A 55723-nucleotide genomic window follows, 5' to 3' on the forward strand; every position below is an offset into this window, starting at 1 on the left:
GCGCGCCGTCGCGCGGTCGGGACGTCGTCCGGGTGGCTCGAGCGGTGGCGCGCGCCGCGCCAGCACCACCGCCCGCCGTGTCCGCAAGGGTGACGAACCGCAGAGGTGACCAGGTCGTGAGCTCGCCGTGACCCGCTCGTCGTGGTCGCCGTGGGCCGAGCTGCGCCGCCGTCCGGACATCTGGGTGCACCGCTGCCGGCTGGCCGAGGGCACCGGCTGGTGGTGCCCCGACGAGCGGGTCATCCTGCTCGACGACCGCCTCGACCGCCGCGCGGCCCGCTGCGTGCTCGCCCACGAGCTGGCGCACGCCGTGCTCGGTCACGAGGCCTGCCACGACTACGGCGACAGCCGCTGGCTGGCGCAGCGGGTCGAGGCGGAGGCCGACACCTGGGCCGCCGTCCGGCTGGTGGCGCCGGCCGCGCTGGCCGAGGCGCTGCCCGCGCACCCGGACGACCTCGAGGCGGTCGCGCTGGTGCTCGACGTCGGGCCGGACGTCGTCCGGCACCGGCTGCTCGGGCTCGAGCCGGGGGAGCGGCGTGCGCTGGCGGCCCGGGCCGCCCGCTCGGACCGGGTGGCCTGAGCACGTCTGGTGCGCGGATTGGACATGAAGGTAAGCCTTACCTATCTTGTCCTGGTGCCCGTCGTGACCGCGAAGAAGAAGTGCTGCCGCGACAAGCCCCGGTGCAAGAAGTGCCCGGTGACCCTGAAGCGCCTCGCCGAGATGGGATACGCCGACCGCGAGGACCGGCGCGTCTTCGTGGTGGTGCCGAAGGTGCCCAAGAAGGTCATGAAGGTCGCCCGCCAGCGCTGACCGCGACCTCGACGACGGCTAGGGGCGGCTGCCGCGCTCCTCGTGCGCGAGCAGGGCGGCCCCGACGATGCCGGCCTGGTTGCGCAGCGTCGCGGCCACGATGGGCGCCCGCAGGTGCAGCAGCGGCAGGAACTTGTCGGCCTTCTTGCTGACCCCGCCGCCGACGACGATCAGCGAGGGCCACAGCAGGTCCTCGACGACGCCGTAGTAGCGCTGCAGCCGCTCGGCCCACTCCTCCCACGACAGGTCTTCGACCTCGCGCACGGACGACGCCGCCCGCGACTCCGCGTCGTGGCCGTCGATCTCGAGGTGGCCGAGCTCGCTGTTCGGCACCAGCCGGCCGTCGAGCAGCAGTGCGGTGCCGATGCCGGTGCCGAGCGTGGTCATGAGCACCAGCCCGCGCTGACCGCGTGCGGCCCCGAAGCGGGCCTCGGCCACCCCGGCCGCGTCGGCGTCGTTGACCACGTGCACGTCGCGGCCGATCCGCTCGCTGAGCAGGGTGTCGGCGTCCGTGCCGATCCAGGTGGGGTCGATGTTGGCGGCGCTGCGCACGATGCCGTGCGTCACGACACCCGGCACCGTGATGCCGATCGGCCCGTCCCCCAGGTGGTCCGTGAAGTGCCGCCCGACCTCGGCGACGACGTCCGCCACCGCCTCGGGCGTCGCGGGCTGGGGCGTCTCCAGCCGCAGCCGGTCGGCGAGCAGCTCGCCGGTGGCGAGGTCGACCGGCGCACCCTTGACGCCGGACCCGCCGACGTCGATGCCCAGCGCGATGTCGTGGGTGCCGTCCTGCGAGCTGCCGCTCATGGCAGCGTCAGGATCTCGGCGCCGTCGTCCGTCACGAGCAGCGTGTGCTCGAACTGCGCGGATCGTCGGCGGTCCTGGGTGACGACGGTCCACCCGTCGTCCCACATCTCCCAGTCGGGCGTGCCGAGGTTCAGCATCGGCTCGATGGTGAACGTCATCCCGGGTGCCATGACGTCGTCGTAGCGGGGTGCGGCGTCGTAGTGCGGGACGACGAGGCCGGAGTGGAACGCGGTGCCGATGCCGTGGCCGGTGAAGTCGCGCACGACGCCGTAGCCGAACCGGCGCGCGTACGACTCGATCACCCGGCCGATGACGTTGATCTCGCGGCCCGGGCGCACCGCCTTGATGCCGCGCATCATCGCCTCGTGGGTGCGCTCGACGAGCAGGCGCGACTCCTCGTCGACGTCGCCGCACAGGTAGGTGGCGTCGGTGTCGCCGTGCACGCCGACGCCGTCGACGGTGACGAAGGCCGTGATGTCGATGTTGACGATGTCGCCGTCCTCGACCCGGCGGTCGTCGGGGATGCCGTGGCAGACCACCTCGTTGACGCTGGTGCACAACGACTTGGGGAAGCCGCGGTAGCCGAGCGTCGACGGGTAGGCGCCGTGGTCGAGCAGGAACTCGTGGCCGACGCGGTCGATCTCGTCGGTGGTGACGCCGGGCGCGATCACCTCGGCCGCGGCGGCCATCGCCTGGGCGGCGAGCCGGCCCGCGACGCGCATCGCGGCGATCACCTCGGGGCTCTTCACCTCGGGCCCGTCGTAGCGGGCCGGGGCCGGCCGGTCGACGTACTCCGGCCGGGGGATCGAGGCCGGCACGGGTCGTCGCGGCGAGATCGTGCCCGGCTCGACGGTGGTCAGCGCTGGGGACATGGCAGGCAGTCTAGGAGCCCTGGCCCGCAGCGCTCGCGCTGGCGGCGGCCGCGCGGCAGGATGCCCGCATGGCTGACTTCTACTTCAACACCCGCACCGGTCAGGTCGAGCAGGTCGAGGACAAGAGCCAGAGCAAGGACCTGCTCGGTCCGTACGGCTCTCGCGAGGAGGCCGAGCGCGCGCTGCAGACCGCGCACGACCGCACCGAGCAGTGGGACCGCGAGGACCGCGACTGGGAGGGCGAGGACTGAGCCCGGACGCTCAGGCCTCCTCCCGCTCCTCGGCGGCCGCGCGGCGCTCGCGCTCGGCCACCGCGTGCTCGTCCGTGCGCGCGTCGTAGGCCCAGAACCCGCGCAGCCAGGTGCCGGCGGCCACGACGCCCGCCACGCAGAGCACGCCGCCGCTCACGACCGACGTCCGGACGGTCGTGAGGTCGGCGACGACGCCGCTGCGCACCTGGCCGCCGAGCGGGCCGAGCGAGTACGACAGCATCTCGATGCCCGCCATCCGCCCGCGCATCGAGTCCGGGATCGTCTGGTGCCAGACGGTGCCGCGGAACATCGCGCTGACCGAGTCGGCGGCACCAGCGACCGCGAGCAGCACCGCGGCGACCCACAGGGTCGGGGCCAGCCCGGCCAGGGCGACGGCGAGCCCCCAGCAGGCCGCGGCCACCACGATGGCGCGGCCGTGCCGCACGACGTGGCTGGTCCAGCCGCTCGTCAGCCCGGCGACGAGCGCGCCGACCGTCTCGGCCGTGTAGAGCACGCCCAGCAGCTCGGGACGGTGGAACACGTCGGTGGCCAGGGCGGGGTAGAGCACCACGGGCAGCGCGAAGAACATCGCCACGAGGTCGACGACGTACGTGCCGAGCAGGTCGCGCCGCCCGACCGCGTACCGGACGCCGGCCACGACCCCGGCCAGGCTGGGCGGTTCACCGGGCTCGAGCGGACGGTAGCTGCGCAGCGAGAAGAACAGCGCGGTGGCGACGACCAGCCCGGCGACGTCGACCGCGTAGGCGAACGCCGGCCCGGGACCGGCCAGCAGCAGGCCGCCGATCGTCGGCCCGACGAACGCACCGAGCTGCATGCCGGACGTCGTCAGAGCCACCGCCGCCGGCAGCTGGGCGTGCGTCACGGTGCGCGGCACCAGCGCCTCGCGGCTGGGCCGTTGCAGGGACTGCGCCACGGCTAGCAGCCCCGCGACGACGTAGATCACCCACACCCGCGGCCGTCCCGCGGCGGCGTTGGCCAGCAGCACCGCGGTCAGCAGCACCTGCGCCGTGCCGGTGCCCACCAGCAGCCGGCGGCGGTCGACGTGGTCGGCGAGCGCGCCGCCGTACAGGCCGAAGACCACGAGCGGCACGAGCTCGACCAGGCCCACGGCGCCGACCGCGAAGTTCGAGCCGGTCAGGTGGTACAGCTGGTACGGCAGGGCGACGTAGGTGACCATCCCGCCGACGTAGAAGACCGTGCCCGCGGCCAGGAGCAGCCGGAAGTCGCGCGAGGCGCGCACCGGCGCGAGGTCGAGGTGGAAGCGCCTCACGGCCGTTGCTGCTGGCGCGGTGACGGCCCGCTGATCAGGTCGATCAACCGGCCCAGGCGTTCGCGCCAGCCGCGCTGCTGCTCGACGGTGGGCAGGCCCGCGGCGGCGCTCACGAAGTGCTGGGCGAGATCGAACGACGCCGGCAGCGCGAGCCCGGCCACGACCTCCGGCGGGAGGCGGTCGTCGCCCGCGAGCAGGTCGGGGTCGTCGTCCGGGCGCGGCTCGGGCAGCAGGCCCTCGGGCACGACCAGGCCGCTGGCGCTCACCGTCATCCGCTCGTGGGCCAACACGCCGAGCTCGCTGTCGCCCGCGTCGAGGCTGAGGATCGTCGCGCCGGTCCGACGTGCGTCGTCGACCCGCTCGAGCAGCGGGTCGGGTGCGGCGTCCGGGGCGACGACGAACACGGTCTCGCCGCGGCCCACCTGCTCGAGCCGGCTCAGCCCGATCTTGAGGTGGTCGGGCGCCTGCTCGGGCGGCCGCCAGCGCACGAGCTGCGGCGCGATCTGGGGCAGCACGTTGAGGCGGGCCTCGTCGTCGAGGTGGGCGGCGAGGTGCCACGGCTCGACCCGTGGGGTGCCGACGAGCAGCAGGTGTCCCGGCCCCGGCGTGCGGCGCACGGCCTGGCCGAGGTCGGTGGCACGGGACCACCAGCTCGTGTGCACCAGCGCGTCCCGCAGCGCGGCCACCCGCTCGGAGTCCATGGTCGACGATCCTGCCACCGACCGGTGTCACCCAGCGCGGCGACGCGCCTGGGTGCGCGTCAGCGGGTCAGCTTCGGCAGCACCTGCTCGCCGAAGACCTCGATCCAGCGGGCCTGGTTGCGGCCGACGTTGTGCAGGTAGACGCGGTCGAAGCCGAGGTCGACGTACTGCTGGATCGCGGCCCGGTGCACGTCCGGGTCGCTCGAGATCACCATGCGGCCCTCGAAGTCCTCCGGCCGCACCAGCGCGGCCATGGCGGCGAAGTCGTGCGGGCTGCGGATGTCGGCCTTGCCGAACTTCATGCCGCCGTTCGGCCACTCGGTCATGGCGTTGTCCATGGCCTGCTCGTCCGTCTCGTCCCAGGACAGGTGCAGCTGCAGCACCTTCGGCATGGCGTCGGGGTCCTTGCCGGCCTCGTGCGCGCCCTCGGCGAACTTGCCGAACAGCCCCTCGATCTTCTCGATTGGCGCGCCGACCGTGATCATCCCGTCGGCGAACTTGCCGGTCTTCTTGGCGTTGATCGGGCCGGCCGTCGCCACCATGATCGGCGGCGCCTGCTCGGGCATCGTCCACAGCCGGGTGGTCTCCATCGAGAAGAAGCGGCCGGAGTGCTTGACGTCCTTGCCCTCCAGCGAGGCGGTGAACAGCTTCGAGATGAGCTCGATGGCCTCCCACATCCGCAGGGAGCGCTCGCCCGCCTCGGGCCAGTAGCCGGGCACCACGTGCTCGTTGAGCGCCTCGCCGGTGCCGAGCCCCAGCCAGCTGCGGCCCGGGTACATCGCCTCGAGGGTCGCCGCGGCCTGGGCGACCACCGCCGGGTGGAACCGGAAGCTGGGGCAGGTGACGCCCGGCCCGAGGTCGCCCTCGGTGCGCTCGCCGACGGCCGTGAGCACGTTCCACACGAAGCTGGCCTGGCCCTGCTGCGGCACCCACGGCTGGAAGTGGTCGGCCGCCATGCACCCGCTGAACCCGTGCTGCTCGGCCAGGGCGGTCAGCTCGACCGCCTCGGTGGGGTGGAACTGCTCCAGCATCGCGGCGTAGCCGACCGTCAGGGCGCTCATGGCAGCGACGCTAGTCCCTGCGAGGATCGGGCGGTGCTCGAGGTGAGGGACGACACAGGCGCACCCGTGCGGCTCCCGGACGACGGCCCGCGACGGGTCGTGTCGCTGGTGCCGTCGCTGACCGAGACGCTGGCCGTCAGCGCTCCGGGGCTGCTCGTCGGCGCCACCGACTGGTGCACGCACCCGCCGGGGCTCGACGTCGCGCGCGTGCGCGGCACGAAGAACCCGGACGTCGACGCTGTCGTGGCGCTCGCACCCGACCTGGTCGTGGCGAACGAGGAGGAGAACCGCGAGCCCGACCTGGAGGCGTTGCGCCACAACGGGATCGCGGTCTGGACGACGCAGGTGCGCTCGGTCGACGAGGCCTTCGGGTCGCTGCGCCGGCTGCTCGAGGCCTGCCGCGCGCCGCAGACCGCGTGGCTCGACGAGGCGCGGGCCGCCTGGGGCACAGCTGCTCTGGCTGGCCCCGCGCCGCGCCGGCGGGCCGTCGTCCCGATCTGGCGTCGACCGTGGATGGCGCTGGGGCGCGACACGTTCGCGGCCGACGTCCTGCGCCGGCTGGGGGTCGACAACGCGCTCGAGGACGCCGACGAGCGGTACCCGCGGGTCGAGCTCGACGCGCTGCCGCCGCACGACCTCGTCGTGCTGCCGTCCGAGCCGTACGCGTTCACACCGGACGACGGCCCAGAAGCGTTCTCGCACACCGACGTCGCGCTCGTCGACGGGCGGCTGCTGACCTGGTACGGGCCGAGCCTGGTGACAGCACCGGCCGCCCTGCGCGCGCAGCTCGGGGCGGCGCGGCCGGGCGGCCGGTAGGTCCTGCTGGTCCTGCTGGTCAGCCGGACTTGCGGCGGAAGGTGCGCTGCACCTTGGCCGGTCCGGTGTGGTCGTGCCCCTGCGACTGCGGGCCGTCGAGCAGGTGCTCGTCGTGCTTGCCCTGCTTGCGGTCCAGCGCTTCCTTGAACTTGCGGCGCACGTCGTCCGGGGCGGGGTTGTGGTCGTCCTTCGATGTCGCGCTCATGCCGCCACCCTGCCCGCAGCGGGGCGATCCCTCAACCCCATTCGGGCCCGCGCCTCAGGACTCGAACGACTGCGCGGACGTCGGGAAGGCGCCCGAGCGCACGTCGGCCGCGTACTCCTGGGCCGCGGTGCGCAGCACGCCGCGCAGGTCGGCGTACTGCTTGACGAAACGGCTCATCTTGCCGCCGCGCAGGCCGGCCATGTCCTGCCACACCAGCACCTGCGCGTCGCACGACGCCCCGGCGCCGATGCCGATGGTGGGGATGCGCAGCACCTCGGTGATCTGGGCCGCGACCGGCGCCGGCACCATCTCGAGCACCACCGAGAACGCGCCGGCGTCCTGCAGGGCGCACGCGTCCTTGACGAGCTGGTCGCCCTGGTCGCCGCGTCCCTGCACCCGGTAGCCGCCGAGGGCGTGCTCGCTCTGCGGGGTGAAACCGAGGTGGCCCATCACCGGGATGCCCGCGTCGACGACGGCCTGCACGTGGCCGGCCACCCGACGTCCGCCCTCGAACTTCACGCCGTGCGCGAGGCCCTCCTTCATCATCCGCGTCGCCGACTCCAGGGCGAGCTGCGGCGAGGACTGGTAGGAGCCGAAGGGCAGGTCGGCGATGACGAGCGGACGGCGGGCGCTGCGCGTGACGGCCCGCACCAGCGGCAGCAGCTCGTCGAGGGTGACCGGCACGGTCGTCTCGTAGCCCAGCACGTTGTTGGCGGCCGAGTCGCCGACGAGCAGGACGTCGATGCCGGCCTCGTCGAAGATCTCGGCCGCGTACTGGTCGTAGGCCGTGAGCATCGTGAAGCGCTCGCCGCGCTCCTTCATCTGCTGCAGGTGGTGCACGCGCACCCGCCGCACGCCAGGGGCGGTGCCGGACGACGCGGCCGGCCCGGTGCCGTACGGCGCGGGCTGCTCGCCCTGGTCGGCGCTGCTGCCGGGCTGCTCGGTCACGGGGTCTCCTCGGTGGGGGCGGCGCTCTCGCGCCAGCGGCTGGTGACGGGCAGGCGGCGGTCGCGCCCGAAGGCGACGGCCGAGATCTTGGTGCCGGGGGCGAACTGGCGGCGCTTCCACTCGGCCCGGTCGACCAGCGTGACGACCTGGTCGACGACGACGGGGTCGAAGCCGGCGTCGAGCAGCTCGCTGCGGCCCTGGGCTCCCACGACGTAGTGCTCCAACAACGGGTCGAGCAGCTCGTACGGCGGCAAGGAGTCCTGGTCGGTCTGGCCGGGGCGCAGCTCGGCCGAGGGCGCCTTGGTGATGGAGCTCTCGGGGATCGGCGCGCGCTCGCCGCGCCGCTCGGCCTCGGCGTTGCGCCAGCGCGCCAGCTGCCAGACGAGCGTCTTCGGCACGTCCTTCAGCGGCGCGAACCCGCCGACGCTGTCGCCGTACAGCGTCGAGTAGCCGACCGAGAGCTCGCTCTTGTTGCTCGTGGCGAGCACCAGGTGGCCCTCGCTGTTCGACACCGCCATCACCAGCGCGCCACGCACCCGGGCCTGCAGGTTCTCCTCGGCGACACCGGTGAGCTCGAGGTCCTTCTGGTACGCGGCGACCGGGTCGGCGATCGGGTGCACGCGGTAGTCGGCGCCCAGGCGCTGGGCGAGGTCGAGGGCGTCGTCCCGGCTGTGCTCGCTGGAGTACGAGCTCGGCATCGACAGGCCCACGACGTTCGCGCCCCCGAGCGCGTCCGCCGCCAGGGCGGCGACGACGGCCGAGTCGATGCCGCCGGAGAAGCCGAAGACCACCGACGAGAACCCGTTCTTGCGGGCGTAGCCGCGCAGGCCGGTGACCAGCGCGGTCCAGACCTCGCCGACCGGGTCCAGCCGCTCGGCGTGGTGGGGCGGGCGGGGCTCGAAGGCCGGCACCGGCTCGTCGGTCAGCGTCACGTGGACGACGTCGGCGACGTCCCCCTGCGGGTCGACGGTCGAGGCGGCGAGGTCGAGGTCGACGACCAGCAGCTCCTCGGCGAACTGCGCGGCGCGGGCCAGCACCTCGCCGTCGGCCGAGACGACCACCGAGTCGCCGTCGAAGACCAGGTCGTCCTGGCCGCCCACGAGGTTGAGGTAGGCGAGGGTGCAGCCGGCCTCGGCCGCGCGCCGCGTGGCGAGCGCGAGCCGCGTGTCGTCCTTGTCGCGCTCGTAGGGGGAGCCGTTCACCACGAGCAGCAGCTCGGCGCCGGCCTCGCGGGTCTTGACCACCGGGCCGCCGTCCTGCCAGAGGTCCTCGCAGATCGCGAGAGCGACGTCGACGTCGCCGACGCGGATGACGGTGAGGTCGTGGCCGGGCACGAAGATGCGGAACTCGTCGAAGACGCCGTAGTTGGGCAGGTGGTGCTTGGCGTAGCGGGCCGCGACCCGGCCGCGGTGCAGCACCGCGACGCAGTTCTGCGGCATCCCCTTCGGCACGCCGGTGCGGCCGTCCTCGCCGACCCCGTCGCCGTCCGGGTCGGCGTCGCGTCCCTCGGCGCGGTCGAGGTAGCCCACCACCACGGGCAGTTCGCCGTGGCCGTCGGCGTCGAGGTCGCGGGCCAGCTGCTGCACCGCGCCGCGCGAGGCGTCGACGAACGAGCGGCGCAGCGCGAGGTCCTCGACCGGGTAGCCGGTGAGCACCATCTCGGGGAACGCGACGAGGTGCGCGTCCTCGGCGGCCGCCCGCGCCGTCCAGCTGCGCACCGTGGCGGCGTTCGCGGCCAGGTCACCGACGACGGCGTCGACCTGGGCGAGCGCGAGACGCAGCTGCGGCATGACGCGAGCCTACGGCGTCAGCGGGGCTGCACGACGAGTGCCTGGCTGCTGCGCCCGACGAGCCCGCGGCGGTCGTGCAGCGTCGACGTCGCGAGCCCGGCTCGGTCTCCCGACAGGTGCGTGCGGGCGTCCATCAGCAGCCACTCGTCGACCGGCGCGCGCAGCAGGTGCACCGCCAGGTCGACGTTCACGAACGACCAGTCGTCCCACGACAGCTCGGCGCTGATGCCGCTCGCCGAGTCGACCACCAGGCAGCAGGCGGCCAGGCCGGCGGCAGGCTCGTCGTCGACGAGCGGCACGAGCGGACGCACCCACGCCGCCGCCGGACCCGGTTCACCCATGACGCCGCTCGCGAGCCGCCACTCGAGGTGCTCGGCGTAGCCGAAGGTCCAGCCGGTGTGGCGCGGGGCCAGCTCGGGCGGGCCGGCCGGCGGCTCGTCGGGGGTCGCGGGCGCGACGGCGGCTCCGTCGTCCGCGCGTCGCACGACCCAGGTGCGCGAGCGCAGCGCCGGGCGGCCGCCGGCCACCAGCTCGGCGTCGACCAGCACCGCGCTGCGGCCGGGCCGCACGACCTCGGCGCGCACCTCGACCTCGGCGACGGGCACCGGGCCGAGGAAGTCGAGCACCACCCGCTGGGCCTGCCAGTGCCCGCCCTCGGTGACGTCCGCTGCCGCGCGCTCGCTCTCGCGCACCAGCAGCGCGGACGGCGGGCCGCCGTGCATGTGGGCGGCCGACCACGGGCCCGTGGTGGCCTCGGTGGCGGCGTACCGACCCGCGCCGGCGGCGGTGAAGAAGGAGCTGGCCATGCCGCGACGGTAGCCTCGCCGGATGCGCACTCGGTACGACGTCGTGGTCGTCGGCGGCGGGCACAACGGCCTGACCGCCGCGGCCTACCTGGCCCGGGCCGGTCGCTCGGTGCTGGTGCTGGAGCAGCTCGACCATGTGGGCGGAGCCGCGGTGTCGGCGCCGGTGTTCGACGGGGTCGACGCGCGGCTGTCGCGGTACAGCTACCTGGTGTCGCTGATGCCGCGGCAGGTGGTGGACGAACTCGGGCTCGACGTCCGGTTGGTGCGGCGCCGGTACTCCTCGTACACGCCCGTCCCGGGCGACCCGGCCCGCGGGCTGCTCGTCGACAACGGCGACACGGCGGCGACCGCGGCGTCCTTCGAGCGGGTGGCGTCGTCGTCCGACCACGCTGCCTGGCAACGGTTCTACGACATGACGGGGCGGTTGGCGCAGCGGGTCTTCCCGACCATGACCGAGCCGCTGCGGTCGGCGGCCGACGTCCGCGCGCTCGTCGACGACGACGAGGCCTGGGAGGCGCTGGTCGAGCGGCCGGTGTCCGAGGTCGTCGAGCGCACCTTCGGCGACGACACGGTGCGCGGCGTGGTGCTGACCGACGCGCTCATCGGCACCTTCGCGGCCGCGGATTCGCCTGCGCTGCAGCAGAACCGGTGCTTCCTCTACCACGTCATCGGCGGCGGCACGGGCGACTGGGACGTGCCCGTCGGCGGCATGGGCGCGGTCACCTCGGCGCTGGCGCAGGCGGCGGCCGCTGCTGGCGCCGAGCTCGTGACGAACGCCCGCGTCACCGCCGTCGACCCCGCGGGCGAGGTCACGTTCACCGACGCGGCCGGCGGGACGACGTCCGTCGGGGCGGGCCACGTGCTGGCCGGCTGCGCGCCGACGATCTTGGCCACCCTCATGGGCGAGGACCCCGGCGAGCGACCCGAGGGCGCCCAGCTGAAGGTCAACATGCTGCTGAGCCGGCTGCCCCGGCTGCGCGACCCCGCGGTCGACCCGGCGGCGGCGTTCAGCGGCACGTTCCACGTCAACGAGGGGTACGCCCAGCTCCAGACCGCGTTCGAGCAGGCGGCCGCGGGCCACGTGCCCGACCTGCCGCCGTGCGAGATCTACTGCCACTCGCTCAGCGACCCGTCGATCCTCGGGCCGCAGCTGCAGGCCGAGGGCGCGCAGACCCTGACGCTCTTCGGCCTGCACCTGCCGGCCCGGCTCTTCCGCGACGACAACGAGGGCACCCGCGAGCGGGCGCTCGCCGCCACGCTGCGCTCGCTCGACTCGGTGCTGGCCGAGCCGATCTCCGACGTCCTGCTGCGCACGCCCGCGGGGGAGCCGTGCCTGGAGGCGCGCACGCCGGTCGACCTCGAGACGGACGTCGGCCTGCCGGGCGGCAACATCTTCCACCGCGACCTGCGCTGGCCCTGGGCCGAGGACGACGCCGACGTCGGCCGGTGGGGCGTCGAGACCGAGCACCCGAAGGTGCTGCTGTGCGGGGCCGGCGCCCGGCGCGGCGGCGGCGTCAGCGGCATCCCCGGTCGCGCCGCCGCCATGGCCGTCCTCGACCGCGCCTGACGATCTTGAGCCTCGCTTGACCTCCGGTTGAGGCACCCGCGAGGTCGACCGGCCTAGCGTCGGCTCGTCGTCCCCCTCGCGCCGTGGAGGAGCTCGTGGCCCTCGTCGTCCGCGGCGGACGTCGTCCGGGCACCGCGGGCAGGGGAGGGGCGGCACGACGTCGAGCCGCCCCGCTGCTGTGGGCGCTCGCCGTGCTCGCGGCTGCTGCCGCGCCCGTCGTGGTGCTCGCCCGAGCCGGCGGCGCCGAGCCGCTGACCGGCGTGCGGGTGGCCTCCCTCGTCACGGCGCTGGTCTCGGTCTCGCTGATCCTGCTGGCCGCGCTCCTGCCGTCGCGCGTCCGCGCGCTGACCAGCCACCTCGGCGTCGAGCGCGTGCTGCGCAGCCACCGCAGCCTGGCGGTCGTGGCGACCGCACTGGTCGCGGTGCACGTGCTGCTCGTGCTGGCGCGGCCCGGAGGCGGGCTGCACGTGCTGGACCTGCGCGACGCCCCGCCCCGCGTGTGGGCCGCGTGCACGGCGCTGCTCGCCCTGGTCGCCCTGGTGGTCCTGGGCCTGACCCGCCGGCGGCGCGGACCGCGCTACGAGGGGTGGCGGCTGGCGCACGTGCTGCTGGCCAACGTGCTCCTGGTCGCGACGGCCCTGCACGTCCTGTGGCTGCACGACCTGACCCGGCACCCGGTGGCGCGTGCGTGGTTCGGCGTCCTCGCCGTCGGGGTGGTGCTGCTGTCGTGCCATCGCTGGGTCTGGCGCCCCTGGCGGGCGGCGCGCCTGCGCTACGTCGTCGAGGAGGTGCGCGAGGAGGGCCCGCAGACCGTGACCGTCGTGCTGCGCGCCAAGGGACATCCCGGGGTGCCGTTCCGCCCGGGGCAGTTCGCGTGGCTGAAGATCGGCACCTCGCCCTTCGTCTTCGAGGAGCACCCGTTCACGATCGCGTCGGCGGCGACCGAGCCCGAGCGCAAGGAGTTCACGATCCGGGCGCTCGGGGACTTCAGCCAGGTGGTGGCGGGCCTGCGACCTGGGCGCCGCGTCTTCCTGGACGGACCGCACGGCGCGTTCACGCTGGACGGCCTGCGCTCCCGCGGCTTCGTGCTGGTGGCCGGGGGCGTCGGCGTGACCCCGATGCTCAGCATGCTGCGGACGATGGCTGCGCGCGGCGACACCCGCCCGGTGACGCTCGTGGTGGCAGGTCGGACCGCGGACGACCTGCTGCACCGTGCGGACGGCGAGCACCTGCGCGAGCGGCTGGCGCTCGACGTGGTGGAGGTGCTCGAAGAACCGCCCGAGGGCTGGGACGGAGAGGTCGGCCGCGTCACCGAGGCGGTGCTCCGCGCGGCGGTGCGCCACCGGCGGGGGCAGGGCGGTCTCGACTACTTCGTCTGCGGGCCGGGCCCGATGGTGGCGTCCGTGACGCGCATCCTCGCCTCCATGGGGGTGCGCGGACGGCGCGTGCACACCGAGCTCTTCGACGTCGTCTGACCACGTGCCGGCCGCCCTCGGCGTCGGGTGCGGCGATGGGTGCGGCGAAGGTGCTGTGATCACGACCTCCTCGCCGCACCCACGCCCGCACTCATGGCAGCCCAGGACCTCGGGCCTGCATCCGCAACCCGGTCGGCCGGGGCCGCCGACCCGCCTGCACGTAGGCCTGCTCCACCATCCGCAGCACTCGTCGAGGGTCGGCGGCGATCGACGAGGGGGTCACCGCCAGCACCAGGACGCCGTGGACGGTGAGCTCGGCGTCCCGTTCCACGGTCTGCCGCCACTCGGCCTCGCGGGCGTGGTGCGCCTTCGAGTGCACCATCACCGCCAGCGCCACGTCGTCGAACCACACGTCCGGCGACAGCAAGGCTCGGCTCCCTGACCAGAGGCGGGGGTTGGGCCAGGCATGGGGGAGCACCCGGCTGCTGGTGCACAGCACCAGCAGGTCGGCCTCGGGCAACGACCAGGCGCCAGCCCTCGCCAGACCGAGGGCGGCACGGGCGGCGGCGCTCCCCCGGCGGGGACCGCTGTCCAGCTCGTGCTGCAGCTCGTCCAGGCTCGCCAGTCCACGCTGCACCGCCTCGACGACGAGCGCGGACGCCTGCCGTGCGTCCGGGGACGACCGCGCGGCGTCCAGCACGGCCCGGCCGATCGGGGCGATCCGTGCAGCCCCGTCGAGGTGCGGGTGCTCGACCGGACGACGGGTGCGCCGCACCTCGACGAACCCGACGTCCCGCGAGTCCTGGTTCACCGGGACCAGGACGCGGACCCGCCGGTTCCCTGCTGCGTTGCGCAGGCCGTGGACGAGGCAGGCGTGGTCGCCGGTCACGACCGATGCCGGGCCACCCTCGAGGCAGGCCGCGACGAGCCGGTCGCGGACACCGAGCGGAGCACGCGTCGTCCGCACCACGCCAGGGAGCACAGCCGTCCACCCCCGGCCCAGGCGCCACCGCAGGGCGGCGGCGGAGATGCCGTGGTCGCGCAGCTGCTGGCGCGTGGCGAGGTCCAGCTGGCGGGCCAGCAACGCCTGGAGCTCGTCGTCCATGGCGCGACGGTCCTCACCCCGCGCCGGCCGTGCGAGGCCTCTCGGCCGCCCTGTGGACGGCGTGACGTAGCGCTCCACCTGTGGATGCAGAGATGGGTGCGGCGGAGGTGCGGTGATCACGACCTCTTCGCCGCACCCACGGCCGCACCCGTGCCAGCCACTGCGTGCCCACCGGCGACCCTAGGATGAGCGGCATGGACAGGCAGCAGGAGTTCGTGCTCCGCACCATCGAGGAACGCGACATCCGCTTCGTGCGGCTGTGGTTCACCGACGTGCTCGGCACCCTGAAGTCCGTGGCGGTCGCGCCGGCCGAGCTGGAGGGCGCGTTCGCCGAGGGCATCGGCTTCGACGGCAGCGCGATCGAGGGCTTCGCGCGCGTCTACGAGGCCGACATGCTGGTCAAGCCCGACCCGAGCACCTTCCAGGTGCTGCCATGGCGAGGCGAGAACCCCGGCACCGCGCGGATGTTCTGCGACATCCAGCTGCCCGACGCGACGCCGTCCTTCGCCGACCCGCGCAACGTGCTGAAGCGCGCCCTGGCCAAGGCATCCGACCTCGGCTACACGTTCTACACGCACCCCGAGATCGAGTTCTTCCTGTTCGAGCGCGGCACCGCGCCCGGCCAGCCGCCGGTGCCGGTCGACCAGGCCGGTTACTTCGACCACGTGCCGCACGGCACGGCGCACGACTTCCGCCGCCAGGCGATCAGCCTGCTGGAGTCGATGGGCATCTCGGTCGAGTTCAGCCACCACGAGGGCGCCCCCGGCCAGAACGAGATCGACCTGCGCTACGCGGACGCGCTCACGACGGCCGACAACATCATGACGTTCCGCGCGGTCATCAAGGAGGTCGCGCTCGAGCAGGGCATCTTCGCCAGCTTCATGCCCAAGCCCTTCGCCGAGCACCCGGGCTCGGGGATGCACACGCACCTGTCCCTGTTCGCGGGTGACGGCAACGCGTTCCACGAGGCGGGCGCGCCGTACCAGCTGAGCAAGGTCGGCCGGCAGTTCATCGCGGGCCTGCTCAAGCACGCCGCCGAGATCACGGCCGTCACGAACCAGTGGGTGAACTCCTACAAGCGCCTCATGGGTGGCGGCGAGGCGCCGAGCTACGTGTGCTGGGGCCACAACAACCGCTCGGCGCTCGTGCGCGTGCCGATGTACAAGCCGGCCAAGGGGCAGTCGACGCGCGTCGAGATGCGCTCGGTCGACTCGGCCTGCAACCCCTATCTGGCCTTCGCGGTGATGCTGACCGCCGGGTTGAAGGGCATCGAGGAGGGCTACGAGCTGCCCGAGGAGGCCGAGGACGACGTCTGGGCGCTGTCGGAGGCCGAGCGCAAGGCGCTGGGGTTCAAGCAGCTGCCGACCAGCCTGTCCGAGGCCATCCACGCGATGGAGGAGAGCGAGCTCGTGGCCGAGACGTTGGGCGAGCACGTCTTCGACTTCTTCCTGCGCAACAAGCGCGCCGAGTGGCAGGAGTACCGGGCCCAGATCTCGCAGTTCGAGCTCGCCCGCTACCTGCCGATGCTCTGAGCCCGTGGCCGACGTCCTCGTCACGGGTGGCACCGGCACGCTCGGACGCGTGCTCGTGCCCCGGTTGGTCGCTGCAGGCCACGCGGTCGCGGTGCTGTCGCGGCACGAGGGCCCGGACGTCGGCGGGGCAGCGCGCCGCACGGGCGACCTCGCGACCGGGCAGGGCGTCGCGCAGGCGCTGCACGGCGCGGACGTCGTCGTGCACCTCGCGAGCGACCCGCTGCACGCCCGGCGCACCGACGTCCAGGGCACCGACCGGCTGGTGGCCGCGGCCCGGGCCGCGGGCGTGCGGCACCTGGTGTTCCTGTCGATCGTCGGGTGCGACCGCAACCCCTACCCCTTCTACCGCGCCAAGGCCGAGGTGGAGGAACGGCTGCTCGACGGACCGCTGCCGGCGTCCGTGCTGCGCGCCACCCAGTTCCACGACTTCGTCCCGCAGCTGGCCTCGATGCTGCTGCGCGGCCCGCTCATGCCGCTCCCCAAGGGTTTTCGCTCGCAGCTGGTCGACCTGCGCGACGTCTCCGACCGGCTGGTCGAGGCCGTCGCGGGCGAGCCCCGGGGCCGGCTGCGCGACCTGGCCGGCCCCGACGTCGTCGACGCCCGCGAGGCCCTGACCCGCTGGTGCGAGGCGGTCGGGCGTCGTCCGCCGCGGTTCCTGACGCTGCCCGCGGTCGGCGGGGTGCTACGGGCGTTCGCCGAGGGCACCAACCTCGCCGGCCCGGACGCCGACCGCGGCACCCGCAGCTACGAGACCTGGCTCGAGGAGCTGCGGCGCGGGAGCGCGCCGTGAGCTCCAGCCGCGCCTCGAGCCGCGGCGGGCAGCTCGCCCGCATCGGGTTCGCCGACCCGGCGCGGGCCGAGCGGCTGATGGCCGACCCCGCGCTGGCCGGGCTGTTCGACCCGATGGACGACGTCTTCGAGGACGGGCTGCTGGTCGACGTCGCCGAGACGGCCGACCCCGACCTCGCGCTGCTCGGGCTGGTCCGGCTGATGGAGTCGTTGCGCGCCATGGCCCGTCGCGACCCGGACGACCCCGAGGTGCAGGGCGCCGACGCCGGTCACCTGCTGCAGGCGGTGCGCGTCGGAGGGCCGGTGCGGGCGCGGCTGCTCGCCGTCCTCGGCTCGTCCGCCGCGCTCGGCGACCACCTGGCGCGGCACCCGGCGCACTGGCCGGCGCTCACCGAGGACGAGCCGGCGCCGCCCGACAGGCTGCGAGCGACACTGCTGGAGTCGGTCGGCGCCGACCCGCAGCACGACGAACCCGTTGCGGCACAGGGGGGACGGGCGGCGCACGACCGTCTGCGCGTCGCCTACCGCCACCGGCTGCTCGCGATCGCCGGCCGCGACCTCGCACAACGGCAGCCCACCGCGCACCTGCCGGACGTCGCCCGCGAGCTGGCCGACCTGGCGGCCGCCGCGCTGGAGGCCGCGCTGGCCGTGGCGCGCGCCGAGCTCGAGCCGGGCGCCACCCCCTGCCGGTTCGCGGTGATCGCCATGGGCAAGACCGGGGGCCGCGAGCTGAACTACGTCAGCGACGTCGACGTCATCTTCGTCGCCGAGCCCGTCTCGGAGGCCGGCACCAGGCTCGACGACCTCGACGACGTAGCGCGCACCGAGGTCGAGCGCGCCGCCCTGGCCACCGGCCAGCAGCTCGCGACCGGGCTGATGCGCGCGTGCTCGGCGTCGACGTCCGAGGGCACGTTGTGGCCGGTCGACGCCAACCTCCGGCCGGAGGGGCGCGACGGCCCGCTCGTGCGCACCCTCGACAGCCACCTCGCGTACTACGGCCGCTGGGCCAAGACCTGGGAGTTCCAGGCGCTGCTCAAGGCCCGGCCGGTGGCCGGCGACCGCGCGCTCGGCCAGGCCTACGCCGAGGCGATCCGGCCGCTGGTGTGGACCGCCGCCGGGCGTGAGCACTTCGTCGAGGACGTGCAGGCGATGCGCCGCCGCGTCGAGGAGCACGTCCCGCCCGAGGAGGCCGAGCGCCAGCTCAAGCTCGGGCGCGGCGGGCTGCGCGACGTCGAGTTCAGCGTCCAGCTGCTGCAGCTCGTGCACGGGCGGGTCGACGAGACGGTGCGCAGCCCGAGCACCCTGGTGGCGCTGCAGTCGCTGGCGGACGGCGGCTACGTCGGCCGCGACGACGCCGAGGCGCTCGGCACCGCGTACCGGCTGCTGCGCACCCTCGAGCACCGCGTGCAGCTGTTCCGGCTGCGACGCACCCACCTCGTGCCGACGTCGGAGCCCGACCTGCGCCGGCTGGGTCGCCAGCTCGGTCACCGCGTCGACCCCGCCCGCTCGGTCGTCGCGCAGTGGCAGACCCAGGCGCGCGAGGTGCGGCGCCTGCACGAGCGGCTCTTCTACCGGCCGCTGCTGGGTGCCGTGGCCCGGCTCTCGCGCGACGAGGTGCGGCTCACCGAGGACGCCGCCCGCTCACGCCTGCAGGCGCTGGGCTACCGCGACCCGGCCGGCGCGCTGCGCCACCTCGGCGCCCTCACCGACGGCGTCAGCCGGCGGGCCTCGATCCAGCGCCAGCTGCTGCCGGTCATGCTCGGCTGGTTCGCCGACGAGGCCGACCCGGACGCCGGGCTGCTGGCCTTCCGCCGGGTCAGCGACGAGCTCGGCACGACCCACTGGTACCTCAAGATGCTGCGCGACGAGGGGTCCGCGGCCGAGCGGCTGGCGCACGTGCTCGCCCGCAGCCGCTTCGCGGCCGACCTGCTCGCCCGGGCCCCCGAGACGGTGCAGGTGCTCGGCCACGACACCGGGCTCGACCCGCGCGACGCGTCGTCCCTGCGCACGGAGGTGATGTCGGCGGTCTCGCGCCACGACGACCCGGCCAAGGCGATCGCCGCGGCGCGCGGCGTGCGGCGCCGCGAGCTGTTCCGCATCGCCACCGCCGACCTGCTCGGCCGGCTGGTGCTGGACGACGTCGAGCGGGCCCTCACCGAGGTGGCGGGCGCCGTCGTCGACGGCGCCCTCGCGGTGGCGACCCGCGTCGTCGAGGGGCAGCGCGGCGGACCGCTGCCCACCCGGCTGCTCGTCGTCGGCATGGGGCGCTTCGGCGGTCGCGAGCTCGGCTACGGCAGCGACGCCGACGTGCTGTTCGTCCACGACCCGCTCGACAGCGCCGACGACGGCGAGGCGCAGGACGCCGCGCTCGCGGTCGTCGGCGAGCTGCGCCGGCTGATGTCGGGACCGGGCCCCGACCCCTCGCTGCAGCTCGACGCCGACCTGCGCCCCGAGGGCAAGCAAGGACCGCTCGTGCGGTCGCTGGCGTCGTACGCCGCCTACTACGCGCGCTGGTCGCTGGTGTGGGAGGCGCAGGCGCTGCTGCGCGCGACGCCGGTGGCGGGCGACGCCGAGCTGGCCGACGCGTTCCGCCGCCTGGTCGACCCCGTGCGCTGGCCGGACGGCGGGATCGTCGACGCCGACGTCCGCGAGGTGCGGCGGGTCAAGGCCCGGGTCGAGGCCGAGCGGCTGCCCCGCGGCGGTGACCCGCGCCAGCACCTCAAGCTGGGCCGCGGCGGCCTGGCCGACGTCGAGTGGACCGTGCAGCTGCTGCAGCTGCGGCACGCGCACGAGGTCGAGGGCCTGCGGCACACGGGCACGATGACCGCCCTGCGGGTCGCGCACGAGGCGGGCCTGGTCGACGTCGAGGACGCCGAGGTGCTGGCCGACGCCTGGACCTTCGCCTCGCGGCTGCGCAACGCGGCCGTGCTGTGGCGCGGCCGCCCGGTCGACGCGCTGCCGAGCGACCTGCGCGACCTGGACGGCGTCGGGCGCATCGTCGGCTACCCGGCCGGCTCGTCCGCGCAGCTCGTCGACGACTACCGGCGCGTCACCCGGCGTTCGCGGGCGGTCGTCGAACGGCTCTTCTACGACGTCTGAGCGGACGCCGCGCGATCCGCCCGTTGTGCCCGATCCGGTAGCGTTCGGCCGTGGCACCGGGGCGTCAGGGGAGTCGGCACGCCAGCCCGACCTACCGTCGGGCTCTCGGCCGACCCGAGTTCGCCGCGCTGTACGTCGCCCGGGTGCTGTCGGACTGGGGCGACCAGCTGGCCCGCGTCGCCATCTCCGCGCTCGTCCTGCACCGTTCCGGGTCGGCGCTGTTCGCCGCCACGGTGTTCGCGGTCTCCTTCTTGCCCAAGGTGTTCGGCCAGGCGCTGCTCGGCCCGATCGCCGACCGCGCCCCTCGCCGCACGCTGATGGCGGCCTGCGACGCGCTGCGCGCGCTGGCCCTCGTCGTCCTGGTGCTCGCGGTCGGGGCCGGGCTGCCCCTGGTCGCGCTGCTCGCCATCCTGTTCTTCGTCGAGCTGGCGGGCGCGCCTTTCTTCGCCGCCAGCCGGGCGCTGCTGACCGAGCTGTTCTCGGAGCGGCCGCTGTACCTGCGGGCCAGCTCGCTGATGCAGATGTCGTACCAGTTCAACCAGGTCGCGGGCGTCGCGCTGGGCGGCATCGTCGTGAGCGCCCTGGGGGCCGACCGGGCGCTGTGGGTCGACGCCGTGACGTTCGCGGTGTCCGGCGTGCTCGTCGTGGCCTTCGTGCGCCACCGCCCGGCCGCCCACTCCGGCGGTGCACCCGGGATCGGCGGGCTGCTGCGCGACGTCCAGGTGGGGCTGGCGTTCCTGCGGCGCGACCTGCCGACGCGCTCGCTGATGCTGCTGGCCTGGCTGATGCTGCTCGCGATCATCGCGCCGGAAGCCGTGGCGCTGCCGTACGCCGCTGAGCACGGTGCCTCGACTGCTGCCGGTGGCGTGCTGCTCGCCGCCAGCCCGTTCGGCGCGTTCCTCAGCGTCATGGTCGTGAGCCGGTGGTCGCCCGCCGTGCAGGTGCGACGGCTCGTCGTCCTGGCGACGTGCGTGCCGATCCCGCTGCTGGGGCTGGTGGCCGACCCGCCGTGGCAGGTCGCGGCCGCGCTGTTCCTGCTCGCGGGGGCCTTCCAGGGCTTCATGGTGCCGCTGATGGCGACCTTCTCGCTGCTGGCGCCGGACGAGCTGCGGGGGCGGCTGAGCGGGGTGGCCGGGTCCGGCTTCGCGCTGCTGTCGGCCGTCGCCTTCCTGGTCGTCGGTGCCCTGGCCGACAGCACCAGCCCGGGCGTCGCCGTCGTCCTGTCGGCGGTGGTGACGCTGGTGGCGCTCGTGCCGGTCTGGTCGCGCTGGCCGCACCGGCAGATCGCGGACGCCGCGGAGCGCGCCTACTCCTGACCGGCGCCGACCGGCCGGCAGCCGGCCGGCAGCCGGCCGGCAGCCGGTCGGCGGGGCGGGCGTCTTCATGAACGCGGCGCACCTGCCGATGGGTAGGGGACGCGACCGCCCCGAGAGGACCTCATGACCGCCACGCCCGAGACCGCGCCTGCGCCGTCCCTGCCGGCCCCGGGCCGACGACGTGCCGTCATCGGCCGCGAGTCGATCAGCACCGCGGACGGCCGGGTCGTCGGCTACGACCTGCGCTTCAGCGGGTCCGGCGGCGTGCCGCTGAACGAGCTGGACGACGCCGCCGCGCACGAGGCCGAGCTGCTGGCCTGCCGCATGCTGGTCGCGTCCTTCGGCGAGCTCGGCATGGAGCGGTTCGGCCAGCGCCGCCAGCTCTACGTCAACGTCCCGCGCCCGTTCCTCACCGGCGCCGTGCCCCTCCCGTTCGGGCCCGAGCACGTCGTCGTCCAGCTGCTGCCGGACGTCGACGTGGACGACGCGGTGCTGGCCGGGGTCGTGGCGCTCAAGGAGCAGGGCTACCGGCTCGCGGTCGACAGCGGCTGCGCCGGGGACGCCCTCGACCGGCTCTACCCGTTGATCGACGTCCTGCGCGTCGCGGTCGCCGAGGCGGACGACGGCCTGCCCGACCTGGTCGAGTACATCCGGGGCATCGTGCCGGGTGCGCAGCTGCTGGCGGACTCGCTGTCGTCGACCGCCGTGGCCGACGCCGCCCGCGAGGCGGGCTTCGACCTGCTGCAGGGCGTCGACCCGGCCCCGGCCGCGCCGCGCACCACGCCCGGCGGCGCTCGCAAGGTCGTGCCGTCGCAGGTGGTGTCGCTGCAGCTGCTGGCCGCGCTGTCGGACCCGCAGTCCTCGGCCGACGACCTCGAGCGGATCATCTCGGTCGACCCGGGCCTCAGCATCCGCGTGCTCGGCGCCGTGAACTCCGCCGCCGGCACCGGCCGTGACGTCGGCTCGCTGCGCCAGGCGCTCGTGCTGCTGGGCCGCAAGACCCTCAGCACCTGGGTGCTGCTGGCGGCGTTCGGCGGCGAGTCCGGCGACCGGCAGCAGATGGTCACCGTGCTGACCCGGGCCCGTACCTGCGAGCTGCTCACGCCGCAGGCCGGGCTCGACGCCAACACCGGCTACACCGCGGGCCTGCTCTCGGGCGTCGTCGACGTCCTGGGCGCCGACCCGGCGCAGATCGCCCACGAGGCGCGCCTGCAGCCCGAGGTGTCCGCCGCGCTGGTCGGCCGGCAGGGTGCGGTCGGGCGGCTGATGGCCGCCGTCGAGGAGTTCGACCGCTCGGGCACGACCGACGAGCTCAGCGCCGAGGACGTGTCCCGCGCGCGGCTGCACGCGCTCGGCGACGCGGTCGCCGCGGTCGACGCCGTGCTCGGCGAGGGCTGACACCCGACCGGATCGCGGTCGGGTGCTGGCGCCCGCTGCCGCTCCTGGCGTTGACTGGCCGTCGGCGCCGCGACCGCGGACGTCGACGGCGACGTCCGGGAGGGCGCATGCGGGTCGGTCTGGTCGGCACGGGGCGGATCGGTGCGGAGCACGCGCGCGTCGTGGCCGAGCACCCGCTCGTCGACGAGGTCGTGCTCGCGGACGTCGACCCGCAGCGCGCCGCTGCGGTGGCGGCCGGTCTCGGGGCGGGGGTCGCGGGCTCGGTCGACGCGCTGCTGGCCCAGGTCGACGCGGTCGTGATCACCGCGGCCACGACTGCGCACCCGGAGCTGATCGTCGCGGCCGCCCGGGCGGGGCTGCCGGCCTTCTGCGAGAAGCCGGTCGCCCCCGACCTCGCCGGCAGCGTCCTGGTGCTGGAGGAGGTCGAGCGCACCGGGGCGGTGGTGCAGATCGGGTTCCAGCGCCGGTTCGACCGCGGGTACACCCGGGCGCGAGAATCGTTGCACGACGGGCAGATCGGCGAGCTGCGCCGCGCCCACGTGATCACCGGCGACCCCGCACCGCCTCCGGCCGAGTACGTGCCGACGTCCGGCGGGCTGTGGCGCGACTGCCACGTCCACGACGTCGACGCGCTGCGCTTCGTCACCGGTCGCGAGGTGGTCGAGGTCTACTCGGTGGGGGCCAACCGCGGTGCGGACTACTTCGGCGCGTCCGGGGACGTCGACGAGTCGGTGGCCGTCATGACGATGGACGACGGCACGCTCGTCACGGTGCAGGGCTCGCGCTACAACGGGGCCGGCTACGACGTGCGGATGGAGCTGGCCGGCACGACCGGCACCCTGGTGGTCGGGCTCGACGACGCCGCGGCGCTGCGCTCGGCCGAGGACGGCGTCGACTTCCCGGCCGGCCCCTCGTGGCCCGGCTTCTGGCCGCGGTTCCTGCCGGCCTACCGCGCCGAGATCGAGGCCTTCGTCGAGCTCGCCGCCGGTCGGCGCGACAACCCCTGCAGCGTCGCCGAGGCGCTGGAGGCGTTCTACGTCGCCGAGGCCGCGACCCGCAGCCGCACCGAGCGTCGCGCCGTCCGGGTCGAGGAGGTGCGGCCGCGGTGAGCGCCCTCGACGTGCTGACGGTCGGCCGGATCTCGGTCGACGTCTACCCGCTGCAGGTCGGGGTCGGCCTCGACCGGGTGGAGACGTTCGGCAAGTTCCTCGGCGGTTCGCCCTCCAACGTGGCGGTGGCGGCGGCCCGGCACGGCCGGAGCAGCGGGGTGGTCACGGCGACGGGCGACGACGCCTTCGGCCGCTACCTGCGCGAGCAGCTGGGGGTGCTGGGCGTCGACGCCTCCCAGGTGCGCGCCGTGCCCGGCCTGCTGACCCAGGTGACGTTCTGCGAGATCTTCCCGCCCGACGACTTCCCCCTGTACTTCTACGGGCGCACCCCGCTGGCGCCCGACCTGGCGCTGCGTCCCGAGGACGTCGACCTGGACGCCGTGCGGCAGGCCGGCGTGTTCTGGGTGACCGCCACCGGGGTGTCGGCTGAGCCCAGCCGGACGGCGCACCACGCCGCGCTGGACGCCCGCGGTCGAGCTCGGCACACGGTGCTCGACCTCGACCACCGGCCCTCGTTCTGGCCCGACGAGGCCACGGCGCGCGCCGAGGTCGAGCCGCTGCTGGGGCAGGTCACGGTGGCGGTCGGCAACCTCGAGGAGTGCCGGGTGGCCGTGGGCGAGGACCAGCCCGACCGCGCCGCGGAGGCGCTGCTCGACCGCGGCGTCGAGCTCGCCGTGGTGAAGCAGGGGCCGCGCGGGGTCCTGGCCCGCACGCGCGACGAGCGGGTCGAGGTGCCGCCGTTCCCCGTCGAGGTGGTCAACGGCCTGGGCGCGGGGGACGCGTTCGGCGGCGCGCTGTGCCACGGGCTGCTCGCCGGCTGGTCGCTCGACCGGCTCGTGCGCTTCGCCAACGTCGCCGGGGCGGTGGTGGCCGGCCGGCTGGAGTGCTCGACGGCGATGCCCACGACGGCCGAGGTCGACGCGCTGCTCGACGGGGTGCCCCGTGCCGGCTGACCGGGTCGACGTCGCGCGGCTGGTCGCTCTGCGGGCGGCCGACCCGGGCGAGGTGGCCCGGCGAGCTGCCGCGCGCGAGCTGCCGACGTCGGTGCTTGGCCCGACCGGCCGGCTGATGGTCGTCGCCGCCGACCACACGGCCCGCGGCGTCCTGCGCGCCGGTGACGACCCGCTGGCCATGGCCGACCGCGCCGACCTGCTCGAGCGGCTGTGCCTCGCGCTGTCGCGGCCGGGGGTGAACGGCGTTCTCGGCACGGCCGACGTCCTCGAGGACCTGCTGCTGCTCGGCGCGCTCGAGGGGAAGGTCGTCGTCGGCTCGATGAACCGCGGCGGGCTGGCCGGCACGTCGTTCGAGATCGACGACCGGTTCACCGGCTACGACGCGGCACACCTTGCGGCGCAACGGTTTCAGGCCGGGAAGATGCTGCTGCGCATCGACCCGGACGACCCGGCGACGGCACCCACGGTCGAGGCGTGCGCCCGCGCCGTCACCGAGCTCGCCGACCACGACCTGCTGGCCATGGTCGAGCCGTTCATCTCGCACCGGGTCGACGGCCGGGTGCGCAACGACCTGTCGGTCGAGGCCGTCGTCCGGTCGGTGACCGTGGCGGCCGGGCTGGGGTCGACGTCCGCGCACACCTGGCTGAAGCTGCCCGTCACGCCCGACGTCGGCGCCATGGAGCGCGTGCTCGGGGCCTCGACCCTGCCGGCCGTCCTGCTGGGCGGCGAGGTGCCGGACGACCCCGACGCGATGTTCCGCGGCTTCGAGCAGGTGCTGCGGCACCCCACCGCGATGGGCCTCGTCGTGGGGCGGGCCCTGCTCTACCCGCGCGACGGCGACGTGTCCGGAGCGGTCGACCGCGCGGTGGGGCTGCTGTGAGCGGCGCCGACCTGCACCGCCGGGCCGGGAGCAGCGCGCGGCCTCCGTTCGCGCTCGAGCTCACGCCGGACGACGCGGGCTGGGGCTTCTCGTCGCTGCGGGTGCTGGAGCTGGCAGCGGGGGAACGGGTCGCCTTCGGCACCGGCGACGACGAGATGGTCCTGCTGCCGCTCGCCGGCGCGTGCGACGTCGAGGTCGACGGCGAGCGGTTCTCGCTCGCCGGGCGGGCGAGCGTCTTCGCCGGGCCGAGCGACGTGGTCTACCTGCCGCGCGACGCCCAGGTGGCCGTCCGCTCGGAGCGCGGTGGACGATTCGCGCTGCCGGGAGCGCGCTGCGAGCGACGGCTGCCGCCGCGCCACCGGCCCGCGTCCGACGTGCCGGTCGAGCTGCGCGGCGCCGGGGCGTGCAGCCGGCAGGTGCACAACTTCGCCTCGGCCGACTCGTTCGAGGCCGACCGGCTGATCGCGGTCGAGGTGCTGACGCCCTCGGGCAACTGGTCGTCGTACCCGCCGCACAAGCACGACGAGCACCGGCCAGGTCAGGAGTCCGAGCTGGAGGAGATCTACTACTTCGAGGTGGCCGACGGCCCGGACGGCGGCGCCGGCGTCGGCTACCACCGCGTCTACGGGACGCCCGATCGGCCGGTCGACCTCACGGCGGAGGTGCGCAGCGGGGACGTCGTCCTGGTGCCGCACGGCTGGCACGGCCCGTCGATGGCGGCACCGGGCTACGACCTGTACTACCTCAACGTCATGGCGGGACCGTCGTCCGACCGGTCCTGGCTGATCTGCGACGACCCGGCGCACGCCTGGGTGCGCTCGACCTGGGCGACGCAGGACGTCGACCCGCGACTCCCGTTGCACGGCAACGGTTCCGAGGAGGTCCGCTGATGGGTACCGTTCGTCTGACGGTCGGGCAGGCCGTGGTGCGTTTCCTCGCGCAGCAGCACACCGAGCGCGACGGCGAGCAGCATCGGCTGGTCGAGGGCGTGCTCGGCATCTTCGGCCACGGCAACGTCGCGGGGCTCGGCCAGGCGCTGCTCGAGCAGGAGACTGCCGACCCCCACGTGCTGCCGTACTACCTGGCGCGCAACGAGCAGGGGATGGTGCACACGGCGTCCGGCTTCGCCCGCATGCGCAACCGGCTCTCGACGCTGGCGTGCACGGCGTCGGTCGGCCCGGGCTCGACGAACATGGTCACGGGCGCGGCGCTGGCGACGGTCAACCGGCTGCCCGTGCTGCTGCTGCCGAGCGACGTGTTCGCCACCCGGGTGGCGACGCCGGTGCTGCAGGAGCTCGAGCACCCGGGCGCGGGCGACGTGTCGGTGAACGACGCCTTCAGGCCGGTGTCGCGCTACTTCGACCGGGTGTGGCGGCCCGAGCAGCTGCCGGCCGCGCTGCTCGGCGCGATGCGGGTGCTCGCCGACCCGGTGGAGACCGGCGCGGTCACGCTCTGCCTGCCGCAGGACGTGCAGGCCGAGGCGCACGACTGGCCGGAGGAGCTGTTCGCGCCGCGGGTGTGGCGGGTGGCGCGCCCGGTGCCCGAGCCCGAAGCCGTCGCGGCCGCGGCGGCGGTGGTGCGGTCGGCCCGTCGCCCGCTCGTGGTGGCCGGCGGTGGCATCGCGTACAGCGAGGCCGACGACGCGCTGCGCCGCTTCGCCGAGGCGCACGGCGTCCCGGTCGCCGAGACGCAGGCGGGCAAGGGGTCGCTGGCCTACGACCACCCGTTGTCGGTGGGTGCGGTCGGCTCGACCGGTACGACGGCGGCGAACGCGCTCGCGCGCGAGGCGGACGTCGTGATCGGCGTCGGCACGCGGTACAGCGACTTCACGACCGCGTCCCGCTCGGTGTTCCAGCACGCCGACGTGCGGTTCGTGAACCTCAACGTGGCGTCGTCCGACGCGCACAAGCACGCCGGTGTGGCACTGGTGGCCGACGCGCGCCGCGGGCTCGAGGCGCTGGGCGACGCCCTGCAGGGCTGGACGGCACCGGCCGAGGTGGCGCAGGACGCCGCCCGCCTGGCTGCCGAGTGGGACGCGACGGTCGAGCGGGCCTACACGCTCGGGCACGGCCCGCTGCCCGCGCAGTCGGAGGTGATCGGCGTCGTCAACGAGGTGTCGGCGCCGCGCGACGTCGTCGTCTGCGCCGCCGGCTCGATGCCGGGCGACCTGCACAAGCTGTGGCGCACCCGCGACCCCAAGGGCTACCACGTCGAGTACGGCTACTCCTGCATGGGTTACGAGGTCGCCGGGGGCCTCGGGGTGAAGCTGGCTGCGCCCGACCGCGACGTCTACGTGCTGGTCGGCGACGGCTCGTACCTGATGATGGCGCAGGAGCTCGTGACCGCCGTCCAGGAGCGGCTGAAGCTCGTGGTGGTGCTGGTGCAGAACCACGGCTTCGGCTCGATCGGCGCGCTGTCCGAGAGCCTGGGGTCGCAGCGGTTCGGCACGCGGTACCGGTTCCGCGACAGCGCTTCTGGCCGCCTGGACGGCGACCGCCTGCCCGTCGACCTGGCCGCGAACGCGGCGAGCCTCGGCGCGACGGTGCTGCGCGCGACGTCGGTCGACGAGCTGCGGGCGCACCTCGTCGCCGCGCGCGACCTCGACGGCCCGGTGGTGGTGCACGTCGAGACCGACCCGCTCGTGGGCGCGCCGTCGTCCGAGGCGTGGTGGGACGTCCCGGTCGCCGAGGTGTCGCAGCTCGCCTCGACCCAGGACGCACGGGCGCACTACGAGGAGCAGAAGAAGACCCAGCGGGACCTGCTGCGCCCCAGCTGATCGGTGCCGCTCAGCCCCTCGGGCCGGACGCCGCGCGGATGCTGCGCAGGTGCTCGGCCACCTCGAGCGCGTCGCCCTGCGCGACGTCGCGCGAGTGGCGGTCGGGGCGGGCCAGCGCCAGGTACAGCAGGCCCGAGCCCATCACCACGACGAGGCCGATCAGCACGATCCACCGGTCGACGAACGTCTCGGCGTCCGCCGGACGCAGCAGCAGCACCATGGCGAAGATCCCGTAGGCGAGGGCGACGACGTTGACGAGCGTGCCCCAGCGCCCGAGGGTCCACAGCCCGGCCGGCCGCCAGCCCCGTGCCCGTTGCCGCAGCGCGGCCAGCACGACCGCCTGGAAGGCGACGTAGATGCCGAGCACCGCGAAGGACGTCACGCGGGCCAGCGAGTCCGGCCGCCACCAGACGAAGAGCGCGATGAGCAGCGGGACGACGCAGACGACCACGAGCGCGTTGGTGGGCACCGCGTGCCGGGCGGAGACCCGCGAGAGCCACGAGCTGGCCGGCAGCATCCGGTCGCGGGCGAAGGCGTACAGCAGGCGGCTCCCGGCGGCCTGCAGCGAGAGCACGCAGGAGATGAACGCGGTCACCGCGACGCACAGGAAGATCTTCGACCCGACGGTGCCGAGGGAGTCCTCGCGGATGGACGGGATCGGGTCGGCGTCCTTGCCGTCGACGATCGCCTGCAGGTCGGGCGCGGCGAGCACGTAGCCGGCGTACGACATCAGGCCCGAGACACCGCCGACGAGGATGGTGAGGATCATCGCCCGCGGGATCTGCCGGGTCGGGTCGGCGACCTCCTCGGCCACGTCGCCGCACGCCTCGAAGCCGTAGAACAGGAACAGACCGGCGAGCGCGGCGGTGAGGAAGGTGCCGAGGTAGGAGGCGCCGCCCCCCGCGCCGAGGCTGTCGAAGAAGACCGAGAACGGCTGCTCGCGCTTGAAGAGCAGCAGGAACAGGCCGAGGGCGACGACGCCCACGAGCTCGGCGGTGAGGCCGATCCGGGCGATCCGCCCGAGCATGCGGGTGCCGCTGAAGTTGAACGCCAGGGCCAGCAGCAGGAGCACCGCGACGGTCACGAAGGTGACGCCCGGCGTCGCGTCGATCTCGAAGAGCGCGCCGACGAACACGCTCGCGTACTCGGCGACCGAGGTGACCGTGACGATGATGGCCCAGATGTAGACCCAGGAGACGATCCACGCGTACTGCCGGTTCCAGAGCCGTCGGGTCCACGGGTAGATGCCGCCCGCGAGGGGGTACTGCGACACCACCTCGCCGAACACCAGCGCCACGAGCAGCTGGCCGCACCCGACGATGACGAGCCACCAGATCGACGGCGGGCCGCCGATGGACAGGCTGTACGCGAACAGGGAGTACACGCCCACGAGCGGCGACAGGTAGGTGAACCCGAGCGCCATGTTGGCCCACAGCCCCATGTGCCGGTGCAGCTCTCCGGTGTAGCCGAGCGCCGCCAGGTGCTCCTCGTCCGCGCCGCCGGGCGCAGCCGCAGGTGTCGTGGACGAGGTCATGAGCGGTTCCCTTCGTCGGCGGTCGAGCAGCGCGAACGTAGGCCGCCACCCGTTCGGGCACAAGGGCTCGCGGGCAGGACGACGAAATCACGCGTGCCGCGTGCCGGTTCCGTCCCGGTCTGGGTCGTTGCGCGTGCAGGTCCCGCAGGCGCACGATGTGGCGCACCGACGGCGTCGCTCGGGGTGGGTGGCCGCCCGCGGTGGGAGGCGTCATGACGTCGAGGGTGGCGGCAGAGCAGGTGTCCCGGCTGCGCGAGCTGGTCGCGGAGGGGCTGGCCGGCGCAGCCGGCCTGACGCTCGACGTCGACCGGGTCGCACGGCACGACATGTCGCCGCCCCACGTGAGCCAGGTCGTGCCCACGCTGGGTCTCGAGGGCGTCAGCCTGCTGCGCCGACCGCAGGTGCCGCTGGCCACGCCCTACTTCCTCGACGTCCCGGCGTTCGAGCGTTCGCTTCACGACCTGCTCGACAGCTCGGTCGCCGGGTGCGCGTTCGAGCTGCGGCGCAACGGGTCCACGCTGTTCACCGGGCAGGTCCAGGACGCGCGGGCGGCCGACGACCCGACGTCCGGCACGACCGTCGTGCCGTGGACGACGACGGTGCGCATGCACGTCGCGAGCTGCAGCAAGCTGGTGACCGCCGTCGCGCTGACGAAGGCGCTGGCCGACCACCCCCTCTCGGCCGACGACCCGGTCGCGCCCTGGCTCCCGGCCTACTGGGCCAAGGGCCCGAACGTCGGTGCGCTCACGTTCGCCGACCTCATGACGCACCGCACCGGGCTGGTGAACGCGGTGGACTCGTCCACCGCCTTCCCGGTGATGAAGCAGCTGGTCGCGGCCGGCGTGCCGGCGTCTCCCGGCTACCTGTACCAGAACGTGAACTTCGGGCTGTGCCGGATCTTGGTCGCGACCGTGAGCGGCGCCGTCGCACCGGGACTGCGGGTCGGCTTCGGCCTCGACGACCTCGTGTGGGACACGCTGACGATCGACGCCTACGCGCAGTACGTGCAGCAGCACGTCTTCGCGCCGTCCGGCGTCGTCGGGTCGACGCTCGACCACGCGGACGGCGACGCGCTGGGGTACGCGTTCCCGCGGGTGCTGCCGGGCTGGAACTCGCAGGACCTGCGCACCGGCAGCGGCGCGGTCGGGTGGCACCTGTCGGTCGAGGACCTGCAGAGGGTGGCCGGCACCGTGCGGCGCGGCGGCTCGGTGCTGTCGCCCGGGGCGGCGGCGACGATGATGCAACGCGGGTTCGGGGTCGACGACGTGTTCAGCACGAAGGCCGGCTCGGTCTACCAGAAGACCGGGTGGTGGCAGAACGGGGCGCAGGTCGAGCACGCGGCCGTCTTCTTCCTGCAGGAGGACATGGAGCTCGTCGTCCTGGTCAACTCCGGTCGCGGCACGCCGCCCGTCAACGTGCTGGGCGAGGTCGTGCGCCGGTACGACGACTGCCTGCGGCCGCAGTGGCACTTCCCGGACGACCCGACGCTGGTGCCGGCGTTCGTCTACGCCGTCGAGCCCGACGGCGACCTGCTCTGGTACCGGCACGACGGCGCCGAGCAGGGCGGGGGCGTCGAGACCTGGCACGGGCCGTCGACCGTCGGCCGCGGCTGGGGCCAGATGCGGCACGTGTTCCCCGGCGGGGGAGACGTGCTGTACGCGATCGACCCGGACGGCGTGCTGTGGTGGTACGAGCACCGCGGCTTCAACACCGGCGACGGGCTCGACGTCCCCGGCAGCTGGGTCGGTGGGCGGCCTGTCGGTCGGGGGTGGGGCGACGTCGCCGCGGTGTTCTCCGGCGGCGACGGCGTCATCTACGTCGTCGACCAGGACGGGCGCCTGCTCTGGTACCGCCACCACGGCGTGGCCACGGGCGACGGCCTCGACGTCCCGGGCTCGTGGTCCGGCCCGAACCCCGTCGGCACCGGCTGGGACTCCGCCCGGCTGCTGTTCTCGGCCGGCGAGGGCATCATCTACGCGGTCATGCCGGACGGCGTGCTGCGCTGGTACCGGCACCGCGGCGTCGCCGACGGCTCCGGGCTCGGGACGCCGGGTGCCTGGGAGGGCCCGGTCGACGTCGGCACGGGGTGGGGCGAGGTCACGCAGGTGTTCAGCCGCGGTGACGGCGTGGTCTACGCCGTGATGGCCGACGGGACGCTGCGGTGGTTCCGCCACGACGGGTACCGCACCGGTGCGGTGCAGTGGCGCGGGCCGGTTCAGGTCGGCTCCGGCTGGGGTGTCTTCACGACCGTGCTCGCCCTGCTGCCCCGGGCGCCCGACCCGGTGCGCTGAGTCAGACGACGTCGACGACGAGGCGCACCGTGACGTGGTCGCCGACGTCGATCTGCTCGGCTCGGCGGACGTCGGCCTTCAACGGCACGACGTACCCGCCGTCCTTGGGCCACAACGAGGTCGAGAAGGTCGTGCGCCCCACCCGCACCTCGACCGGGACCATGCCCCAGCCGTAGGTCACGAGGTCGGCGGCGTGCTCGATCGCGGCGCTCTCGTCGTCCGGCACCGTGACGAAGTGCCACGGCGCCGGCCCCTTCCAGAACCACACCTCGCCGCTGAACTCCAGGTCCACGGCGCCACCCTACGGATCGTGGCAACGGCGGTCAGCCGGGTGACCGCCGTTGCCACGATCGCGCGATCAGCGCAGGCGGTACAGCACCTCGCCGGCGTCCGGCACGACGAAGGTGTCGTCGTCCGCCTCGGCGGCAGCGAGGTCGAGCCCGGCCGGGTCGAGGTAGCCCAGGCCCACCTGGTGGCAGACCTCCTCGGGGACGCCGGTGGCCAGCGTGACCCGGACGCGCAGCCGTTCCTCGCCGGTCTCCGCGTCGTAGGTGCCGGCGCCGCGCAGGTGCGTCGAGTGCGCGAGCGTGCCCCAGTGGACGTCCTCGAACCGGTCCCACTGCTTCACGAAGTAGTCGCGGCAGTGGTAGCCGATCTCGCGGATCTCCGGGTGGCTGGTCGAGATCTCGGTGATGTGCGGCGCGTACAGCACGACCTCGCCGCCGTCGGCCACGACCGGCTCGAGCTTGTAGAAGCCCTTGGCGCCCGTCCAGACGTCGTCGTACATCCGTGGGACGACGGAGATGACGCGGCTCACCGGTGCGTCGAGGAGGTGAACGTGCGTGGCGGCGCAGACCTCCGCCGCGCTCGCCCACGACGTCTGCGTGTCCCCGAACGAGATCGAGTGCAGGTCGGTGCTGCCGGCCGCCCCGACCACGCAGAAGGCCAGCTTCTGCGCCGGCACCAGCGACGCGCCCTCGTCGATCAGCGCCCGCACCGGCGTGATCGCGGTCGTGCCGATGATCTCGGCCGAGGTGATCAGGGCGCCGATCCAGTGCGACACGTCGATGATGTCCTGCCCGGCGACACCCGGGAAGAAGTACTTGTTGCCACCGGAGATGCCGACCACCTCGTGCGGCAGCACCGGGCCGACCACGAGCGCGACGTCGTGCTCGATGACGGCCTTGTTGAGCAGCACCGGCACGTCCATCTCGAGGCGGCCCTCGGACAGCTCGGCCAGCCGCGCGGCCGGGATCGTGCCGAGGTCGGCGAACGTCTCGGGATCCCACCACGCGTGGTTGACGACGGTCGTGCCGGGGTAGGTGTCCTCGATCCGTCCGACCTCGAAGCCCAGGTGGCGGGCGAGCGCGCCGTCGTCCATCGGCTGGTGCGTGCCGAGCGCGACGAGCACCGTCATCCGCGACACCCGGCCGTGCAGGGCGGAGTGCACCGCTCCGAGCAGCAGGGGCAGCGGGCAGGTGCGGGTGCCGTCGGGCACGAGCACGCACACGCTGCGGCCGTCGAGGTCGACGCCGGCCAGCTGCTTCGCGACGAACGACACGACGTCGTCCGGGCTCAGCACCCCGTGCTCGTCACCGAGCCGGGTCGCGCCGATCGTGGGCTGCGGGCGCTCCTGGTCGGTCGTCGTCATGCGTCCACTGTCACCCCGGGTGCACGGCCGGGCAACGCGGGACGCGGGGGCTAGATGTTGGAGCTGTCGGGCGGGACGTCGGCTGGTGCCGGCGGGGCGTCACCCGTCGTCGTCGTCGTGGGCGGGCACTCCAGGCCCAGGGTGTAGGCGGTCATCGACAGCGACCCGTACGTGTAGCCGTCGACGAGCACCCGGGTGTCGCTGGCCTGCCCGGCGGCGTCGGCGAGGCCGGCCAGGTAGAGCGCGGGGATGAAGTGGTCGGGCGTCGGGACGGCGTGCGCGTAGTCGGCGTGCGCGTCGAGGGACGCGAAGTCCAACGGGTCGGTGAGCATGCGCTCCTTGGCCGCCTCGTCGAAGCGTTGCGCCCAGTCGTAGCCGTCGTCCGGCCGGCCCCAGTCCATGCCGCGCAGGTTGTGCACCACGTTGCCGCTGGTGATCACGAGCACGCCCCGCGAGCGCAGGTCGTGCAGCTGGGCGCCGAGCTGCAGGTGGTACTCCAGCGGCTTGTCGGCGTTGATGCTCAGCTGCACCACGGGGATCGAGGCGTCCGGGAACGCGTGCACCAGCACCGACCAGGTGCCGTGGTCGATGCCCCAGCTGTCGGCGTCCGCACCGACCCAGGTCGGGTGGACGGCGTCGCTGATCTCCTCGTGCAGCTCGGGCAGGCCGGGGGCCGGGTAGTCGACCTGGAAGAGCTCGGGCGGGAAGCCGTAGAAGTCGTGGATGGTGCGCGGGCGCGGCATCGCCGTGACCGCGGTGGCGTTGATGTACCAGTGCGCGCTGACGACGAGGATCGCCCGAGGTCGGGGCACCGCCTCGCCGAACGCGCGCCAGGCCGCCGTGTACCGGTTGTCCGACAAGGCGTTCATCGGGTTGCCGTGGCCGAAGAAGGCGGCCGGCATCAGCGCGGGCGGGTCGGCGAGCGGTGCGGTCACGACGTCCTCCAGGTCGGTCGGCCTGGCCCCATTGTGCCCGCTACGAGCCCGTCACCACGGTGAAGCCGTGGGGTGCGACCGGCGCGACCACGTGACCGTGACGGCCGCGCACGGTGGCCACCAGCACGCCCCGCCGGTCGTACGACCAGGCCGTGAGCAGACCGCTTCCCACGTGGACGACCTCCCGGCGGGTTCGATCGGAGACGTTGCGCAGCAACGCCTGCCCCGCCGTCCCCGGCCCGCCGAGCACCACGCGCTCGACGTCCGGTTGCACCAGGACGCCGTCCAGGCGGGCTGGTCGCCCGTCACCGACGTAGGACGCCCTGACCTGGCTCGCGCCCGCCCGCACGACCCCGGACGTCGGCTGCCGGCCGACGTCCAGGTAGCCGGGCACGCTGGTCACCCCCTGGGCGCCGGCCCCGCCCATGGCCTGGGTACCGGCGGGGACACCGCCGAGCCGCAGCCGCACACCGACGCTCTCGCGAGGAGCGATCTGGTGGTCGAAGACCGGCATCACCTGGTAGTGGTCGGTGGTCGGCAGCCGCACCGGCACGTCGACGACGCCACCCCGGCGCAGCTGCACGTACCGGTCGCCGCTCCACTGCGACTCCCCGGTCCAGGGCGAGTCCGGGGCGACGACGGCCGCGTCGCCGGTGAGCTGCCCGGACTCGGCCTCCGCGTACGACCAGGTCACCCGCTGGGTGACCTGCGCGGTGCGCGCCGCACGGGCGACGTCCGGCGCGGCGTCGAGCGCCAGCATCGACAGCACGCCGTGGATCGTGGACTCGGCGCCGGAGTTCAGGTTGATCTGGCCCTCCGGGCTGATGCCGTCCCGGGTGATGCCGGTGGCCGGGTCGTACATCGGCGCGTGGGCCGGGTTGTTGCCGAAGTACCAGCTGCCGGCGATCCCGGCGAGCTGGCGGAACGACCGGCGACCGGTGGCGTCCCCCACCTCGAGCAGGTTGCGCAACGTCACGTCGGCGCCGTAGGCGATCTGGTCGCGGTAGATCGGCGCGGGGAGCCACTCGTTGTCCGGGCCGCCCTGCACGAGCAGGTGCGGGGTGAACTGCGCGGCCTCGCCGACCGCCGTCCGGGTCCAGTCGTCGCGGCCGACGGCGTGCCCGGCGTCGGCCAGGGCGCCGGCCATCTCGCTGCCCCACGGGTGCCAGAGCGAGCGCGACCCGGTCCAGGGCATGAGGGCGCCGTATGGCCACCCGGTGGTGCGCATGGCGGCGACGCCGTGGGCGAGACGGGTGAGGTCCCGCAGCGCCCGGCGGTCGCCGCTGGCCCGCTGGAAGGCCACCAGGCCGTAGAGCGCCTCCGAGGTCGCGTCCGCGCCGTCGGCGACGAGCCACGTGGGCCAGCGCAGCCCGTCGACGACCTGCCACTGGCCGTAGGTGCGCAGGTCCTGCCGCTCGACCGCGTCGAGGGCCAGGCCCAGCCGGTCCCGCAGGAACTGCGCGAACGCCGGGTCCGTCGTCCGGAACGCCGCGTACCCGGCGCCGAGCGCCCAGATGGTGCGACCGAGCCAGAACGACGAGCCGCCGTCGGACGGGTCCGGGTCGTCGGGCGGCGTGGCGGTCGGTTGCAGCGTGCCGTCGGGCTGCATCCAGAGCACCACGTTGCCGGCCCGTGGGCCTGAGGCCGTCTGCAGGTAGGTCAGGCCGCGCAGCAGCTGGTAGGCGTGCTGGCGCGCGTCGTCGTCGCCGAGCTGCTGCCACGCGGTGAGGTAGGCGACGGCGGCCCGGCTGATGTCGTCGGCGTCGAAGGCGCCCTGGCCGTAGGTGTTCGTCGTGGCGTCGTAGGCGCCGCCACCGACGCGGCGGAAGCTGCCGTCGTCCTGGTGGTCGGCGTAGACCCACAGCACCCCGACGTCGGGCTCGTCCGCGAGCCGGTAGGTCGTGTGACCGGCCTGCGCCGGAGGCCGCACCGTGCTCGTCAGGAAGTCGAGGTGCGACAGGTTGGTCAGCCGAGAGGTGGCCGGTCGGACGACGGCCTCGGCGCGGGAGCCGGTGGGCAGGCCCGTCACGGGCAGCACGGCGAGGCTCGTGGTGACCAGTGCGACCAGCGACCTGCGGAGCGGAGCTCGGTTCATGGTGCGTTCCTTCGTCGAGGTACGGCCTGCGGGCTCGGTCGCCGCAGCGCGTCCGAGAACGCCACGAGACCGGGGTAGGAGGGCACGAGTGCTGCCTGGTAGGCGTGGTAGACGTCCGGCTTGCCCCACCAGATCTCGCTGGCAGGCTCGTTCTGGGGCGAGAGCTCGTGGACCCACCCACCGCGGCGGTGGTCGATCAGGTGCTGCTCGGCGAAGTCCCACAGCGTCGTGAGCCACTGCGCGTACCGGGGGTCCGACGTCTCCTGGTCGAGGGTCGCCGCGGTGGCGAACGCCTCGCACAGCACCCAGTGCAGGCGTTGGCGGACGACGGGCCGGTCCGCGAGGTCGGTGGTGTAGACGAAGCCGGGAGCGCCGTCCACCGACCACCCGCGTCGCACGGCCGCGTCGAACATCGCGACGGCGTCCTCGAGCAGGTCGGGGCGCGGCCGGGTCGCTCGCAGCGCCGTGCGCAGGTCGAGGGCGAGCCGCGCCCACTCCAGCACGTGGCCGATCGTGACGCCGTAGGGGCGGAACGGGTCGGCCGGTCGGTCGCGGTTGAAGTCCGGCAGCGGGTCCCACGTCGCGGTGAAGTGCTCGGGCAGGCGCCAGCCGGCCTCCCGCGCGAACGTGCCGACCACGCGGTCGACCACCCGTTCGGCGCGGTCGACGAGGGCGTGGTCGTCGAGCACCCGGCCCGCGGCCAGCATGCACTCCACCGCGTGCATGTTGGCGTTGACGCCGCGGTAGTCCTCGGTGGTCGTCCAGGCGCGGTCCCAGGACTCGCGCGCCATGCCCTCGGCGTCGTCCCAGAAGTGCGTGTCGAACGTGGCCAGGGCGTCCGCGAGGAGCGCCGGTCCCGACGGGTGCCCCGCTGCCGTGAGCGAGGACGCTGCGAGGACCACGAAGGCGTGCGCGTACGCGGCCTTGGTCCCGTCGTCGGCGACCGCGCCGTCCGGGCCGACCTGCGAGAACCAACCACCGTGGCGGTCGTCGCGCAGCAGCCCGCCTCGGCCCAGTGCCGCAGCGCCCTGGTCGAGGCACCGCTCGAGGTCGGGGTCGCGGCCGCCCGTGCGAAGGGTTGCCAGCGCCGCGACGTGGGTCATCCGGCAGGTGATCCACGTCGCCACGCCCCGGTCGGCAGTCACGCGGTTCTCGTCGTCGAGCCAGCCGAACCCACCGGCCGGGTGGAGCGCACGCGGGACGAGCGCGGCCAGGCCGTCGGCATGGGACGCCCAGACGCCGACGGCCGACGGGGTCATGCGCGCAGGTCGGAGTAGCGGTCGCCGGGTCGGAAGGTGGCCACGGCGAGCGTCGAGTCGGACTGCCCGTAGTAGGCGAACCAGCGGTCGCGGAACCACACCAGGGCCTCGACGAAGGTGACGTTCGATACCAGGCCGTGCAGGTCCTCGTAGGTCGTCGGCTCGATGAACGGCCGGGTCAGCTCGGCGAGGACCTCGTCCGGTCGGTCCGGGTGGAACAGGGCTTGCCCGGCGGTGTAGCGGACGCTGCCGTCCGGGTCCTTGGTGGCGGCGTTGTGCACCAGCAGGACCAGCCCGTCGTCGGTGACCAGAGGAGGTGGGCCGACCTCGACGAGGAAGTCGCTGAACGTGCCCGGTCGCGGCGCCATCACCGGCGGCTGGGTGTCTGCGGTGGTCGGCTCCCAGTGCAGGAGGTCGTCCGACGTCGCCGTCCAGATGGACCCCTCGCCGAAGTACATGAGGTACTTCCCGCCCACCTTCTGGTCGAGGATGCCTCCGGCCTTGGACCACGGACCAGGCCGGCCGTGACCCTGCGGCTGGAAGGTGTCGAAGTCCGGGAAGAGCGGGCCGTGCTTGGTCCACGTGCGCAGGTCCTCGGACGTCGCCAGGCAGAGCAGGGCGGTCTCGCGGTCCCAGCCGGAGTAGGTCAGGTAGTAGGTGCCGTCGACGAGGGTGACGCGGGGGTCCTCGACGCCGTAGCGGTCGTAGTCCTCGCTCGGCGACAGCACCGGGTCGGGCTCGCGCTCGAAGGTGGTGCCGTCGTCGCTCCAGGCGAGACCGACGTGCGACACGATGTCGTCGGCGTGCGCGCGGTAGAGGAGCGCCACCCGGTCGTCGACCACGACCGCGGCCGGGTTGTAGACGCTCCCCGACTCCCACCCGTCGCCCTGCGGGGACAGGACGGGGTTGCCCTCGTGCGGGTGGAAGGGGCCGAGCGGGAAGGTGACGGGTCCGGTGGTCATCGTGCCTCTCCGAGGTGCGGGATGGACGGGGTCAGCCCTTGACCGCGCCGCCGACGGCGCTGGCCACGAGGTACCGCTGCAGGAACACGTAGACGACGAGCAGGGGAGCGGCGACGATCATGGTCGCGGCGGACAGCAGGCTCCACTGGCTCACGTAGGCGCCCTTGAAGGCGAAGAGCCCCAGGGTCACGGGCGACTTGGCCTGGTCGGGCAGCAGGATCGTCGCGAGGATGATGTCGTTCCAGACGCCGATCGCCTGGAGGATGAACACGGTCGCGAGCACGGGCCGGATGAGCGGCGGCAGGAACCGGAACACGTAGCGCAGGTAGCCCACGCCGTCGAGCGCGGCGGCCTCGTCCAGCTCGCGCGGGATCGACTTGAGGTACCCCGAGATCAGCAGCGGCCCGACGCCGACGCCCGACGCCATGATGAGCACGTAGCCCAGCCGGGTGTCGTACAGGTGCAGGCGCAGCGCGAGCTGGAACACCGTGACGAGCGTGTTGGGCAGGAACAGCATCGAGACGAAGAGGAGGTTCCACAGCTTCGGGTGCTTGAGGTAGCCGCGCGCCACGGGGAACGCGACCATCAACGACATCAACGTGCCGAGCCCCGCGGCCACGAACGTGTAGAGCACGCTGTTGAGGACGTACGCGGCGAAGTTGCCCTGGCGCCAGGCCGCGCTGAAGTTCGACAGGTGCGGCGACCTGACCAGGCCGGTCGGGTTGCTGAAGAACTCGGCGTTGCTCTTGAGCGCGGTGTTGACCAGGAACGCCAACGGGTACAGGTAGACGAGGACGACGAGCGCGAGCAGCACGTAGTTGACCACCTTGCCGGGCGTGAACCGGCGGCCGGCAGCTCGGGGCGGCGGGTGCGCCGCCGCCGCGGCCGTGGGGACGACGGTGACCAGGTCGCTCACAGCGACGTCTCCTTCCGGCGGAGGTAGGCGAGCGTCACGACCGAGGCGATCATCACGATGACGAACTGCACGATCGAGATCGCGGCCGCGTAGCCCTGCGACTGCACGGCTCCGCCCTGCGCGCCGCCGAAGCCCTGGGTGAAGATCGCGAGCGACAGGACCTGCGTCGCCGGGTTGATCGGGCCGGTCAGCACGTAGATCAGCTGGTAGCTCTGCAGCGCGCCGATGATGCACAGCAAGGTGTTCGCCGTCACGGCGGGGGCGAGCAGCGGCAGGGTGACGTGGCGCAGCTTCTGCCAGGCGGTGGCGCCGTCCATCGACGCCACCTCGTACAGCTCGGTGGGGATCGCCTGCAGGCCGGCCAGGTAGATGACCACCGCGACGCCGATGCCGGCCCACACCTGCACCCCGATCACCAGGGTCATGGCCAGGTGCGGGTCGCCGAAGAAGGCGGACGACGCGCCGAACTTCTTCCACACGCTGGCCGCCGGGCCGCCGCTCGGGTTGAAGAGCAACGAGAAGATCAGCCCGATGACCGTCACGCCGAGGATCGTGGGCATGAACACCACGGCGCGCGCGAAGTTGCGTCCACGCAGCCGCTGGTTCAGCAGCACGGCGACGAGCAGCGCGATGCTGTTCTGGAACAGCGTCACCGCGATGGCGAACACGAAGGTGTTCTTCAGCGCGTGGACGTTGTACGAGATCTGCGCGGAGGAGAAGAACGTCCGGTAGTTCTCCAGTCCCACGAAGTGGGTCGGCAGGAAGGGCAGCGAGCGGATGTCGGTGAACGAGATCGCGAAGATCCCGACGGCCGGGACGATGGAGAACAGCACGACCAGGCTGATCCCGACCGCGAAGGTCAGCTGCGCCGTCCAGCGCCGTCCGAACAGGAACGAGGCGGACTGGTGGGTCGCCACTACTTCAGACCTGCCTGCCAGTCCTTCTGCGAGGCCGCGGCGGCGCCCTGCGCGTCAGCCTTGCCCATGGGGGCGATGCCGGCCCAGTTGAAGGGCAGCGCCGCGGCGGGGCCCGCCTTGGTGTTGGGGATCCACACGGTGTCCCAGGCGGGTTCGAACGTGCTCGTGTACTGCGCGATGTCGGAGTAGAAGGGGTTGCTCTTCGCCCCGGTCACCGAGGGGGCGAACCCGGCCTGGTCGTCGAACAGCTGGTAGTTGTTCGTGAAGAAGTCCAGGTACTCGATCGCGGCGGACTGGTTCTTGGCGTTGCTGGGAATGGCCAGCGTCAGCTCGACCTTGCCGCCGAGGAACTTGTTGTCGGAGGCGTTGTCGCTGCCGGGCAGCGGGAAGTAGCCGAAGTCGAGCTTGCTGCCACCTGCCTGCTGGATCGTCGTCGTGTTCCACGTGCCGTCGCTCATCATCGCGAACTTGCCGTTGACGAAGTCCGAGGTCATCGTCGCGTAGGTCACGCCGGCGAAGTTGGGCTCGGCGTACGAGTACAGCTGCTGCACGCGCTGCAGCACCTGCAGCTGCTTGTCGGCGTCCAGCTTGACCGAGCCGTCGTAGAGGCCCTTCGCGAGGGCCTCCTTGTCCTGGGCCGTCGGGTAGAGGCTCTGCACGACACCGAGCATGTTGAGCCCGGCGGAGTCCTTGCCGCCGATGCCCAGCGGCACGATCCCCTTGGCCTTGAGGGTGTCGCAGGCCGCCATCAGCTCGGTCCAGGTCGTGGGCACCTTGATGCCCGCGTCGGCGAAGATCTTCTTGTTGTAGAACATCCCGGAGTAGTAGCTCAGGCCCGTGGGCACGGTGAAGTTCTTGCCCTTGTACTTGATCTGCTCGAGCACGGTCGGGTTGTACTTCTTCATGAAGGGCTGGTTCGTGAGGTCGACGTACCCGCCCTGGTCGGCCAGGCGCGCGTCGTCCCCCTCGTTGGCCGCGGGGACGTAGCTCGGGAGCTCGACCGGGCCGGCGAGGCCCACGTCGATGCTGCCTGCCGTCAGGCGCGAGGCGTGCGCCTGGGCGTAGTTCTCGTTGGGCACCGACGAGAAGTTGACCTTCACGCCCGGGTACTTCGCCGTGAAGGCCTGGTTGACCGCCTTGAAGCCGGCGTCCGAGCCCGTGGCGCTGGAGACGAGGATGTTGAGCGTGCCGCTGGCACTGCCCTTCGGCGTGGGTGCCGAGGAGGAGCCGCCGCTGCCGCCGCACGCCGCCGACGCGAGCACGGCCGCGAGGCCGACCCCCACGAGGCCGACTCGGCTCGCCGCACGGAACGTCGTTGTCACCATGGGTCCTCCGGGCATCCGAAACGTTTAGGTGGGGCGGACGTTACCAAAACGTTTCGGATGCGCAAGTGGAACGACAGGTCGACCGAAGGCCCCGCCGTCAGGCCGCAGGCCCGGTGGACGCCCGGACGACCAGCCGGGTCGGCTCGGTGTCGACGTGCGAGGCCTCGCCGCCGTCCAGCATCGCGAGCAGCGTCCTGGCCGCTCGTACCCCCAACGAGTGCGGCGCGGTCGCGACGGTCGTGAGCGAGGGCCGCGCGTACGCGCCGAAGTCGATCCCGTCGTACCCGGCCACCGACACGTCCGCGGGCACCGACAGGCCCATCTCCGTCGCCTTGGCGATGAAGCCGATGGCCATGAGGTCGTTGGCGCAGAACACCGCGGTCGGTCGCGGTCGGCGCTTCAGCAGCGCGCTGGCGGCGCGCGCCCCGCCGGCCAGCGAGAAGTCGCCCTGCACCAGCGCGCCCGGTCGGACGCGGGCGGCGACCAGGTGGTCGCGCCAGGCGGTTTCTCGGTCGTGGGCGTGGATGTAGTCCTTCGGCCCGGACACGTGCGCGATCCGGCGGTGGCCGAGCTCGAGGAGGTGGTCCAGCAAGGCGCTGATGCCGGGTTCGTGGGCCTGGCGGACCGACGAGATGCCGCGCCCGCGGGGGGTGGCGTTGATCGCCACCGCGGGGATGCCCAACGTGCGCACGAGGTCGAACCGCGAGTCCGGGATGGAGACGTCGGTGAGGAAGACCCCGTCCACCCGGTGGTCGGCGGCGAGGCGGCGGTAGCGCTCGACCGCGCGAGCCCGGGTGGGGGCGACCTGCAGGACGAGTGCGTAGCCGCCGTCCTCCAGCACCTGCTCGACCCCGCTGATGAAGCCGGCGAAGAACGGGTCCGAGGCGATGACCGAGGGGTCGCGCTGGATGACCAGGCCCACGCTGAAGGCCCGCTGCTGGGACAGGCTGCGCCCGCGCAGGGAGGGCGACCACCCGAGCCGTCGCGCCGTGGCCACGACGCGCCGGCGCGTCGGCTCGGCCACGCCGGGACGGTCGTTGAGCGCCGCCGAGACGGTCGCGATGGAGACCCCGGCGTCCCTCGCGACGTCCACGATCGTCACCCGCGGCTGGATCGTTCCCATTCCGCCGACCGTACGACACCCAGCGCCCCCGCGGGACGTGACCCGCCCGTCCGCACCGTGCCGGACGTCGGACGAGCGGGCTGGGCAGGGGTCGTGCCGGTCGCTATGGTCGGTCGACCAAAACGTTTCGGACGGGAAGGTGACGGATGGGCACGCGTCGCGTGGGGATCGTCGGTGCGGGGAGCATCACCTCGCTGCACGTCCCGTTCTGGCAGCAGCTCGGCTGGGAGGTGTCGGTCCACGCCCTGCAGGGGGCGGAGGCCCTCGCCGAACGGCACGGCCTGCGGGTCCACCCGACCCTGGAGGCACTGGTGGCAGCGGTCGACGTCGTCGACGTCTGCACGACCTCCTCGACCCACAAGGAGGTGGCCGAGGCTGCGGTGCGCGCGGGCCGGGACGTGGTGTGCGAGAAGCCGATGGCGCTGTCGTTCGACGACGCGCTCGACCTGGCGCAGCAGGCGGAGCGGCAGGGGGTGAGGGTGCTGCCGGCGCACGTCGTCCGGTTCTTCGGGCAGTACGAGGCGGCGCACCGGGCGGTGGCTTCCGGCGCGCTGGGCGACCTCGCGGTGCTGCGCTTCGTGCGCGGTGGTTCGCGGCCCACCGGTGACTGGTTCCTGGACGACGCGCAGTCCGGCGGCGTGGTCCTGGACCTCATGGTCCACGACCTCGACCAAGCGCGGTGGTTCGCCGGCGAGGTGCGCACCGTGCACGCCGTCCAGAACCCGCGCGGCACCGCGGGCCGGGTGCCTCCAGAGGTCGTCGCGCACGCGACCCTGGTGCACGACAGCGGTGCCATCTCGCACGTCCAGTCGTTCTGGGGCCGGCCGGGTTCGAGCTTCGGGCCGACCTTCGACCTGGCCGGCAGCACGGGGCGGCTCGTCAGCGATCCGGGCCACGAGGTGACCGTCTTCGAGGACCTGCCCGACGCCGGGTCGCAGGCGTCGTACCTGCCTCCCGACACGGCCGAGGAGAGCCCGTACCTGGCGCAGCTGCGGGAGCTGGCCGCCGCGCTCGTCGAGGACGCGCCCTGCCGGGTGTCGGTCCGCGACGGCGTGATGGCCGTCGCGCTCGCCGAGGCTGCCCGCCAGTCGGTCCGCACCGGTGACCAGGTCGACCTGACGCCGTGGCGCGAGCGGGCAGGGGACCTTGCATGAGCGGCACCCGGTTGCGGGTCGGCGTGCTGTCCGGCGCTCACGGGCACGCCGCCGGCTACGTCGAGCACCTGGCGGCGCGGCCGGACGTCGCGGTCGCGTTCAGCGACCCGGGCGCGACGGCTGGTGCGGCGGACCGCGGCCAGGAGCTGGCCGGGACGACGGGTGCCCGCTGGGTCGACGACCCGGCAGAGCTGCTGGCGACCTGCGACGCGGTGGTCGTGTGCTCCGAGAACGTGCGCCACCACGACGACGTCATGGCCGCGCTGGCCCACGGCTGCCACGTCCTCAGCGAGAAGCCGATGGCCACGAGCGTCGACGACGCCGTCCAGATGTGGCGCGCGGCCGAGCAGGCCGGGCTGGTGCTCGGCGTCGCGCACCCGGTCCGGCAGTCCCCGGCCTACCGTCACCTGCGGGCGCGGGTCGAGGCCGGCGCGCTGGGGACGGTGCTGTCGCTCCTGGGGACCAACAACGGCATGCTGCCGCGCGACCGCGCGTGGTTCACCGATCCTGACGAGTCCGGCGGGGGAGCCCTCGTCGACCACCTCGTGCACTGCACCGACCTCGTCGACGGTCTGGTCGACCTCGCGCCCGTCCGCGTGCGCGCCGCGACCAACGCGGTCCTCGAGCAGGAGCCGCCGACCGCGGTCGAGACCGGCGGGATCGTCACGGTCGAGTACGAGCACGGCGTGATCGCGACGGTCGACTGCTCGTGGAGCCAGCCGCGCACCGCGCCCACCTGGGGCGGCCTGACCCTGGACGTCATCGGCACGGAGGGGCGGGTGCGCATCGACCCGTTCAACCTGCGGGTCAGCGGATTCGCCGCGAGCGGACCGCAGTGGTGGACCTACGGTGCGGACATGGACGCCGCCATGGTCGCCAACTTCGTGGCCGCGAGTCGCGCGCTCGCGCCGGTCGACGCCGGTGCGGTGGCGGCGGTCAGGTCCGTCGAGATCATGACGGCCGCGCTGGAGTCCGCGCGCTCGGGAGGGCGCTCGGTCGCGGTGCGATCGCAGACCCGGGACCTGCCGTGAGCGGTGCGGCCGACCTGGAGCACCGGCGGTTCGTGGCCCGCTGCGAGGACGGCGGCCCCGACCCCGCCACCCGGGCATGGGCGGCGGCGCGCGCCCGCGGCTTCCTCGAGCCGGTGCCCGACGACGACGAGCTCGCCCGGATGGCCGCGGCGTGGCAGGCCGAGACCCGCGTGCTGCACGCGATCCACGACCTCGGCCCCCGACCGCGCGGGGCGCTGCCAGCCGACGTCCCGGTGGCGACGGCGGCGGTGGTCGAGGGCAGCCTCGACGCCGGCGGACCCGCACCCGTGCCGTGCGCGCTCGTCGCGGACGTGACGGTCAGCGCCACGCACCGGGGCAGGGGGTTGATGCGCCAGCTCATGGCGGCGTCGACGGCGGAGGCGGTCGAGGCCGACGTGCCGCTCGTCGCGCTGCACGCGGCGCACCCCGCGCTGTACGCGCGGTTCGGGTTCGCCCCGGCGGTCCGGTCGACCTCGGTCGAGGTGGACTGCGCGCGGTTCGCGCTGCGCGACGAGCCGGGCGGCTCCGTGCACGAGGCCGACCCGGGGGAGGTCGTCGAGCTGGCGCGCACGGTCGCGGCGTCGTCCGGCGTCCTGGGCTTCGGCGCGCTGTCGACGGTCGGGCCCAGCTCGAACCCGGCGCCCTCGTCGGACGACGGGCGCACCCGGTGCCTCGTCCACGCCGACGAGCGCGGCGACGTCGACGGCGTGCTCACCTACTCGTTCCGCGGGTGGACACCGCAGGCCCAGGTGATCGACGTCCGCTCCGAGAGGTGGTCGACGCCGGCAGCGCACGGGGCGCTGTGGCGGGCGATCACCGCCACGGGGATCGCGAGCACCGTGGTCGCGACCGACGTCCGGCCGGACGACCCGTTGCCCTGGATGCTGGCCGATCGAGCGGCGTGGCGCGTGACCGGTGTCGCCGACGGCTTCTCGCTGCGGGTACTGGACCCGTTGCGGGCGTTGCAGATGCGCGGCTACGTCGGACCGGACGCGCAGCTGGTCCTGGACGTCGTCGACCGCACCGGCGGGGCTGCCGGGCGCTGGTCCGTGCGCGTCGAGGCCGGTCGCGCGACGGTCGAGGCGTCCTCGGGCGCCGCCGACGTCACGCTGGACGTCGCCGACCTGGCGGCGGTCTACCTCGGGGCGGTGAAGCCGTCGACGCTGCGGCGGGCGGGTCGGGTGACGGCGTCGGACGACGCGGTGACGGTGCTCGACGCGCTGCTGCGGTGGCCGGTCGAACCGGCGTCGACCCTGCACTTCTGACCGGGGGTGGCGCAGCGCGGCAACGGCGCACCACCCAGGGTGCGCCGTTGCCACGCTGCGATCTGCCGGCGTTGCTCGGTCAGATGTCGAAGTACAGCTCGAACTCGTGCGGGTGCGGGCGCAGCCGGATCGGGTCGACCTCGTTGGTGCGCTTGAAGTCGATCCACGTCGCGATGAGGTCCGGCGTGAAGACGTCGCCCTCGGTCAGGTACTCGTGGTCGGCCTCGAGCGCGTCCAGCACCTCGGCCAGCGTGCCGGGCACCTGCTCGATCGAGGCGTGCTCCTCGGGCGGCAGCTCGTAGAGGTCCTTGTCGATCGGGTCCGGCGGCTCGATCCGGTTGCGGATGCCGTCGATGCCGGCCATCAGCATCGCCGAGAACGCGAGGTAGGGGTTGCTCGACGGGTCGGGCACGCGGAACTCGATGCGCTTGGCCTTCGGGTTCGACCCGGTGATCGGGATGCGCACGCAGGCCGAGCGGTTGCGGGCCGAGTAGACGAGGTTGACCGGCGCCTCGTAGCCCGGCACCAGGCGGTGGTAGGAGTTCACCGTCGGGTTGGTGAAGGCCAGCAGGGAAGGCGCGTGCTTGAGCAGGCCGCCGATGTACCAGCGCGCCGTGTCCGAGAGGCCGCCGTATCCGCGCTCGTCGTAGAACAGCGGCTCGCCGTCCTTCCACAGCGACTGGTGGCAGTGCATGCCCGAGCCGTTGTCGCCGAAGACCGGCTTCGGCATGAAGGTCGCGGTCTTGCCGGCGCGGTGAGCCACGTTCTTCACGACGTACTTGAAGAGCATGACCTTGTCGGCCGACTTGGCCAGCTCGTCGAACCGGTAGTTGATCTCGGCCTGGCCCGCGGTGCCGACCTCGTGGTGCGAGCGCTCGACCTGCAAGCCGAGCGCCTCGAGCTCGAGGACGATCTCGTCGCGCAGGTCGGCGAAGTGGTCGACCGGCGGCACGGGGAAGTAGCCGCCCTTGTACGGCGTCTTGTGGCCGAGGTTCGGGCCCTCCTCGCGGCCGGTGTTCCACGCGCCCTCGACGGAGTCGATGTAGTAGTAGCCGGCGTTCTGCTTCGTCTCGAACCGCACGTCGTCGAAGATGTAGAACTCGGCCTCGGGCGCGAAGAACGCGGTGTCGGCGATGCCCGTCGACTTCAGGTACGCCTCCGCCTTGGCGGCGATCTGTCGCGGGTCGCGGCTGTAGGGCTCGTCGGTGAAGGGGTCGACGATCGAGAAGTTCAGCACCAGCGTCTTCTCGGCGCGGAACGGGTCGACGAAGGCGGTCTCGACGTCCGGGATCAGCTTCATGTCGGACTCGTGGATCGCCTGGAAGCCGCGGATCGAGGAGCCGTCGAACATCTGGCCGTTCGTGAAGAAGTCCGCGTCCACGGAGGCAGCGGGCACGTTGAAGTGCTGCATCACGCCCGGCAGGTCGCAGAAGCGGACGTCGACGAACTTCACGTCTTTGTCCTTGATGTACTTCATGACCTCGTCGGCGTTGCTGAACATCCATCCTCCTCGTGGTGGGGACCGGTGCCCCGCGCGTCGCCGACGCTAGGCAGGGGCCGTTTCCCGTCAGTGTCTCGGATGTTTCGTCGAGGTTACGACCCGGCGCCCCGGTGACGCAGAGGTGAAATCTCACACCGCGGGGCTCGCCGTAGGCTGGATGCATGGCAGAGCGACAGCGCCGGCGCGAGGCCGTGGGGTCGTGGCTCGACGGCCCCGTGGCCGCCACGAGCGACGTCGACGACTACCCCGGACGACGGCTGGGCCTGCCCGCGACCGGCCCGGGCTCGGTGGCCCGGTTCGGACGTCGGCTGGTGGCCGTGTGCCTGGACTGGGCGTTGGCGCTGCTCGTCTCGCGCGGCCTGCTGCACGGCGAGGAGTGGTCGACCCTGCTGGTCTTCGCGGTCGTGCAGCTGGCCTTCGTCGGCACCCTCGGCGGGTCGCCCGGTCATCTGGCGCTGCGCCTGCGCGTCGTCCGGGTCGAGGACGGCGCGGCGGCCGGTCCGCTGCGGGCGCTGGGGCGCGCGGTGCTGCTCTCGCTCGCGGTCCCGCCGCTGGTGTGGGACCGCGACCAGCGCGGCCTGCACGACCGGCTGGTGGGTACGGTCCTGCGCCGGTTCTGAGCGTCGTCCCGGCCGGTGGTCCCGGGCTGCCGTCAGCCGGCCAGCCGCACGGGAGCGACCGCGAGGTCGAGCGCCGCGAGGTCGCGCTGGGTGCTGGCGCTGCGGGCGCGCTCGTCCTCGACCGCACGGGCGGCGTTGGCGAGGGCGCGGTCGGCGAGCACCGCGTCGGCGCGGCGCACCCACACGCCCATGATGCGCAGTGCCTGGCTGGTGGTCGTCACGTGCTGGACCATGGCTGCCTCCCGGGCTCGTGGTCTGGCGACGAGACCCAGCAGACCAGACGCAGGTTACGGCGGTGTGTCCCCGTGTGAAGGACCGGAGAAACCTGGGTGCAGGTCGCGGCTCAGCGGCCGCGCATGCCCTTGCGGTCGGGGCGGGCGCGCATCGGGTCGACGCCCTTGGGCACCGGCACCGGGGCGCTGCCGAGCGCCTTGAGCCGCTTCTGCACGGCGCTCACCTCGGTCTTGGTGAGGGAGGGACGCATCCGGCTGAGCTTGCTGACCAGCTTGCGCACCGGCACCTCGCCCTCGCCGGTGCCGACGCGGACGAGCGTGACCGGCACGTTGGGGACGACGCGGTTGACGCGCTTGCGCTCCTTCTCGGCCAGCTTCTGCGCGCGGCCGTGCGGGCCCTCGAGCACCAGCACCACGCCGGGGCGGCCGACCGCGCGGAACACCATCGCCGCCGAGGCGACGTCACCGGGACGCGAGGCCTCGACCGCCACCGGCTGCTGCTCGTGGAACCACCCGCGCCGCAGGGCGCCCAGCGCTGCACCGCCGCCGCCCACCTGGCCCTCGAGCTGGCCGTACGCCGCGCGCTCGGTGCGCCGCACCATGACGATGCCGGCGGCCAGCACCGCGAGGGGCACGCCGATGACCGGCAGGTAGATCGGGTGGTCGAGCACCTGGCCGAGCACGACGAAGACCGCGAGCACCAGCACGAACGCGCCGAGCATCCACCACACGACTGCCGGGTCGAGCGCACGAGCCTGGGTGAACGCGGCTCCGATCTGGCGCAGGCGCGCGAAGCGCTGCTTCTTCGGAGCGGCGTCAGGGGTGGTGCTGCGGGCCATGGGGGTCCTCGGGTCGCAAGTGCGGGTGAGCAGGTCGTGCCGGTGAGCGGGTGGTGCGGCGAGCAGGGTAGCGGTCAGCGGGCCAGCAGGCTGCTGGCCTCCTGGCGCGCGGGCGCCGCCTCGGTCAGGTGCTGCAGCGCCTCGGGCACGGTGCCGCCGCGGCGCTGCACGGCCTGCGCCCACAGCCGGCCGGCGCGGTAGGACGAGCGCACCAGCGGCCCGGCCATGACGCCCGAGAAGCCCAGCTCGGTGGCCTCGTCCGAGAGCTCGACGAACTCCTCGGGCTTGACCCACCGCTCGACCGGGTGGTGGCGCGGGCTCGGGCGCAGGTACTGGGTGATGGTGATCAGGTCGCAGCCCGACTCGTGCAGGTCGCGCAGCGCCTCGCTCACCTCCTCGCGGGTCTCGCCCATGCCCAGGATGAGGTTGGACTTGGTGACCAGCCCGGCGTCGCGGCCCATCGTGATGACGTCCAGCGACCGCTGGTAGCGGAAGGCCGGACGGATCCGCTTGAAGATGCGCGGCACGGTCTCGACGTTGTGCGCGAACACCTCGGGGGCGGCGTCCAGCACCTGGCCGACGAGCTCGGCCTTCGCCGAGAAGTCCGGCACCAGGATCTCGACACCCGTGCCGGGGTTCAGCGCGTGCACCTGCCGGATCGTCTCGGCGTACAGCCAAGCGCCCTCGTCGGGCAGGTCGTCGCGGGCGACGCCGGTGATGGTGGCGTAGCGCAGGCCCATGGTCTGCACCGACTCGGCGACCCGGCGCGGCTCGTCGCGGTCGAGCGGGGTGGGGCGGCCGGTGTCGATCTGGCAGAAGTCGCAGCGCCGGGTGCACTGCTCGCCGCCGATGAGGAAGGTGGCCTCGCGGTCCTCCCAGCACTCGAAGATGTTGGGGCAGCCGGCCTCCTGGCACACCGTGTGCAGGCCCTCGCCCTTCACCAGCTGCTGCAGCGCCGAGTACTCCGGGCCCATGGTGGCCTTGGTGCGGATCCACTCCGGCTTGCGCTCGATCGGGGTCTGCGCGTTGCGGGCCTCCAGACGCAGCATCTTGCGTCCCTCGGGCGCGATCGTCACGAGCCGCTCCTCGTCGCTTGGATCGGTCCCGGGGGTGCCCGAGACCTCTTCCAGGGTACGCCCGGCGTGCTCGACGGCTGCGCTCAGGTCGAGCGCCCAGGCTGCCGATACCTGGTCTGACCCGCTCCCGAGGAGGGCCCCATGGCCGTCATCACCGTCACCGACCGCGGCACCGTCGCGGACCCGCTGCCGCACCCGCTGCTGCGCGCCACCGCGTGGTCGTCCGCCATCGGCCTCGTGGCCGGTCTCGTGCTGGGGATCGTCACGCAGGTGCAGGAGCACGACCGGGGCTGACCCCCAGGTCGAGCGCGGCCGCGAGGTGGCGCTCGGCGACCGGCAGCACCTCCGCGACCGTGACGTCGCGCCCGAGCTCGACGCTCAGCGACGTCACCCCCGCGTCCGAGATGCCGCACGGCACGATCGTGCGCGCCCACGACAGGTCGCAGTCGCAGTTCAGCGCGAACCCGTGCATGGTGACGCCCTGCGCGACGCGGATGCCGATCGCGGCGACCTTGCGGTCGGGGCCGCGCTCGTCAGCCGTCACCCAGACGCCGCTGCGGCCGTCGACGCGCGTCGTGGCCAGCCCGAGCTCCGCGCAGACGTCGATCAGCGCGCCCTCGAGGCGGCGCACGTGGGCGACCACGTCGACCGGGTCGGGCAGCCGCAGCACCGGGTAGCCGACGAGCTGGCCCGGCCCGTGCCAGGTGATCTTGCCGCCACGGTCGACGTCCACCACGGGCGTGCCATCGAAGGGCCGCTCGTGCGGCTCGGTGCGCTTGCCCGCGGTGTAGACCTCCTCGTGCTCGAGCAGCAGCACGGTGGCGAGCCGCTCGCCGGCGACGACCTGGGCGTGCACCTCGCGCTGCTGCGCCCAGCCGTCCAGGTAGGGCACGGGCGAGGGGACGAAACCGGCGTGCACGAACTCCAGGCTCATGTCGTCCAGGCTACGCCCGCGCGGACGGCTGCCCGGCGTCCGGGCGCAGGTGGCGCACCAGCTCGACGAGGTCGCCGCGCAGCCGCGCGAGGTCCGGGACACCTTGCTGCAGCAGCCCTTCGGCGATGCCGTCGTCGTGCGCCTCGCTGCGCGCGCGGCGTCCGGCGGGCGTCAGGCTGACCAGCACCCGGCGACGGTCGCTCTCGCTGCGCACCCGCGCGACGTACCCCAGCCGCTCGAGCCGCTCGAGCACGCGGCTCATGGTCTGGGCCTGGACCGCCGCAGCGGCGGCGAGCTGGCGCTGGGTGCGCGGGCCGCGCTCGAGCATCCAGAGCACCGCGAAGCTGGCGTGGTTCAGGCCCCAGCGACCGAGGTGGGTGTCCCACGCGTGCTCCACCAGCCGCGCGGCCGTCGACAGCAGCCGACCGGTCGCCCACGACGCCAGGTCGTCGTCCGGTGGCTGCGGCACGCGATACTCCTCGAGGACCGGAGATGGCCACCGGCGGGTGCCGGGCGACCGCGCCCATCATGCCCGCTCGGTGCGCAGCATGCTGACGAACCTGTATTGTCAGCATGCTGATGAATCACCGAGAGGGGAACTGCGCGTGAGCGACGACCAGCAGCAGGCACCGGCGCGACGCGCGCGGCGGCGCACCGGCAGCCGCCGTCGCGCCGTGGTGCGGGCGATCGCGCTCGGCGTCGTGGCGCTCGCGTGGTTCGGCGTCAGCGGCATCGGCGGCCCCCTCGTGGGGCGGCTGTCAGAGGTGCAGGAGAACGACAACGCGAACTTCCTGCCGGCCTCGGCCGAGTCCACCGAGCTCTCGAAGCTGGCGGAGCGGTTCTCGTCCTCGTCGACGTTCCCGGCCTTCGTGGTGGTCGAGCGCGACGCCGGCATCACGCCGCAGGACACCGCCGCCGTCCAGCAGTACGCGCAGTCGCTCGGCGCGCTGACCCTGGACGTCGACCCCGCCGTCGCCGACGGCCGCACCTTCGCGCTGAAGGACTACGTCGTGCCGGGGCCGACAGCCGCGGTCCCCAGCCAGGACGGCAAGGCGCTGCTGCTGCCCGTCCTGCTGGACGGCGACAAGGCCGGCGACTCGTTGCCGGACGGCGAGAGCGTCGTCGGCCAGGCGGTCGGGGCGCTGCGCGACGCCGCGTCGAAGGACCTCGCTCCGACGGGCGTGCGCACCTACGTCACCGGTCCCGCGGGGTTCACCGCCGACCTCGTCACGGCCTTCGGCGGCATCGACGGCAAGCTGCTCGGGGTCAGCCTCACCGCCGTCTTCGTGATCCTGCTGCTGGTCTACCGCAGCCCCCTGCTGCCGCTCGCCGCCCTGCTCACGGCCGGCTTCGGCCTGGCGCTCGCCGCGCTCGTCATCTTCCCGCTGGCCAAGAACGGCACCATCACCCTCGACGGCCAGAGCCAGGGCATCTTGTCGATCCTCGTCATCGGAGCGGCGACCGACTACGCCCTGCTGCTGGTCTCGCGCTACCGCGAGGAGCTGCACGACCACCCGAGCAAGTACGTCGCCATGCGCCGGGCCTGGCGCGGCTCGGTCGAGCCGATCGCCGCGAGCGCCGCGACGGTGGTGCTGGGCCTGCTGTGCCTGCTGCTCAGCCAGCTCGGGTCGACGCGCGGGCTGGGACCGGTCGGCGCGTTCGGCATCGGCGGTGCGCTGCTCGCGGCCCTCACCCTGCTGCCGGTGCTGCTGCTGGTCCCGGTGCTGCTGCTGGCCCTCGTGGCCTGCGGTGCGGCGTTCGCGGTCGGCGCGGTGCTGGTCGGCCCGTGGCTGGGCCTGGTGCTCGTCGTGCTGGTGCTCGCGGGCGGCGGCTACCTGGCGGTGCGGCGCTGGCAGGTGCTGCGCACCGGCCCGGCCGGCGACGAGCCGCTGCCCTGGTACGCGCGCGCCGAGTCGGGCCGCTGGCTGTTCTGGCCGCGCACGCCGCGCATCGACCACGTCCACCGCGCGGACTCCGTCGACGGGCCGGGCATCTGGGGCCGGGTCGCGCGGCTGGTCGGGCGGCACCCGCGCACAGTCTGGGTGGGCACGCTCGTCGTCCTGCTGGCCGCGGCGTTCTTCGCGCCCTCGCTCAAGGCCGACGGCATCAGCACCTCGCAGGTGTTCCGCGACCGCGTCGAGTCGGTCGTGGGCCAGGAGGTCCTGGGCGAGCACTTCCCCGGCGGCTCGGGCAGCCCGGCCCTGCTCGTGGTGCAGGAGACCGACGCGCCGCGCGCGCTGCAGGTCGTCCAGGCGGTCGACGGCGTCGACTCGGCCCGCATCACCACTGACGACACGCTCGCCGCGGACGGCAAGCCCGGTCCGCGCAAGGTCGTCGACGGCCAGGTGCAGATCGAGGCGACGCTGGAGCCTGCGGCCGACAGCCCGCAGGCCGAGGACGTCGTCAAGCGGCTCCGGACGGCGGTCGACCAGGTCGGCCAGGACGTCCTCGTCGGCGGCACCACCGCGGTCAACCTCGACGTCCGCGACGCCAGCCGGCGCGACCTGCTCGTCATCATCCCGGCGATCCTGCTGGTGATCCTGCTGGTCCTCATGCTGCTGCTGCGGGCCGTCGTCGCGCCGTTGCTGCTGATCGGGGCCAACGTGCTGTCGTTCGCGGCGACGGTGGGCGTGGCGGCGCTGGTCTTCCGCGACGTCTTCCACTTCCCGGGCGGCGACCCGTCGATCCCGTTGTACGCGTTCGTGTTCCTGGTCGCGCTCGGCATCGACTACTCCATCTTCCTCATGACGCGGGTGCGCGAGGAGTCGGTCGAGGCCGGTACGCGCCGAGGGGTGCTGGTCGGCCTGGCGGTCACCGGCGGCGTCATCACGAGCGCCGGCGTGGTGCTCGCGGCGACGTTCGGCGCGCTGTCGACGATCCCGATCCTGTTCCTCCAGCAGATCGCGTTCCTCGTCGCGTTCGGCGTCCTGCTCGACACGCTGGTCGTGCGCTCGCTGCTCGTGCCTGCGCTGGTGCGCGACGTCGGGCCGCGCGTCTGGTGGCCCTCGCGGCTCGCCCGTGCGGACGACGGATCCGACGCCGCAGAGGACCGCGCGGACGACGAGACCTCTGCGACCATCGAGGCATGAGCGCACGCGTCCGGGTCGGGCTGGTCGGGTACGGCTCGGCCGGGCGCGGCATCCACTCGCCGCTGCTGCGCGAGGCCGGGCTGGACGTCGTCCGGGTCGTGACGTCGTCGGGGGAGCGGCGGGCGCAGGCCGAGCAGGACTGGACGGACGTGCGGGTGCTGAGCTCGCTCGAGGCGCTGCTGCTCGAGCTGGACGCCGTCGACGTGGTCGTGCTGGCGACCCCGACCGGCGCCCACGCCGAGCAGGCGGTGGCGTGCCTGGACGCCGGCGTGCCTCTGGTGGTCGACAAGCCGCTCGGCGTCGACTCCGGCCAGGCGCGCTGGGTGGTCGAGCACGCCCGGTCGGTGGGGGTGCGGCTCACGGTCTTCCAGAACCGTCGCTGGGACGGCGAGCAGCTGACCCTGCAGCGGCTGGTGGCCGAGGGCGCGCTCGGCCCGGTGTTCCGGTTCGAGCGGCGCTGGGAGCGGTGGCGCCCCCAGCCGAAGGACCGCTGGCGCGAGAACAACACAGCGGCCGAGGGCGGCGGACTGCTGCTCGACCTGCACAGCCACCTGGTCGACTCGGCCGTGCAGCTCTTCGGCCCGGTGCGCGAGGTGTACGCCGAGCTCGCCGCCCACACGACGGCCGCCGAGGACGACGCGTTCCTCGCGCTGGGCCACGAGAACGGCGTGCGCA

51 protein-coding genes (1 of these 51 cut by a window edge) are annotated in these 55723 nt (G+C 73.7%); 24 read left to right on the forward strand and 27 right to left on the reverse strand.

Going from position 1 to position 55723, the window contains the following annotated elements:
• The first annotated feature begins 127 nt into the window (after positions 1-127).
• Together ACYVJ4_RS05100 and ACYVJ4_RS05105 are read left to right on the forward strand one after the other, a co-directional pair.
• Positions 128-580: an ImmA/IrrE family metallo-endopeptidase gene (locus ACYVJ4_RS05100; RefSeq protein ID WP_460459030.1), complete on the forward strand. Its 453-nt coding sequence runs from the start codon at positions 128-130 to the stop codon at positions 578-580.
• Positions 581-604: 24 nt separating this feature from the next.
• Positions 605-811 carry a hypothetical protein gene (locus ACYVJ4_RS05105; RefSeq protein WP_460459031.1) on the forward strand — a complete coding sequence of 69 codons (207 nt, stop codon included), beginning with the start codon at positions 605-607 and terminating at the stop codon, positions 809-811.
• 18 nt (positions 812-829) lie between these two features.
• Here the strand turns inward: ACYVJ4_RS05105 and ppgK are convergent, their stop codons facing one another.
• The gene (ppgK, locus tag ACYVJ4_RS05110) at positions 830-1618 is read right to left on the reverse strand and encodes a polyphosphate--glucose phosphotransferase (RefSeq protein WP_460459032.1); all 789 of its coding nucleotides are present in this window, start codon (positions 1616-1618) and stop codon (positions 830-832) included.
• A complete protein-coding gene (map, locus tag ACYVJ4_RS05115; RefSeq protein ID WP_460459033.1) occupies positions 1615-2490 on the reverse strand; it encodes a type I methionyl aminopeptidase in 876 nt (291 codons plus the stop codon). Before map ends, ppgK begins: the two co-directional genes overlap by 4 nt.
• Before the next feature lie 68 nt (positions 2491-2558).
• Here map and ACYVJ4_RS05120 point away from each other — a divergent pair, with 68 nt between their 5' ends.
• Positions 2559-2741, forward strand: coding sequence for a methionine aminopeptidase (locus tag ACYVJ4_RS05120; protein ID WP_460459034.1), 183 nt, complete (start codon positions 2559-2561; stop codon positions 2739-2741).
• Positions 2742-2751: 10 nt separating this feature from the next.
• Here the strand turns inward: ACYVJ4_RS05120 and ACYVJ4_RS05125 are convergent, their stop codons facing one another.
• Genes ACYVJ4_RS05125 through ACYVJ4_RS05135 form a run of 3 tightly spaced genes read right to left on the reverse strand, consistent with a single transcriptional unit; the run spans position 2752 to position 5794 of the window.
• Positions 2752-4032, reverse strand: coding sequence for an MFS transporter (locus ACYVJ4_RS05125; RefSeq protein WP_460459035.1), 1281 nt, complete (start codon positions 4030-4032; stop codon positions 2752-2754).
• Positions 4029-4733 (reverse strand): hypothetical protein, encoded by a 705-nt coding sequence (locus ACYVJ4_RS05130; protein WP_460459036.1) that lies wholly within the window; start codon positions 4731-4733, stop codon positions 4029-4031. The genes ACYVJ4_RS05125 and ACYVJ4_RS05130 overlap by 4 nt, the downstream gene beginning before the upstream one ends.
• A 59-nt stretch (positions 4734-4792) precedes the next feature.
• Positions 4793-5794 (reverse strand): TIGR03557 family F420-dependent LLM class oxidoreductase, encoded by a 1002-nt coding sequence (locus ACYVJ4_RS05135; RefSeq protein ID WP_460459037.1) that lies wholly within the window; start codon positions 5792-5794, stop codon positions 4793-4795.
• Positions 5795-5827: 33 nt separating this feature from the next.
• On the opposite strand from ACYVJ4_RS05135, the gene ACYVJ4_RS05140 reads away from it, so the two are divergent.
• Positions 5828-6610, forward strand: a complete 783-nt coding sequence (locus ACYVJ4_RS05140) for a helical backbone metal receptor (protein WP_460459038.1) — start codon at positions 5828-5830, stop codon at positions 6608-6610.
• Between the two features lie 19 nt (positions 6611-6629).
• On the opposite strand, the gene ACYVJ4_RS05145 is transcribed toward ACYVJ4_RS05140, so the two are convergent.
• Genes ACYVJ4_RS05145 through ACYVJ4_RS05160 form a run of 4 tightly spaced genes read right to left on the reverse strand, consistent with a single transcriptional unit; the run spans position 6630 to position 10359 of the window.
• On the reverse strand, positions 6630-6815 hold the full coding sequence (locus ACYVJ4_RS05145) for a DUF5302 domain-containing protein (RefSeq protein WP_460459039.1): 186 nt from the start codon (positions 6813-6815) through the stop codon (positions 6630-6632).
• A gap of 54 nt (positions 6816-6869) precedes the next feature.
• Complete coding sequence (gene panB, locus ACYVJ4_RS05150) at positions 6870-7763, reverse strand: 3-methyl-2-oxobutanoate hydroxymethyltransferase (RefSeq protein WP_460459040.1); 894 nt, start codon at positions 7761-7763, stop codon at positions 6870-6872.
• The gene (locus ACYVJ4_RS05155; protein WP_460459041.1) at positions 7760-9553 is read right to left on the reverse strand and encodes an NAD+ synthase; all 1794 of its coding nucleotides are present in this window, start codon (positions 9551-9553) and stop codon (positions 7760-7762) included. Before ACYVJ4_RS05155 ends, panB begins: the two co-directional genes overlap by 4 nt.
• Positions 9554-9570: 17 nt before the next feature.
• Positions 9571-10359, reverse strand: coding sequence for a thioesterase family protein (locus ACYVJ4_RS05160; protein WP_460459042.1), 789 nt, complete (start codon positions 10357-10359; stop codon positions 9571-9573).
• Between the two features lie 22 nt (positions 10360-10381).
• Here ACYVJ4_RS05160 and ACYVJ4_RS05165 point away from each other — a divergent pair, with 22 nt between their 5' ends.
• Together ACYVJ4_RS05165 and ACYVJ4_RS05170 are read left to right on the forward strand one after the other, a co-directional pair.
• On the forward strand, positions 10382-11926 hold the full coding sequence (locus tag ACYVJ4_RS05165; RefSeq protein WP_460459043.1) for a phytoene desaturase family protein: 1545 nt from the start codon (positions 10382-10384) through the stop codon (positions 11924-11926).
• An 83-nt stretch (positions 11927-12009) separates the two neighbouring features.
• Positions 12010-13401 (forward strand): ferredoxin reductase family protein, encoded by a 1392-nt coding sequence (locus ACYVJ4_RS05170; protein ID WP_460459044.1) that lies wholly within the window; start codon positions 12010-12012, stop codon positions 13399-13401.
• Positions 13402-13492: 91 nt separating this feature from the next.
• On the opposite strand, the gene ACYVJ4_RS05175 is transcribed toward ACYVJ4_RS05170, so the two are convergent.
• Positions 13493-14446, reverse strand: coding sequence for a hypothetical protein (locus tag ACYVJ4_RS05175; protein ID WP_460459045.1), 954 nt, complete (start codon positions 14444-14446; stop codon positions 13493-13495).
• A gap of 194 nt (positions 14447-14640) precedes the next feature.
• Here ACYVJ4_RS05175 and glnA (ACYVJ4_RS05180) point away from each other — a divergent pair, with 194 nt between their 5' ends.
• The 10 genes from glnA (ACYVJ4_RS05180) (at position 14641) to iolD (ending at position 28298) form a co-directional block, all read left to right on the forward strand.
• Entirely contained in the window at positions 14641-15978 is a 1338-nt protein-coding gene (glnA, locus tag ACYVJ4_RS05180) for a type I glutamate--ammonia ligase (RefSeq protein ID WP_460459046.1), read from the forward strand.
• A gap of 4 nt (positions 15979-15982) precedes the next feature.
• Complete coding sequence (locus tag ACYVJ4_RS05185) at positions 15983-16768, forward strand: SDR family oxidoreductase (protein WP_460459047.1); 786 nt, start codon at positions 15983-15985, stop codon at positions 16766-16768.
• Complete coding sequence (locus tag ACYVJ4_RS05190) at positions 16765-19866, forward strand: bifunctional [glutamine synthetase] adenylyltransferase/[glutamine synthetase]-adenylyl-L-tyrosine phosphorylase (RefSeq protein WP_460459048.1); 3102 nt, start codon at positions 16765-16767, stop codon at positions 19864-19866. Before ACYVJ4_RS05185 ends, ACYVJ4_RS05190 begins: the two co-directional genes overlap by 4 nt.
• 50 nt (positions 19867-19916) lie before the next feature.
• Positions 19917-21182, forward strand: coding sequence for an MFS transporter (locus ACYVJ4_RS05195; protein ID WP_460459049.1), 1266 nt, complete (start codon positions 19917-19919; stop codon positions 21180-21182).
• 123 nt (positions 21183-21305) lie between these two features.
• Positions 21306-22580 (forward strand): EAL and HDOD domain-containing protein, encoded by a 1275-nt coding sequence (locus tag ACYVJ4_RS05200; protein WP_460459050.1) that lies wholly within the window; start codon positions 21306-21308, stop codon positions 22578-22580.
• A gap of 107 nt (positions 22581-22687) precedes the next feature.
• On the forward strand, positions 22688-23689 hold the full coding sequence (locus ACYVJ4_RS05205; RefSeq protein ID WP_460459051.1) for a Gfo/Idh/MocA family protein: 1002 nt from the start codon (positions 22688-22690) through the stop codon (positions 23687-23689).
• A complete protein-coding gene (gene iolC, locus ACYVJ4_RS05210; RefSeq protein WP_460459052.1) occupies positions 23686-24642 on the forward strand; it encodes a 5-dehydro-2-deoxygluconokinase in 957 nt (318 codons plus the stop codon). The genes ACYVJ4_RS05205 and iolC overlap by 4 nt, the downstream gene beginning before the upstream one ends.
• Positions 24632-25522 (forward strand): Cgl0159 family (beta/alpha)8-fold protein, encoded by an 891-nt coding sequence (locus ACYVJ4_RS05215; RefSeq protein WP_460459053.1) that lies wholly within the window; start codon positions 24632-24634, stop codon positions 25520-25522. Before iolC ends, ACYVJ4_RS05215 begins: the two co-directional genes overlap by 11 nt.
• Entirely contained in the window at positions 25519-26412 is an 894-nt protein-coding gene (iolB, locus tag ACYVJ4_RS05220; RefSeq protein WP_460459054.1) for a 5-deoxy-glucuronate isomerase, read from the forward strand. The genes ACYVJ4_RS05215 and iolB overlap by 4 nt, the downstream gene beginning before the upstream one ends.
• Complete coding sequence (gene iolD / locus ACYVJ4_RS05225; protein ID WP_460459055.1) at positions 26412-28298, forward strand: 3D-(3,5/4)-trihydroxycyclohexane-1,2-dione acylhydrolase (decyclizing); 1887 nt, start codon at positions 26412-26414, stop codon at positions 28296-28298. The genes iolB and iolD overlap by 1 nt, the downstream gene beginning before the upstream one ends.
• A gap of 10 nt (positions 28299-28308) precedes the next feature.
• On the opposite strand, the gene ACYVJ4_RS05230 is transcribed toward iolD, so the two are convergent.
• Positions 28309-29832, reverse strand: coding sequence for an APC family permease (locus tag ACYVJ4_RS05230; protein WP_460459056.1), 1524 nt, complete (start codon positions 29830-29832; stop codon positions 28309-28311).
• A 212-nt stretch (positions 29833-30044) separates the two neighbouring features.
• Here ACYVJ4_RS05230 and ACYVJ4_RS05235 point away from each other — a divergent pair, with 212 nt between their 5' ends.
• Positions 30045-32123: a tachylectin-related carbohydrate-binding protein gene (locus ACYVJ4_RS05235; RefSeq protein ID WP_460459057.1), complete on the forward strand. Its 2079-nt coding sequence runs from the start codon at positions 30045-30047 to the stop codon at positions 32121-32123.
• 1 nt (position 32124) lies between these two features.
• Here ACYVJ4_RS05235 and ACYVJ4_RS05240 read toward each other — a convergent pair whose 3' ends face one another.
• From ACYVJ4_RS05240 to ACYVJ4_RS05285, 10 genes are all read right to left on the reverse strand, one after another.
• Positions 32125-32415, reverse strand: coding sequence for a DUF1905 domain-containing protein (locus tag ACYVJ4_RS05240; protein ID WP_460459058.1), 291 nt, complete (start codon positions 32413-32415; stop codon positions 32125-32127).
• Between the two features lie 66 nt (positions 32416-32481).
• Positions 32482-33774, reverse strand: coding sequence for a lactate racemase domain-containing protein (locus ACYVJ4_RS05245; protein WP_460459059.1), 1293 nt, complete (start codon positions 33772-33774; stop codon positions 32482-32484).
• A gap of 50 nt (positions 33775-33824) precedes the next feature.
• Entirely contained in the window at positions 33825-34676 is an 852-nt protein-coding gene (ygiD, locus tag ACYVJ4_RS05250) for a 4,5-DOPA-extradiol-dioxygenase (RefSeq protein ID WP_460459085.1), read from the reverse strand.
• A gap of 73 nt (positions 34677-34749) precedes the next feature.
• Entirely contained in the window at positions 34750-36804 is a 2055-nt protein-coding gene (locus ACYVJ4_RS05255; RefSeq protein WP_460459060.1) for a hypothetical protein, read from the reverse strand.
• Complete coding sequence (locus tag ACYVJ4_RS05260) at positions 36801-38063, reverse strand: AGE family epimerase/isomerase (RefSeq protein WP_460459061.1); 1263 nt, start codon at positions 38061-38063, stop codon at positions 36801-36803. The genes ACYVJ4_RS05255 and ACYVJ4_RS05260 overlap by 4 nt, the downstream gene beginning before the upstream one ends.
• Entirely contained in the window at positions 38060-39025 is a 966-nt protein-coding gene (locus tag ACYVJ4_RS05265; RefSeq protein ID WP_460459062.1) for a glycoside hydrolase family 130 protein, read from the reverse strand. The genes ACYVJ4_RS05260 and ACYVJ4_RS05265 overlap by 4 nt, the downstream gene beginning before the upstream one ends.
• Positions 39026-39056: 31 nt before the next feature.
• On the reverse strand, positions 39057-39941 hold the full coding sequence (locus ACYVJ4_RS05270; protein ID WP_460459063.1) for a carbohydrate ABC transporter permease: 885 nt from the start codon (positions 39939-39941) through the stop codon (positions 39057-39059).
• Positions 39938-40858, reverse strand: coding sequence for a carbohydrate ABC transporter permease (locus tag ACYVJ4_RS05275; protein ID WP_460459064.1), 921 nt, complete (start codon positions 40856-40858; stop codon positions 39938-39940). Before ACYVJ4_RS05275 ends, ACYVJ4_RS05270 begins: the two co-directional genes overlap by 4 nt.
• Positions 40858-42180, reverse strand: a complete 1323-nt coding sequence (locus ACYVJ4_RS05280; RefSeq protein ID WP_460459065.1) for an ABC transporter substrate-binding protein — start codon at positions 42178-42180, stop codon at positions 40858-40860. Before ACYVJ4_RS05280 ends, ACYVJ4_RS05275 begins: the two co-directional genes overlap by 1 nt.
• 100 nt (positions 42181-42280) lie before the next feature.
• Entirely contained in the window at positions 42281-43306 is a 1026-nt protein-coding gene (locus ACYVJ4_RS05285; RefSeq protein ID WP_460459066.1) for a LacI family DNA-binding transcriptional regulator, read from the reverse strand.
• A gap of 146 nt (positions 43307-43452) precedes the next feature.
• Between ACYVJ4_RS05285 and ACYVJ4_RS05290 the strand changes: the two genes are divergently transcribed.
• From ACYVJ4_RS05290 to ACYVJ4_RS05300, 3 genes are read left to right on the forward strand one after another with little or no spacing between them, the layout of a single operon-like run.
• Positions 43453-44460: a Gfo/Idh/MocA family protein gene (locus ACYVJ4_RS05290; RefSeq protein WP_460459067.1), complete on the forward strand. Its 1008-nt coding sequence runs from the start codon at positions 43453-43455 to the stop codon at positions 44458-44460.
• Complete coding sequence (locus tag ACYVJ4_RS05295; protein ID WP_460459068.1) at positions 44457-45491, forward strand: Gfo/Idh/MocA family protein; 1035 nt, start codon at positions 44457-44459, stop codon at positions 45489-45491. Before ACYVJ4_RS05290 ends, ACYVJ4_RS05295 begins: the two co-directional genes overlap by 4 nt.
• Positions 45488-46756 carry a GNAT family N-acetyltransferase gene (locus ACYVJ4_RS05300; protein ID WP_460459069.1) on the forward strand — a complete coding sequence of 423 codons (1269 nt, stop codon included), beginning with the start codon at positions 45488-45490 and terminating at the stop codon, positions 46754-46756. Before ACYVJ4_RS05295 ends, ACYVJ4_RS05300 begins: the two co-directional genes overlap by 4 nt.
• Before the next feature lie 79 nt (positions 46757-46835).
• On the opposite strand, the gene glnA (ACYVJ4_RS05305) is transcribed toward ACYVJ4_RS05300, so the two are convergent.
• On the reverse strand, positions 46836-48257 hold the full coding sequence (gene glnA, locus ACYVJ4_RS05305) for a type I glutamate--ammonia ligase (RefSeq protein ID WP_460459070.1): 1422 nt from the start codon (positions 48255-48257) through the stop codon (positions 46836-46838).
• A gap of 161 nt (positions 48258-48418) precedes the next feature.
• Here glnA (ACYVJ4_RS05305) and ACYVJ4_RS05310 point away from each other — a divergent pair, with 161 nt between their 5' ends.
• Positions 48419-48877 (forward strand): RDD family protein, encoded by a 459-nt coding sequence (locus ACYVJ4_RS05310; protein ID WP_460459071.1) that lies wholly within the window; start codon positions 48419-48421, stop codon positions 48875-48877.
• A 32-nt stretch (positions 48878-48909) separates the two neighbouring features.
• On the opposite strand, the gene ACYVJ4_RS05315 is transcribed toward ACYVJ4_RS05310, so the two are convergent.
• The 3 genes from ACYVJ4_RS05315 to lipA all read right to left on the reverse strand — a co-directional run bounded on the left by ACYVJ4_RS05315 (position 48910) and on the right by lipA (position 51025).
• Positions 48910-49098 (reverse strand): hypothetical protein, encoded by a 189-nt coding sequence (locus tag ACYVJ4_RS05315; RefSeq protein WP_460459072.1) that lies wholly within the window; start codon positions 49096-49098, stop codon positions 48910-48912.
• Positions 49099-49220: 122 nt separating this feature from the next.
• On the reverse strand, positions 49221-49949 hold the full coding sequence (locus ACYVJ4_RS05320; protein WP_460459073.1) for a DUF4191 family protein: 729 nt from the start codon (positions 49947-49949) through the stop codon (positions 49221-49223).
• Positions 49950-50023: 74 nt separating this feature from the next.
• Positions 50024-51025, reverse strand: coding sequence for a lipoyl synthase (gene lipA, locus ACYVJ4_RS05325; protein WP_460459074.1), 1002 nt, complete (start codon positions 51023-51025; stop codon positions 50024-50026).
• 141 nt (positions 51026-51166) lie between these two features.
• Here lipA and ACYVJ4_RS05330 point away from each other — a divergent pair, with 141 nt between their 5' ends.
• Positions 51167-51319: a hypothetical protein gene (locus tag ACYVJ4_RS05330; RefSeq protein ID WP_460459075.1), complete on the forward strand. Its 153-nt coding sequence runs from the start codon at positions 51167-51169 to the stop codon at positions 51317-51319.
• Here the strand turns inward: ACYVJ4_RS05330 and lipB are convergent.
• On the reverse strand, positions 51288-51959 hold the full coding sequence (lipB, locus tag ACYVJ4_RS05335; RefSeq protein WP_460459076.1) for a lipoyl(octanoyl) transferase LipB: 672 nt from the start codon (positions 51957-51959) through the stop codon (positions 51288-51290). The two genes, ACYVJ4_RS05330 and lipB, sit on opposite strands and share 32 nt — an antisense overlap.
• Before the next feature lie 10 nt (positions 51960-51969).
• Entirely contained in the window at positions 51970-52428 is a 459-nt protein-coding gene (locus ACYVJ4_RS05340) for a MarR family winged helix-turn-helix transcriptional regulator (RefSeq protein ID WP_460459077.1), read from the reverse strand.
• Between the two features lie 136 nt (positions 52429-52564).
• Here ACYVJ4_RS05340 and ACYVJ4_RS05345 point away from each other — a divergent pair, with 136 nt between their 5' ends.
• Positions 52565-55048, forward strand: a complete 2484-nt coding sequence (locus tag ACYVJ4_RS05345) for an MMPL family transporter (protein WP_460459078.1) — start codon at positions 52565-52567, stop codon at positions 55046-55048.
• Positions 55045-55723, forward strand: partial view of a Gfo/Idh/MocA family protein gene (locus ACYVJ4_RS05350; RefSeq protein ID WP_460459079.1) — the 5' portion only. Its footprint extends 341 nt past the window's final position; the window shows 679 of its 1020 coding nt (coding positions 1-679); its start codon is at positions 55045-55047; the stop codon falls past the right edge of the window. The genes ACYVJ4_RS05345 and ACYVJ4_RS05350 overlap by 4 nt, the downstream gene beginning before the upstream one ends.

This window comes from Angustibacter peucedani, from assembly GCF_054779595.1.

Excerpts from the sequence above, each read along its gene's own strand:
- ACYVJ4_RS05105 (WP_460459031.1), top strand. The coding sequence starts at position 605 with ATGAAGGTAAGCCTTACCTATCTTGTCCTGGTGCCCGTCGTGACCGCG.
- ACYVJ4_RS05320 (WP_460459073.1), bottom strand. The coding sequence starts at position 49,949 with ATGGCCCGCAGCACCACCCCTGACGCCGCTCCGAAGAAGCAGCGCTTC.
- ACYVJ4_RS05135 (WP_460459037.1), bottom strand. The coding sequence starts at position 5,794 with ATGAGCGCCCTGACGGTCGGCTACGCCGCGATGCTGGAGCAGTTCCAC.
- ygiD (WP_460459085.1), bottom strand. The coding sequence starts at position 34,676 with ATGCCGGCCGCCTTCTTCGGCCACGGCAACCCGATGAACGCCTTGTCG.
- ACYVJ4_RS05205 (WP_460459051.1), top strand. The coding sequence starts at position 22,688 with ATGCGGGTCGGTCTGGTCGGCACGGGGCGGATCGGTGCGGAGCACGCG.
- ACYVJ4_RS05230 (WP_460459056.1), bottom strand. The coding sequence starts at position 29,832 with ATGACCTCGTCCACGACACCTGCGGCTGCGCCCGGCGGCGCGGACGAG.
- ACYVJ4_RS05330 (WP_460459075.1), top strand. The coding sequence starts at position 51,167 with ATGGCCGTCATCACCGTCACCGACCGCGGCACCGTCGCGGACCCGCTG.
- iolD (WP_460459055.1), top strand. The coding sequence starts at position 26,412 with ATGGGTACCGTTCGTCTGACGGTCGGGCAGGCCGTGGTGCGTTTCCTC.
- glnA (WP_460459070.1), bottom strand. The coding sequence starts at position 48,257 with ATGTTCAGCAACGCCGACGAGGTCATGAAGTACATCAAGGACAAAGAC.
- ACYVJ4_RS05120 (WP_460459034.1), top strand. The coding sequence starts at position 2,559 with ATGGCTGACTTCTACTTCAACACCCGCACCGGTCAGGTCGAGCAGGTC.
- ACYVJ4_RS05200 (WP_460459050.1), top strand. The coding sequence starts at position 21,306 with ATGACCGCCACGCCCGAGACCGCGCCTGCGCCGTCCCTGCCGGCCCCG.
- lipB (WP_460459076.1), bottom strand. The coding sequence starts at position 51,959 with ATGAGCCTGGAGTTCGTGCACGCCGGTTTCGTCCCCTCGCCCGTGCCC.
- ppgK (WP_460459032.1), bottom strand. The coding sequence starts at position 1,618 with ATGAGCGGCAGCTCGCAGGACGGCACCCACGACATCGCGCTGGGCATC.
- ACYVJ4_RS05165 (WP_460459043.1), top strand. The coding sequence starts at position 10,382 with ATGCGCACTCGGTACGACGTCGTGGTCGTCGGCGGCGGGCACAACGGC.
- ACYVJ4_RS05130 (WP_460459036.1), bottom strand. The coding sequence starts at position 4,733 with ATGGACTCCGAGCGGGTGGCCGCGCTGCGGGACGCGCTGGTGCACACG.
- ACYVJ4_RS05160 (WP_460459042.1), bottom strand. The coding sequence starts at position 10,359 with ATGGCCAGCTCCTTCTTCACCGCCGCCGGCGCGGGTCGGTACGCCGCC.
- ACYVJ4_RS05285 (WP_460459066.1), bottom strand. The coding sequence starts at position 43,306 with ATGGGAACGATCCAGCCGCGGGTGACGATCGTGGACGTCGCGAGGGAC.
- ACYVJ4_RS05255 (WP_460459060.1), bottom strand. The coding sequence starts at position 36,804 with ATGAACCGAGCTCCGCTCCGCAGGTCGCTGGTCGCACTGGTCACCACG.
- ACYVJ4_RS05155 (WP_460459041.1), bottom strand. The coding sequence starts at position 9,553 with ATGCCGCAGCTGCGTCTCGCGCTCGCCCAGGTCGACGCCGTCGTCGGT.
- ACYVJ4_RS05235 (WP_460459057.1), top strand. The coding sequence starts at position 30,045 with ATGACGTCGAGGGTGGCGGCAGAGCAGGTGTCCCGGCTGCGCGAGCTG.
- ACYVJ4_RS05260 (WP_460459061.1), bottom strand. The coding sequence starts at position 38,063 with ATGACCCCGTCGGCCGTCGGCGTCTGGGCGTCCCATGCCGACGGCCTG.
- glnA (WP_460459046.1), top strand. The coding sequence starts at position 14,641 with ATGGACAGGCAGCAGGAGTTCGTGCTCCGCACCATCGAGGAACGCGAC.
- ACYVJ4_RS05290 (WP_460459067.1), top strand. The coding sequence starts at position 43,453 with ATGGGCACGCGTCGCGTGGGGATCGTCGGTGCGGGGAGCATCACCTCG.
- ACYVJ4_RS05145 (WP_460459039.1), bottom strand. The coding sequence starts at position 6,815 with ATGAGCGCGACATCGAAGGACGACCACAACCCCGCCCCGGACGACGTG.
- ACYVJ4_RS05245 (WP_460459059.1), bottom strand. The coding sequence starts at position 33,774 with ATGACGACGACCGACCAGGAGCGCCCGCAGCCCACGATCGGCGCGACC.
- map (WP_460459033.1), bottom strand. The coding sequence starts at position 2,490 with ATGTCCCCAGCGCTGACCACCGTCGAGCCGGGCACGATCTCGCCGCGA.
- ACYVJ4_RS05265 (WP_460459062.1), bottom strand. The coding sequence starts at position 39,025 with ATGACCACCGGACCCGTCACCTTCCCGCTCGGCCCCTTCCACCCGCAC.
- ACYVJ4_RS05295 (WP_460459068.1), top strand. The coding sequence starts at position 44,457 with ATGAGCGGCACCCGGTTGCGGGTCGGCGTGCTGTCCGGCGCTCACGGG.
- ACYVJ4_RS05175 (WP_460459045.1), bottom strand. The coding sequence starts at position 14,446 with ATGGACGACGAGCTCCAGGCGTTGCTGGCCCGCCAGCTGGACCTCGCC.
- ACYVJ4_RS05310 (WP_460459071.1), top strand. The coding sequence starts at position 48,419 with ATGGCAGAGCGACAGCGCCGGCGCGAGGCCGTGGGGTCGTGGCTCGAC.